Genomic DNA, 54,778 nt, shown 5'->3' on the forward strand with positions numbered 1-54,778 from the left:
GCCTCGGCGGCCACAAACCAGTGCTCCCCGGCCGGGATTAACCCACGGAAGCAGCAGGAGAGCCAGAATCTCCGTCGAATTCGTTCGAGGAGAGTCGCTGTAAGGCCCCAAAAACCCCAATCGGCGAACCCTCATCGCCCACGGCGGCGGGACTCACACAGCGGGAAGCTAGAAGACGTCCGGGCTCGGCGTGCTCGATTGGCGGATCGACACGTCGGCGTGCCGGTCGAAGCGGTAGCCGACCCCGCGCACGGTGCGCACGATGTCTTCGTAGCGACCGAGCTTGGCGCGCAGGCGACGCACGTGCACGTCGATGGTGCGCTCATTCGGCGCGTCTTCCTCGTCGGAGGCGTTCCACAGCTTGGCGATCAGTTCGGCACGCTCGATGGTGCGGCCTTCGCGGAGCACCAGGTACTGCAGCAGCTCGAATTCCTTGTAGGTGAGCGCCGCGGTCTCGCCGTCGAGGATGACTCGCTTACGGGAGATGTCCACCACGACGCCGCCGAGTGCGCGGTCGGGGTCGTCTGTCACAGTGCGGTGCCGGGCCAGCGCAGTCGGGTCCTGCAGGGCGAGGCGCACGACGTCGACGTCGCGTCCACCGGCTCCGGCGGGCGCCAGTGCGACGGCGGCATGAGTCTCCGCGGTCGGCGCGATGGTTCCGGTGAGGGCTTTGAGCGCCTCGACGATGCGGCTGAGGCTGGTCCCGGCCGCGGCGGCCGTTGCCTCGTCGATGCCGACGTAGAAAACGAAGCCGCGGGCCTGAGTGCCCTCGGGCACGGCGCGGATGCGGGGTGCGGCGGGCGTCGGAACGGCCTGGCGTTCGAGGCGTGCGGCCTGGGCCGAGCGGGCGGTGTCAATGTGGGCAAGCGACATGAGAGTAATCCTTGGCTGGGGTACTGCAGGTGAACCCGACGCTGAGGAGCTGTTCCGGGTTCGAAAAAGTGCGGCCGGTGAGGCCTGGAGGGAGCGAGAGGGGCTCCGGAGTTCAACCAGCCGGCCGCGTGAAGTCAGCGGGGCGGGAACTCGGCGAGGTGTTCGCTGCTTAGCGGGACATTCGGCAACACGCACAGCAGCTGCCGGGCATCACCATGCCGGCAGTCCCGGGGGCCTCGAAGGAGGTCTGGGGGCGTGCGCTCGTTGTCATAGTTGCGAGTAAAGCCCACTGTTACGGCGTGTGTCAATTCTGCAACCAAGGATGACGCCGTGTGACACGCATCACGTTCGGTGGCTCCGCGGTGGATCGGAGAATCCACCGCGGATCGCGAAAGCATGAAAGTTTCCATGATGAAATTTGATTTCATCAAAGATTCTTGAATATGCCGGGTACTGGCGCCCGGCATGTCGCAGGACCTGCGGTGTCCGCCGCCCGACGGAATTGGTGCTCGCTAGAGCTAGACCAAACCGTAGAGGCGGTCGCCGGCGTCACCGAGGCCGGGAACGATGTATCCGTGCTCGTCAAGCTTGTCGTCGACGGCACCGAGAACGATGGTCACTTCGCGGCCCTCGAGGGCCTTCTCGACCGCGGCGAGCCCCTCAGGCGCGGCGAGGATGCAGATGGCCGTGACATCGACGGCGCCGCGGTCGAAGAGGAACTGGATGGCTGCGATCAGCGAACCGCCCGTGGCCAGCATCGGGTCGAGCACGAAGCACTGGCGGTCGGAGAGGTCGTCGGGCAGGCGCTCCGCGTAGGTGGCGGGCTGAAGGGTCTCCTCGTTGCGGGCCATGCCGAGGAAGCCGACCTCTGCCGTCGGTAGCAGTTTGACCATGCCCTCGAGCATGCCCAGACCGGCGCGGAGGATCGGCACGACGAGCGGCTTGGGGTCGCTGATCTGCACGCCGCGGGCCTCGGAGACCGGGGTCTGCACGGTCACGTCTTCGACTCGCACGCCGCGGGTCCCCTCATAAGCGAGGAGGGTCATCAGCTCTTCGACAAGTGACCGGAAGATCGGCGACGGCGTGTTCTTGTCTCGGAGTACCGTGAGTTTGTGGGTGATCAGGGGGTGGTCGGCTACGTGGACTCGCATAGGCTCAATCTACTAGTCGGGGAGGGGAACGTAGATGGGCGAGGTCGATCGCCGGCACAGCGAATGGATGCGGCTCGCGCTCTGCGAGGCCCGCGCTGCCCTCGAAACGGGGGATGTGCCCGTCGGTGCGGTGGTGCTGGACCCGTCCGGCCGTGTGATCGGCCGCGGACGCAACGAGCGCGAAGCGCTGCAGGATCCCACCGGCCACGCCGAGATCGTCGCCATCCGTCACGCTGCCGCGTCCCTGGGGGACTGGCACCTGACCGGCTGCACCCTGGTGGTGACGTTGGAGCCCTGCGTGATGTGCGCGGGCGCGATCCTGGCCGCACGGGTGCCGGTCGTGGTTTTCGGCGCGTGGGACGAGAAGGCCGGCGCCTCCGGATCGGTCTACGACGTGCTGCGTGACCGCCGGCTCAATCACCGCGCTGAGGTCTACGCCGAGGTCGACGCTGACGAATGCGGGGAACTGCTCAGGGCGTTCTTCGCGGACCCAGACCGTCGAGCCATTCGCTGAACATGGACCTGGAAGCGTTCTGCATACCGCTGGAGTAACGTTCGCGTTCGCGGCGCAGGTCGCCCACGTCGAAGCCCTCGGCGGCCACCTCCGCCTCCGAGGCCGCCAGCCACACCTCGTGCATCTCCTCGGTGACCTCCGGGTGGAACTGCACGGCCAGCGCCCAGTCTCCGATCCCGAAGGCCTCATTGCCGTACTGGGGGGACCCGGCGAGCCGTGTCACCCCGTCGGGCAGGTCGAACGTGTCGCTGTGCCACTGGAAGACGGGTACGCCGCTGACGTGCCGCAGCGGGGAGGTCGCCCCGGCCTTCGTGGGCTCCACGGAACGGTAGCCGATCTCGTTCGTCGGCCCGCGGTAGACGCGGGAGCCCAGGGCGTTCGCCATCAGCTGCGCACCCAGGCACACGCCGAAGACGGGCAGAGAGGCGCCGAGCCGCTGCGTGAGCAGGTCGATCTCGGCGTGCAGCGCGGGGAACTCGTCGGCCTCGTAGACCCCCATCTCGCCGCCGAGAACGACCAGCAGGTCGGCTTCCCGCGGGTCGAGGGCGCGCACATCCTCCTTGAGCGTGTCGACGTAGCGAATGGAGTAACCGTGCTCCCGCAGCACCGGTTCGAGGTTGCCGAGGTGGATCGTGTCATCGTGGCGCAGGACGACCGCGGTGCGGGTCACTCGCTGCCTTTGATGACGATGGTGTCGGTGGGCGGCGTGCGGCGGTTGGGGTCGAAGAACAGGTCCGGCTCGAGGTAGATGACGCGGGCCGCCGGCACGGCCTCGCGGATGCGGGTTTCGACGGTGTTGATGCCCGCTGCCACATGGGAGAAATGGCTGTCGGCCTCGAAGGCGATCTTGGCGGCGACGAGCAGTTCGTCCGGGCCGAGGTAAAGGGTCTTGAGGTGGATGATCTTGCGCGTCTCCGGACCGGCCAGGATGGCACGCTCGATGGCCGCGGCATCCGTTTTACCGGCGCCTTCGCCGACGAGGAGGCTCTTGGTCTCTACGCCGAGGACCACGGCGACCAGGACGAGCAGTACGCCGATGAACAGGGTGCCGATGGCGTCCCAGACGGGCTCGCCGGTGATGATGGTGAGGCCGACGGCGAGGAAGGCGAAGACCAGGCCGGCGAGAGCGGCGATGTCTTCGAGCAGCACGACGGGCAAGTCGGGCGCCTTCGCGTGCCGCACGAACTGCACCCAGCTTTGGTTGCCGCGCACGAGGTTCGATTCCTGGATGGCGGTGCGAAGTGAGAAGGACTTGAGGCCCATGGCGACCAGCAGCACCACGATGGGCAGCCACGGCACGTCGAGCGGGTGCGGGTCCTGCAGCTTCCGCACACCCTCGTAAAGGGAGAAGACGCCGCCGACGGAGAACAGGATGATCGACACCACGAACGCGTAGACGTAGCGTTCCCGGCCGTAGCCGAACGGATACTCCTTGTCGGCTTCCTGCTTGGCCTTGCGACCGCCGATGAGCAGAAGCACCTGATTTCCGGAGTCGGCCAGGGAGTGCACGCCCTCGGCGAGCATCGAGGAGGAACCGGAGAATGCCCAGGCTACGAATTTCGTGATCGCGATCCCCAGATTGGCGAGGAGTGCCGCCACGATTGCTTTGTTCCCGCCAGAAGTGCTCATGGGGCAATCCTAGAATGCACACCAGACGGACCCGGCACAGGGGGCGAAAGTAGACTCGTCGGATGACTTCGACTGCAACCACCACACTGCCCGCCATCGCGTTCCTCGGCGCCGGATCGATGGCGAGGGCCGTTCTGACCGGGCTGCTGAACCCGAATGTGACCGTTCTGGGCGGCATCCGGGCAACCAACCGCTCCACGGCGAAGGCCGACGAACTCGCAGGAATCCCCGGCGTCACCGCCTGGGCCACCGCCGACGAGCCCACGGCCAACCGCAAGGCCGTTGCCGGCGCGCGCATCGTGATCGTCGCCGTGAAGCCCGTCATGGTCCTCGACCTGCTGGCCGAGATCGCCGACAGTCTCGAACCGGGCACGCTCGTCATCAGTGTCGCCGCCGGCGTCACCATCGCCACGTTCGAGGCGTCGCTGCCCGAATCCGTGTCGGTCATCCGCTCGATGCCGAACACGCCGGCCCTCGTCGGCAAGGCCGTCACCGGGCTGAGCGCCGGCACGCGGTCCAGCGACACCGATCTCGAGCTCGCGAGGTCCCTCTTCGGCACCGTCGGCGACGTCCTGGTCGTGCCGGAGGAGAAGCTCGATGCCCTCAGCACCATCTCCGGGTCAGGTCCGGCCTACGTTTTCTACCTGATCGAGCAGCTCACCGCCACGGCGATCGCCAAGGGTTTCACCCCGGAGGAGGCCGCGGTCATGGTGAACGGCACCTTCCTCGGTGCGACGAGCCTGCTGGTGGCATCCGACCTGTCCCCGACGGAACTGCGCCGCCAGGTCACAAGCCCGAGCGGCACCACCGAGCGTGCCGTGTGGGAGCTGGAAAAGGGCGGGATCAAGGACCTGTTCGACCGGGCGACGGATGCCGCACTCGCCCGGGCCCGCGAACTCGCCGGCCACTAGAACTCCAGGCCATGAGAACTCCAGGCCCCTAGAACTCCAGCGACGCGAACCGCTCGATGTCGGACTCGGTGCCGGAGACGATGATCAGGTCCTGGTCGGTGATGACCGTCTTCTCGGTGGCGTAGGTGAAGGGGCGGTCGGGGCTCTTCACGCCGACCACGGTGACGTTGTACTTGCGGCGCAGCCCGGATTCGGTCAGGTTCAGGCCCCGGATCGACTTGGGCGGGATCATCTTGACCAGGGCGAAGTCGTCGTCGAATTCGATGAAGTCGAGCAGGCGTCCGGAGACGAGGTGCGCCAGGCGTTCGCCTGCCTGTGCCTCCGGGAAGACGACGTGGTTCACCCCGATGCGCTCGAGGATCGTGCCGTGCGACTTGGAGATCGCTTTCGCCCAGATTTGCGGGATCCCGAGGTCGACCAGATTCGCCGCGATCAGCACACTGGCCTCGACGGACGAGCCGACGGCGCAGACGGCGATCGAGAATTGCTGCGCGCCGATCTGGCGAAGCGCTTCCAGGGAGGTGGCGTCGGCCTGCACCGCGTGCGTGACGCGTTCGGACCACTTCTGCACGAGGACCGCGCTGTCGTCGACGGCGAGCACATCCCGTCCGAGCCGGTCGAGTTGCCCCGCGGTGGCCGCGCCGAACCGGCCGAGGCCGATCACGAGCACCGGTGCGTCGTGTTTGAAGCGGTCAGCCAACGATGGGTCTCTCTTCCGGACGGGAGAACAACTGCCTGCTCTGGCTCGCGGCGAGGGCAGCCGCGAGGGTCACTGTACCAATCCTGCCCATGAACATGGTTGCCGCCAGCACATACACTCCGGCCGGAGGCAGTTCGCCGGTCAGGCCCGTCGACAGGCCGCAGGTGGCGAACGCGGAGATCACATCGAAGAGCACCTGGTCGAACGGCGCGTTGGAGATCTGCAGGATCAGGATGCTGGACACGGCAACCGTCGTGGCGCCCCACAGCACCACGCTGACCGCGAGCCTCAGGATGTCGCTGGGGATCCGGCGGCCGAACGCTTCCATCTGGCTTCGTCCGCTGGCCTCGGCGAAGGCGGCGAGGAAGAGGATGGCAAGGGTCGTCACCTTGATGCCGCCGGCGGTCGACGCGGAGCCGCCGCCGATGAACATCAGCATGTCCGTGGCGAGCAGGCTCGCCCCCTGCAGGTCGCTGATGTCGATGGTCGCGAAGCCGCCGGACCGGGTCATCATCGACAGGAAGAGCGACTGGAAGATCGTGTCGCCCACGTTCAGCGACCCGAACGTCTTCGGGTTGTCGAACTCGAGCGCGATGTACACGGCAACGCCGGCCACGAGCAGCACCACGGTCGTGAAGAGGGTCAGTTTCACGTGCAGCGACCAGCGTCTGGGGCTATGCCAGCCCCGGACGAGGGCGTAGATCACCGGGAAACCCAGGCTGCCGAGGAAGGCGCCCACCATCAAGGCGCTGAGGAACCAGTAGTCGCTGGCGAACGGGGCCAAAGCTCCGACGTTGGGGGAGAAGCCGCTGTTGGTGAACGCCATGGCCGCGTAGTACACGCTCTGCCAGAGCGCCTCGCCGACAGGTGTCCCGACCGCGAGGATACGCGGAAAGAGCAGGATAGCCACGACCAGCTCGATTACGAAGGCGCTGATCGCGACCGTCACGAGCAGGTTGCCGACCTCGCCCAGGCGAACGGCCTGTCCTTCATTGACCGGTCCGGCATGGATGCGGGAGGGGTTTGTGTCACTGGCGGCCATCAGCCGGGCGCGCAGGCCCAGGCGCCGGGAAATGACCATTCCCATCAGGGAGGCGAGGGTCAGCACGCCGACCCCGCCGATATTGACACCGACCACCACCAGGACATTGCCGAAGGCCGACCAGTGCGTGGCCATGTCCACCGTCGCTAGGCCGGTCACGCAGATCACCGACACCGCGGTGAAGAGGGCGTCGTGCAGCGGGGTGACGATGCGGTCTGCCGTGGCGATGGGCAGGGAGAATAGGAGGGTGAACACCAGGACCAGCGCGGTGAAAACGAGGATGGCGAATCGGGACGGCGAGCTGCGGACCAGACCGTCCACTGAGTCTCGCAACCAGGCGTACCAACTGGTGGGACGCGGTGCGAAGGCGGAGTCCGCCATCCGTGTCTGCACTGAAACCTCCGACTTGCTCGCGACGAACGGCCGTCGACATGGTATCCCCCACCGGGAATGAGTAGCCTTGAGGCATGGCAGACATCTTCGGCGTGGTGGCGGATTCGACCCGACGCGAAATTCTACGCATTCTCCTCGAGCGATACAACCAATCGAACACGGCCGGCGGAGAGCTGAGCGTGTCTGACATCGTCGACAAGCTCGGCCTGAGCCAGCCAACCATCTCGAAGCACCTGAAGGTGCTGCGCGAAGCGGGCCTGGTGGGCGTGAGAGAAGCCGGTCAGCACCGGTATTACCATCTTGACTACGCGCCGCTCGAGGAAATCGAAGACTGGCTGATTCCCTTCCTCAGCGTCGACTTCGATGCCACCGCCGAGGAGCCGACCGAGGAGACCGAGGGCTTGAAGGTGGAACAGCGGGCATTCGCCGCGGCCATCGGAAAGGCCTTTGCGGAGACATCATACCAAATGGCGCATGCGGTCAAAGATGCGAAGCCCCGAAAATGGCGGAGAATCGACTAGTCGGCGGCGCTTGAGCGCCCGAATGCGCACACCGCGTCGGAGAGTGTTGTTTTTCCGGTAGACTGATATCTACCGTGTCTGTCGCGAATCCCGCGGCGAAACCAATTCTTTTGTGAGGTCCGTGTGGGTTCTGTAATCAAGAAGCGACGCAAGCGTATGGCGAAGAAGAAGCACCGCAAGCTGCTTCGTAAGACTCGCCACCAGCGTCGCAATAAGAAGTAGACGGTTCTGGACCGTTTGAAATAGCTACCGGCGTAAGCGCTAGGCCCCTGGGGTCTAGCGCTTTTTGCTTGCCCGGGTGGCGGCCGTGATGCTGCCGCGTTTGAGGATCATCACCGGCCAGTGGCGGGCTGCGGCATAGCGGCGGAGCGTGGCATCCGGATTCACGACCACCGGATTGCCGACCAGGTCCAGCAACGGAATGTCGTTGTGGGAGTCGGAGTAGGCCCAGCAGACGGCCAGGTCGACGCCGCTGCGCTCTGCCTGGGCGTTGGCGGCGACGGCCTTGCTGACACCGTGGCAGACACCCTCGGTGAGGCGGCCGGTGAAAATTCCGTCGACGGCCTCGAGCCTGGTACCGAGCGCGCCAGTGAGGCCCAGCCGTTCGGCGATGACGTCGGCCACCTCCTGGGCGGTCGCGGAGACGAGCCAGACCTCGCGCCCGGCCTTGAGGTGCGCACGGGCGACGGCGACCGTTTCCGGCCAGAGCCGCCGCAAGAGGCGGGCGTCGAAGATCTCCGTGCTGAGCGCGACGAGTTCGTCCCGGCTGTAGCCCACGACCACTTCCAGCGCGCGCTCCCGGATGCTCGCGAGGTGCATCCTGTTTTCGCCGACGTAGAGGAATCGGGCCTGTTTCCAGGCGAAGGAGAGCAGGTCCCGGCCGGTGACCAGTCGTCGCCGCCAGGCACCCACACCGAGGTGGTACAGGCTGGCGCCGCGCAGGAGGGTGTTGTCCACGTCGAAGAACGCGATTGCGGGGGCGATGGTGTCTTCGGACATGTGTGCGGTCAAGTCTAGTTGCGTGTTGCGTCGGCGAGCCAGCATAGGCTGGAGCAATGGCTACTGCACTCCTCACCCTGGTCGGCAAGCCCGGCTGTCATCTCTGCGATGACGCCCGGGATCTGGTCGGCAGCGTCGTGACCAAACTCGCCGACGACCCGTCCGCCCCCGACATCGTGCTCGAAGAGCGCTCGATTCTCGACGACGCCGAGCTGCACGCCCTGTACGTCGAGGACATCCCGGTGCTCCTGCTCAACGGCAAGGTGCACAATTACTGGCGCATCGATCCACTGCGGCTGCGCACGGCGCTTCTGGCCGTGCAATGATCCGGCACATCGTCTCCTGGCAACTAGCCCCGGCCGACCCGGTCCAGAAGGCCGCCGCCGCGGCCGGGATCGCGGTCCGCCTGGAAGGGCTCGTGGGCGTCGTCGACGAGATCCGCTCGCTGCAGGTGGGTTTCGACGTCGCCGGCGGCTCCAACTGGGACGTCGTGCTGATCGCCGACTTTGACGACCTGGACGCCGTCAACCGCTACCAGGTGCACCCCGCCCACCAGGCGGCGGGAACCTTCATCCGTTCCGTCGTATCGTCGAGGATGGCCGTCGATGTCGCCGTCTGACCGTTCGGCTACGGCCCGTTCGGCTACGGCTCGAGGCGCGTCGGGCCGCGGAACAGGTAGGTGACCTCGCGGATGCTGGCCTGGTGCAGCATCAGCATGAGTACCCGGGCGAGGCCCATGCCGAACCCGCCGTGCGACGGAACGCCGTAGCGGAAGAAGTCGAGGTAGCCCTCGATCTCCTCGGGGTCGATGCCCTTCTCCTTGGCCTGCTCGACCAAAATGTCGATGCGGTGCTCGCGCTGCGCTCCAGTGGAGATCTCGGTGCCGTTGAAGATCAGGTCATAGCTCTTGGTGATGCTCGCGTCGCCCTCGTGGCGCATGTGGTAGAACGGCCGGATGCTTGAGGCGTAGTCGGTGAGGAAGACGAACTCGTGGCCGAAGGTCTCGAGCACGTAGGCGGCGATCCGGCGTTCGCCTTCGGGGTCCATGTCGTCGTCATCGCGCGGGACCTCGTAGCCGCGGGTCTTGACGATCTCCTTGGCCTCGGCCAGCGGGATGCGCGGGAACGGTGTACTGGGCACGGTGACCTCGACCCCGAAGAGGGCCAGGACCTCGTCGCCGTGCTTCTCCTTGACGGCCGTGAATCCGGCGACAAGCAGCTCTTCGTGCAGCTGCATGACGTCTTCGTGGCTGTCGATCCAGCTGATCTCGGAGTCGACGCTGGTGAACTCGGTGGAGTGACGGCTGGTGAACGACGGGTCGGCGCGGAACGCCGGTCCGACCTCGAAGATTTTGCCGAAGCCGGCGGCCTGGGCCATCTGCTTGAAGAACTGCGGGCTCTGCGCGAGGTAGGCCTTGGTGTCGAAGTACTCCACCTCGAACAGCTCGGCGCGGGACTCGCTCGCGCTGGCCATCAGCTTCGGGGTGTGCAGCTCAATGAAGTCATTGTCGATCCAGTACGTGCGCAGTGCGTGCTCGAAGGTGGTCTGGAGGCGGAAGATCAGGTTCTGCTTGGGCTGGCGCAGATCGAGGAAGCGCCAGTCGAGGCGCTTGTCCAGATTGGAGTCGGCCGCGATCGGGGTCTCGGGGATGGCGACCGTGACGACCTCGAGGGTCGCGAGCTTGATTTCGATGCCGCCGAGCTTGACGCGCTCGTCGTGCTTGAGCTCACCGGTGACGGTGACGAAGCTGCCCTGCGACAGGGTGGAGATGGTGGTGGCCGGTTCGTCGGCGACGACAATGCCGTCGGCATCCGTGGTGCGCGGGTTCACGAGCTGCACCGCGCCGGATTCGTCGCGCAGCACGACGAACTGCACCTTCTTCTGGTCTCGGACGGTGTCGACCCACCCGGACACCGTCACGGGTCCGTTGTCGAGGGCGGCCAGGTTCTTGATCACTATGCGCTCAGTCACCGGTCAAGTTTAGCCGCACGGCTCTCGGCGTATTCGCGGGTGCCCCCTCCGTAGACTGGGAACGTGGTAGCCAGACAGGTACATCTCGTGCGGCACGGTGAGGTTTTCAATCCCGAGCGCGTTCTGTACGGACGCCTGCCCGGATTCCGCCTCTCCGATCTGGGGGCTCAGATGGCCGAGGCGGCTGCCGCCGATCTGGTGGAGCGCGGGCGCCCCGTCGCCCGCATCATCTCCTCACCGCTGCAGCGTGCGCAGGAGTCGGCCGCTCCGATCGCGGCTGCCTTCACCCTTCCGGTCGACATCGACCCGCGCATCATCGAGCCGACCAATTTCTTCGAGGGCAAACGGATGCGGGGCACGGGCGGGGCCTTGCGCGATCCCCGCAGCTGGCACGCGCTCATCAACCCGCTGCGTCCCAGCTGGGGCGAACCGTTCGACTCGATCGCGAAGCGCATGCTCGCCGCGATCGAGGATGCCCGCAACTCGGTCGACGAGGGCGACGTCGTGCTCGTCAGCCACCAGCTTCCGATCTGGATGGTGCACCGCGCCCTGGCCCGGCAGCGTTTGCCGCACGACCCGCGCAAACGCCGCTGCGACCTGTCGAGCATCACAACCCTGTCCTGGCCCGGCGGCTTCCCCGACGAGACCGGCTACTCCAACCCTGCCCTGTCGCTGCAGGTCGGCGCCTCGGACGTAGGAGCCGTATGAATCTCCGTCCCCGCGCCGCCGTCACCGCTCTGGTTGCCGTGGCGCTACTGCTGACCGGCTGCTCCGCCGACCCGCTCGCCGAACAGTACCGCGAGGGCAGCAGTAAGGGCTTCATCGCCGGTGACGGCAGCTGGACCGAGATCCCGGCCGCCGAGCGCGGCGATCCCATCTCCTGGAGCGGCGCAGACGAAAACGGCGACCCGCTCTCCAGCGAGGACTACGCCGGCGAGGTCGTCGTGGTCAACTTCTGGTACGCCAGCTGCGCGCCCTGCCGGGCGGAAGCCCCGGCCCTGCAAAAACTCAACGAGGAATTCGCCGGCACGGACGCCCACTGGGTCGGCGTCAACGTGCGGGACCAGGCCGCGAACGCGACCGCGTTCAACGAGAGCTTCGGCATCACCTACCCGTCGGTGATGGACGTCGACAACGGGAGCATGCAGCTCGCGTTCAGCGGCAGCATCCCGCCCAACGCCGTTCCCACCACGCTGGTGCTCGACCGGTCAGGCCGGGTCGCGGCCCGCATCCTCGGTGCGATCTCGGAGCCCTCCATCCTCGAAACTCTCGTGCGCGACGCGATCGCCGAGGATTCGTAGGCGTGGACAACCCCTTCGGCGAGATCGTCTTCAGCGGCCAGCTCTACCTGGCCATTCCCATCGCCGTGCTGGCCGGGCTCGTCTCGTTCGCCTCTCCCTGCATCCTCCCGCTCGTGCCCGGCTACCTGGCCTACATCGGCGGCTTCACCGACGGCAGCTCGGCCCCCGCGCGCGGCGACCGCCGGGGCCGCAACCGTCTGCTGCTCGGGGTCCTGTTGTTCATCCTCGGCTTCACCCTCGTCTTCGTGCTCACCGGTGTCATTTTCGGGGTTGCCGGATTCTGGCTGAACCAGTATCGAGATGCGATCACCCGCATCGCCGGCGTCGTGGTAATCCTGCTCGGCCTGGTGTTCGTCGGCCAGTTCGGTTTCGCGCAGCGCAGCGTGAAGGCGACCTGGAGACCGGGGATGGGCCTGGCCGGCGCCCCTCTGCTCGGCGCGGTCTTCGCCGTGGGCTGGACCCCCTGCACCGGCCCCACGCTCACGGCCATCAACTCTCTCAGCCTGACCACGGGCTCTCCCTGGCAGGGGGGACTGCTGGCCCTGTTCTACGCGCTCGGGCTGGGCATCCCGTTCCTTCTCATCGCGCTCGGCCTCAGCTGGGCGACCGGAGCCGTTTCCTTCCTGAAACGGCACGTCAGGGCTATCAACCTGTTTGGCGGTCTCCTCCTCGTTCTCATCGGCGTGCTCATGGTCAGTGGCGTGTGGAACGCCTGGCTCCTCGACCTGCAAGGAACGATCGGAAGTTATGTCCCGGCCATCTGACCATTACGACGCCCCGGCCTCCGCGGGAATCGTGCAACCGCACCTCGGCTTCGCAGGCTGGCTGCGCTGGTTCTGGCGCCAGCTGACGAACATGCGCACCGCGCTGTTCCTTCTGCTGCTTCTCGCGATCGCCGCCGTGCCGGGATCTCTGGTACCCCAGCGCAGCTCCGACCCGAACGGGGTTACCCAGTACTTCGCCGACAACCCCGACCTCGCGCCGCTGCTCGACACGGTTCAGGCGTTCGACGTCTACTCGTCGGCGTGGTTCTCGGCCATCTACCTGCTGCTGTTCATCTCGCTGATCGGGTGCGTCATCCCGCGCACCAAGCACCACTACCTCGCGCTGCGGGCCAAGCCGCCGCGCACCCCCGCCCGCCTGTCCCGGCTGGCCGGCTTCACGGCGCGCATCGCTCCGGTCGGCACGGATGCCCAGGCCGCCGTCGAGTCCGCCCGCAGGCTTCTGAAGACCAGCGGCTACCGGGCGGCCGTCTTCGAGAATCGCGGGGAGACCTCGGTCTCGGCCGAACGCGGCTACCTGCGTGAAACCGGCAACCTGGTCTTCCACTTCGCCCTGGTCGGCATCCTGATCACCGTCGGTTTCGGTGGCGGCTTCGGGTTCAGCGGCCAACGTGTACTGGTCGAAGGGCAGACCTTCGTGAACACCCTGCTGGCCTACGACTCGTTCAACCCCGGCCGGTTCTTCAACGACACCAGCCTCACGCCCTATAAACTCACCCTCGACAACTTCGACGTCACCTACGAGGAGGAGAACCTCAAGGCCTACGGCCAGCCGATCGACTTCACAGCAGAGGTCACCATCACCCCGCGGGGTGAGGCCGCAGAGGCCAGCCAGGTGAAGGTGAACGGGCCGGCCCGCACCGGCGGCACCGACGTCTACCTGCTCGGCAACGGCTACGCCCCCACCCTCACCGTAAAGGACCCGAACGGGGTGGTCGTCTTCACCGACTCTGTGCCGTTCCTGCCGCAGGATGCCAACCTCACCTCCCTCGGCGTGATCAAGGTTCCCGACGGGCTCGCCGAGCAACTCGGCATGATCGGCTTCTTCTACCCGACCCAGGCCACCGCGGATTCGGGGGCCTTCTTCTCCTCCTTCCCTGACCTCGAATACCCGCTGCTGACCCTCAACGTCTACTCGGGAGACCTGGGGCTCGACGCGGGCGTGCCGACGTCGGTCTACTCGCTCGACATCGACAAGATGACCCAGCTCACCGGGGGCAAGACCGGCGTGGAGTCGATCGAGTTGAAGCCGGGGGAAACCCGGGAACTGCCGAACGGCCTCGGGTCCGTCACTTTCGACGACGCCAACCCGGGGGCGCAGAACGGGGACTTCTCTGGTTCGGTGCTGCGGTTTGCCTCGTTCGACATCCACCACGACCCCACCCAGCTCTGGGTGCTGTCCTTCGCCGTTCTGGCCCTGCTCGGCCTGCTGACGTCACTGTTCGTGCCACGTCGGCGGGTCTGGGTGAAGGCCGTGCCGGAGCAGGACGGCTCGCTGCGCCTCGAATACGCGGGTCTAGCCCGGGGCGAGGACCCGACCCTGGAATCCGCCGTCAGCGACCTCGCCGATCGGCACACGGACCTGCTGTTATCCTCCCAATCGGCCACCCCGGCATCCGAACAGAAATAGGCTGTCATCGTGAATCTCAACGAGCTCTCCATTCTGAGCCTCTACTCGGCCATGGCGGTCTACGCCCTCGCGTTCATCGCCTTTTCCTTCGACCTGGCCAAGCGCTCCGCGGCGGTCACCTCCGCCACGGCGGCAGACGCACAGGTGCGCCGGGCCGCATCAGCGCGCGCGGAAGCGGCCGGCGCGGCGGGCGGAACCACCACCCTCACCCGCATCAGCGCTCGCATCGCGAACGACGCGGTCACCCCCTACGGCCGCTCGGCCAGCCTGCGGGTGGGCGTCTCGCTCACCGTGCTGGCGTGGCTGATCCACCTGGTGTCGGCGGTGCTCCGCGGCGTGGCCGCCGAGCGCGTCCCGTGGGCGAACATGTACGAGTTCGCGATGACGGGCACCCTGCTGATCGTCTCGGTGTTCCTGATTGTGCTGACCCGCGCCGACCTGCGCTTCCTCGGCACCTTCGTCACCGGCATGGTGCTGGTGCTTCTCGGCATCGCGGCGCTGCGCTTCTACGTCGAGGTCGCGCCCCTGCCGCCGGCCCTGCAGTCGGCTTGGTTGGTCATTCACGTCTTCGTCGCCTCGCTGGGCACGGGCTTCTTCGCACTCGGTTTCGCCCTCTCGACCGTGCAACTCCTCCAGTTCCGGCGTGAGTCGCTCCTCGCGTCCGCGAAGAGCGGTCGGCTGCGGTTCCTGGCCACCCTGCCGTCGGCGGCCACGCTGGAGAACCTGGCCTATCGGGTCACCATCATCGGCTTCATCCTGTGGACCTTCACCCTCATGGCCGGCTCGATCTGGGCCGAACAGGCCTGGGGCCGCTACTGGGGCTGGGATACCAAGGAGGTCTGGACGTTCATCATCTGGACCCTCTACGCGGGCTACATCCACGCCCGCGCGACCCGTGGCTGGCGCGGATCACGGTCCGCCTGGTTGTCGATCATCGGCTTCGCCGCCGTCATGTTCAACTTCGGCATCGTCAACGTCTTCTTCAAGGGCCTGCACTCCTACTCCGGCCTCTAGACCAGGGGTCCTCGCTCCTAACGAATTCGACGGAGATTTCGGCCGGATCGCCGCCAAACAGGCCGAAAACCCTCTTCTTGCGCAGAATCTCCGTCGAATTGGTTCAGTCGGCGAGTAGCGCGTAGCAGCGGGTCAGGCGGGCCAGCCACCAGTCACGCCGATCGTCCGCGGCTGCGTAACGCTCCAGCAGCTGCGGGTCGGGGGTCACCCGACGCACCGGGATGCCGCCGTCGACCGGCAGCAGCGGGTCGGTGGTGACATCCGCGGCAAGGAGCGACGCCGTGCCGAGTCCGCAGTCGAAGTTGAGTTCCGGAATCGCGGCGGCCAGGTGGGCGCCCATCGAGATGCCGACCGAGGTGTCGAGGGCGCTTGAGACCACGGCGGGCAGCCCGGTCTGGTTGATCAGCGCCAGGGCGGCGCGGATTCCGCCGAGCGGCGCGGCCTTGATCACGAGGATGTCGGCCGAACCCGTGCGGGCCACCAGCAGCGGGTCCTTGGCGCGGCGTACGCTTTCGTCGGCGGCGACGCCGACGTCGAGGTAGCCGGTGCGGCGGCGGATCTCGGCGAGTTCCTTGATGGTGGCGCAGGGCTGCTCCACGTATTCGAGGTCGAACTCGTTGAGGGCGTGGATGGCGTGCTCCGCCTCATCGACGTTCCACAGACCGTTCGCGTCGACACGGATGCGCCCCTCCGGCCCGAGCACACGGCGAACCATGCGCACGCGTGCCACGTCGTCGGCGAGGGTCTGACCGGGGTCGGCGACCTTCACCTTGGCGGTGCGGCAGCCGGGGAACCGGGCGAGCACGCCGGCGACCTCGTCGGCGGTGACCGCCGGCACCGTCGCGTTCACGGGGATGCGTCCCCGAAGCAGGGGCGGCGTGGCCTGCCAACCGAAATCGAGGGCGGCCCGCAGCCAGGTGGCAGCCTCCGCGTCGTCGTATTCGGCGAACGGGGAGAATTCCGCCCAGCCTTCCGGTCCCTCCACGAGCAGGGCCTCGCGGGTGTCGAGTCCGCGAAACCGCGTCGCCAGGGGCAGGGCGACGACGCGGGCAGTTCTGAGCAACTCAGCAAGTGGTGGCAGCATGTTCCCAGTGTGCCAGCCGGGGACTCTCCCGGGGAACGCCGGTCAGGTCAGAGCACGTCCTGGTTGAACGCCGCGTCCACCTCGAGATCGATGTCCGGGCCGTTGTGCGGCTTGACGTTGAGAATTGCGAAGGGGATGCCCGGCGCGATCAGCAGGTAGGCGTCTTCAAAGCGCCCGCCGCCACTGTTCACCCGCAGCCAGTAGGGCTTCCCGGCCAGGAACGCGGTCTCAACCTCGGTCTGGATGGACTCCAATGACCGGCCGCCTAACGAGTACTCCGCGCCGCCGTAGACAATATCGACTCGGATCACGCTTCGTCCTTCACCAGTACTGTCGCGGGTCAATGTGGTTCCGGCACGAGCTGGAGGCCCCCGGAGGAATTGGCCGAAAGCATGAGGGCTTCGATCCATTCGCGGTTGAGGCTGGGGGAGCGCCCGCCGAAATACTTATAGGCCAGGGGTATCGCGGGATGCAGCCAGATCGTGCTGCGGCCGTCGCCGCCCTGGGGGTCGTCTCGCCACGTGAAATAGAAACACTCGCCGCGTCGCAACTTCGCCCCGATGACGACCTGGATATGGGCGAGGACCCGGTCGTCGAAATCTGCTGTCAGAGACGAGTTGTACGTGAGCTTGCCCATATATCCCCCGATAACAAAGTTCTAAGTGAGAATAGCGTGAAGTCGCCAGCACCGCTACGCTCCGTTCAGGGGGGACGGCCGAGGTTCAGTCCCGCAGGTACCGCTCGAGTCGGAGGACCTTCAGCAGGGCCAGTGCGCGCTTCTCGATCTGGCGCACCCGCTCCCGGGTCACGCCCTGAACGACGGCGATCTGGTCCAGCGTTTGGGGCGCGCCCCCGTCGAGACCGAACCGGGACATCAGGATCGACCGCTCCCGCGGCGGCAGGGCATTCATGTAGAAAACGATGTCCGAAGCCCGCATGGTGAGCACGGCGTGCTCCTCGGGCTGGGCCATGCCGCGGTGGACGGCTTGGCGGATCCAGCGGGTGGCGTGAGTGGAGCATTTGTAGCCGGTCATGAAGTCATATTTTTCGACGGCGCGGACGAGGCCGATGTTGCCGTCCCGCACGAGGCCCATGATGGGCATTCCGCGTCCGGAGTAGTGCTTGGCGATGCTGTCCACCAGGCGCAGATTCGCTTCGATGAAGTGGTTCTTCGCGCGGCGGCCGTCATGGGCAATCCAGGCCAGCTCGCGGGCCAAGGACGGGTCGTCGACTCCGTGGAACAATTTTTCGACGGCGAACAGCCCGACCTCGATGCGCTGCGCGAGGGTCACCTCATCGATGGCGGTGAGCAGGGGCCCCTGCCGATGCGGCGCAGGTAGTCGCCGAAGGCATCCGTCGATGTGCTGTAGCGGGAGGGAGCGGTCGACGGAGCGGAGGTGAAATTCGCTGACGCTGACGCTGACGCCGGGGTCGGGGGCTGATTCGCGGCCGGTGGCGGTCGGGAGCTTGAGTGCTCCGGGGGCTGGGTCTCTTGCGTGGCCGTGCTCATCGCAGTGCCGTTCCGCTGGGTGCCGGACGGAGGGCGAGACTGGCCGTGGCGCGGTCAAAGGATGAGAAGTACGCTCGCTCCCGGGGGCGGCCGAAATCCGTCACTTCGAAGGCGTCGTCCACGCGCTGGATGAAGCCGACCAAGGCGGCCGGATCGCCGTCCGCGATCATCCGGTCGCTGATGCGCCATTCCGTGGGGGAGAGTTCGTTGATCCCGATATTTCTCGCGGGTGGGGTGGGGATCGTTTTTCGTGTGCCATTGTCGGCCATCACTGCCTCCGAGTATTTTTTAATAGCTCAGTACACAGGGTGGAAACGACGGCCTCAAGGGGCTTGACTTTGCCGCTCAAACGGGGATGCCAACCAGCTTCCGAGAGGCCCATGGCCAGCCGCATTCCGGCGCCGCAGGCCCGCGTAGGCTGGGTGCATGATCGAACAGGTTTCCGAAATCTTCGACCCGACCCAGTGGCAGGAAGTCGCGGGCTTCGACCGCCTCACCGACGTCACGTACCACCACGACGTGACTGGGAGGATCGCCCGGGTGGCGTTCAACCGGCCCGAGGTGCGGAACGCGTTCCGCCCGCACACCGTCGACGAACTGCACGCCGCCCTCGAGGACGCTCGCGTCAACCCGCGCATCGGGGTGGTGCTCCTGACCGGCAACGGACCCAGCCCGAAGGACGGCGGTTGGGCGTTCTGCTCGGGCGGGGACCAACGCATCCGAGGCCGGGATGGCTACAAGTACGCCGAGGGAGAGACCGCGTCCGGGATCGACACGGCACGCGGCGGCCGGCTGCACATCCTCGAGGTGCAGCGGCTGATCCGGTTCATGCCCAAGGTTGTCATCGCGGTCATCCCCGGCTGGGCGGCCGGCGGCGGGCACTCCCTGCATGTGGTCTGCGACCTCAGCATCGCCAGCGCCGAGCACGGCAAGTTCAAGCAGACGGACGCCGACGTCGGCTCCTTCGACGCCGGCTACGGCAGCGCCTACTTCGCCCGCCAGGTGGGGCAGAAGACCGCGAGGGAAGTGTTCTTCCTGGCCCGCGAGTACTCCGCGCAGCGCGCCTTCGAGATGGGGGCCGTGAACGCCGTGGTGCCGCACGGCGAACTCGAGGTGGAGGCGCTGGATTGGGCCCGCACGATCCTGACCAAGTCGCCCACCGCCATCCGGATGCTGAAATTCGCTTTCAACGCCGTGGACGACGGCCTGGTCGGCCAGCAGGTGTTCGCCGGGGAGGCCACCCGCCTGGCCTACGGCACCGACGAGGCGGTCGAGGGGCGTGACGCGTTCCTGGAGAAGCGCGACCCCGACTGGGGTCCCTACGACTGGCAGTTCTAGGCGACCATGTTCCGTCGGCTGAGGGTGGTGCCGGTCGGTGACCCGCTCGACCTGATGACCCCGTTGCGCCTCGCGCTGGCCGACACCGGCGACGCCGTGCTGCCGGTACCCGGCCGGCAGGAGGCCGCCGGGCGGCTGAGCCTGGTGCGCGTGCCCCGTCAGGTGGCCGTGGTGATCGAGACGTCCGGATCGACGGGTGTGCCCAAGCGCGTGATGCTCAGCACCGACGCCCTGCTGAGCAGCGCCGCCGCCTCCAGCGTGCGCCTCGGCGGCTCCGGTCAGTGGCTGCTGGCCCTGCCCGTGCACTACATCGCCGGGGTGCAGGTGCTCGTGCGCTCGATCGTGGCCGACACCGTCCCCGTCGTGCTGCCGAGCGGCCACTTCGACCCGGCCGTGTTCGCCGCCTCAGCCGGGCGCCTCACCGAGCCGCTGCGGTTCACCGCCCTGGTTCCGGTGCAGCTGGCCCGGCTGGTCGCCGCGGCCGCAGACGACCCTCATCTGCTGGCCGCGCTACGCCGCTTCGACGGCATTCTGGTCGGCGGCCAGGCGCTGCCGTCGCTGCTCGCCGAGCGGGCCGTCGACCTCGACCTGCACGTGTTCGCCACCTACGGCTCGTCGGAAACTTCCGGCGGTTGTGTCTACAACGGCACCCCGATCGGCAACTCCGAGGTGCGCGTGGTCGATGGGCAGCTGGAGATCGCGGGCTCCGTGCTCGCCGAGGGGTACCTCGGTGACCCCCCGCGCACCAGCGACCGCTTCCTCGAGGTGCACGGGGGACGCTGGTACCGCACGGGTGACCTGGGCGAGGTGGATGCCGCGACGGGCCTCGTGCGCGTGCTCGGGCGAGCCGACAACGTGATCATCTCCGGCGGCGAGAAGGTGTCGCTCGACGCGGTCGAGCGGGTCGTCCGGTCGCTGCCGGGCTTCGGCGAGGCCGTGGCGGTGGGGCGGCCCGACGTCACGTGGGGCCAGGTCCCGGTGCTGGTCGTGCCGGCGGAACCCGGTGCGGAACCCGGTGCGGCCGGCCTCCCCGAGGACTCCCTCGAGAGAATCGGGGAAGCCGTGGCATCCGTGCTGGGCAAGGCGGCCAGGCCCGCGTGCCTCGTGCGGGTCGCGTCGATCCCGCAGCTTTCCACCGGCAAACCCGACCGTCTTGCCCTGGGCCGGATGATCGCCGATCTCTGAGCTGCCGAGCTACCGAGCCACCGAGCCACCGGCACGTACTATGAAGGCGTGGCACACGGAGCGCGGCCGGTCAGGCCCTCACAACAGCGATTGAATCCCTCGGCAGCGACCTCTTCGGCGGCCCGGAACGGGAGGTCGGGCAACCCGGCCCGGCGGAACGCCCCCGCCGGCCGCGGCCCGGCGCGAATCGGACCGGCCACGGCAGGAGACTGGGTCTCCGGAGCACGCCTGCGCACCCTCCCGCTGGCTATCGCACCGGTGGCCCTCGGCACCGGTGCGGCGATCGTCGTGAGCGGCCCCGGCGTCTTTCATCCGGTACGAGCGGTGCTCGCCCTGATCGTGGCCCTGTGCCTGCAGATCGGCGTGAACTACGCCAACGACTATTCCGACGGTATCCGCGGCACTGACGCCAACCGGATCGGCCCGGCCCGGCTGACCGGCGGCGGAGCCGCCCAGCCCCGTGCCGTACTCACGGTGGCCCTTGCATTCTTCGCGCTCGCCGCGCTCGCCGGCCTGACCCTGGTGGTGCTGACCGGTCAGTGGTGGCTGCTGCTGGTGGGTGTCCTCGCCATCATTGCGGCCTGGTTCTACACCGGCGGACGCAAACCGTATGGCTACTTCGGTCTCGGCGAGGTCTTCGTCTTCGTGTTCTTCGGCCTTGTGGCCACCGTCGGTACCACGTATGTGCAGGTCGGCACCGTGAACACCGAAAGCTGGCTGAGCGGTGTCGGGATCGGCCTGATCGCCATGGCCGTGCTGATGGTCAACAACCTGCGCGACCTGGAGCCGGACCGGGCATCCGGCAAACGCACCCTCGCGGTGCTGATCGGGAGCATGGCGTCGCGCGTCGTGTTCTGCCTGTTCCTGCTGCTGGCGTTCGCGATCGTCGCCTTCTTCGCGGTCTTCTACCCGCTGGCCTGGCTGACGTTTTTCGTGCTGCTGCTGGCGGTGCCGGCCGGGTTGATCACGGTGACGGCGACGACCTCGACCGAACTGGTGCTGGCCCTCAAGCTGACCAGCGTCTCGGCGTTGGCCTACGGGCTGCTACTGGCTCTCGCGTTCGCGCTGTAGGTCGGCATCGGCCGCCCGCGCATCGGCCCGGTCGAGGGCAGCATCCTCGGACACGGCGTCGGGGTGCGCCGACTCCGTATCGGGGTGCCGCGCCTGGTAGAGGCCCAGCGCGACCTTCTCGCGAGGCTTCCGCAAGAAGATGAAGGAGAGCGAGGCTCCGATCACAGCGGCGGCGATCGCGGCAAGCCACCACTCGATCCGGAGGAAGAGCATCACGGCGAGCGGAACGGCGAACAGGAGCACGCGGAAGACCGAATAGGACACCCAGGCGGGAACAACATTCATGGCCACAGTTTAGATCGCCGGGCTGTGCGCTCACTCACCGATCTCACGGGTGGGAGCCATACACTGTGGGAATGGTTCGCCTGTGGTTCGCTCTTGGAGTCGTCGTCGTCGTCCTCACCGTCTACGCGCTGGTGGATTGCGCGCTCCTGCAACGATCCCGGGTTCGCGGGCTACCACGCTGGGTGTGGATGTTCGTGATCGTGCTCATTCCCGTGATCGGGCCGGTACTGTGGCTGCTGATCGGCCGCGGCCGTGCCAGCACGGGCAAGATCGTGCGATCGTTCGCCCCCGACGACGACATCGACTTCCTCAAGGGTCTGGACCGGGCCACGTCCGACCAGGAACGACTCCGTGCCCTCGAGCAGGAGCTTGCCGACTTCGACGCTCCGGATCCCCGGGACCTCGGTGCGGCAGGAACCACCGACACGACAGGAACCTCCGGCACGACCGGTCAGGGCGGTAAGGGCAGTCAGGCCGGCCAGAACGGCCAAGCCGGGTTCGATCCGAAAAAATCCGAGCCGGGCGAAGGCGACCTGCCTGGCCGGCGGGATGCCTGACATCGCGTCGAGCGGTAGCCCGGCCACAGACTTCAGCTTCTCTCTCCTGGGTGAATTCGTGCGTCTGGGCGTGCGCGACCTGGTTCTCAGCCCGGGCGCCCGGTCGCAGGCCCTTGCTTTGGCCGCCGCCGAACTGGAGCGGATCGGGCTGATCCGGCTGCACGTGCGCCTCGACGAGCGCGGCGCGGGCTTCCTCGCCCTCGGCCTAGCCGTCGAGGCCGGCCGGCCGGCGCTGGTCGTCTGCACCTCGGGCACGGCCGTGGCGAACCTCCACCCCGCGGTGCTCGAGGCGCACCACTCGGGGGTGCCCATGATCCTGCTGACGGCCGACCGGCCGAGCGAGCTGCGCGGCATCCGTTCGAACCAGACCACCGTGCAGCCCGGTCTATTCGGTGTGGCGACGCGCCTGTGCGTGGATGCGCCCGCACCGGAGGGTGCGGCCGGCGAGCACGCCGACGCCATTGCCCTGGCTCGACGGGCGACGGATGCCGCCACCGGCGCCACCTCGCTCGATCCGGGCCCGGTGCAGCTCAACCTGGCGTTCCGGGAGCCGCTGTCGGCGCCGGTGGCGCTGACTCCCGAAGCGATCTCCGGCCCGGTCGGACTCGCCGAGTCGGCCGCGGTGCTCGCCGCGCCCGTCGTGGACGCTTCCCCGACCGAACCGGTCTTCCCGGTCACGGGCGGACCGCGTACCGTGGTCATCGCCGGCACGGGCGCCGGCCCCGAGGCCGAGGAATTCGCGCGTACCGGCGGCTGGCCGCTGCTGGCCGAGGTGTGCAGCGGCGCCCGGTTCGGCCCGAACCTCGTCTCCGCCTACCGCGAGTTGCTGCTGGCCTCCGACCTCGGCGGGCGGGTCGAGCGCGCTGTCGTGTTCGGTCACCCGACGCTCAGCCGTGAGGTGCCGGCCATGATCGTCCGCGAGGGTGTGGAGACCATTGTGGTGGCTCCCACCGGCACCGAATGGTTCAACCCCGGACACCGGGTGCGCGTATTCGCCCGCGCCGCCACCCCAGACGCCGTGGCCATCGCAGCGGCCGGCAGCCCCGAGGGGCGGGAATGGCTGGGCCGCTGGGTGATGTCCAGCCGGCACCTGTTGGCCGCGGGAGCCGCCCGCGAATCGATCCCGATCGGTGATCGCGGAATCACCCGCGAAGAGCTGGCCGCCATGCGCGCGCCGGTCACCCGGCCCATGCTCGTGGACGCCGTCTGGCGCGCCTCCTGGCCGCACGACCGTCTCGTTTTCGGTGCCTCCCGGTTGGTGCGGGTGGCCGACCGCCGCGTTCCCGGCAAGAAGATCTCCGTGCACTCCAACCGCGGCCTGGCCGGCATCGACGGCACGGTCGCCACGGCCGTCGGCATCGCCCTGGCCAGCCAGACCGGTCCGACGCCGCAGTCCACCGGGGTCACCCGCCTGGTGGTCGGCGACCTCACCCTGCTGCACGATGTCGGGTCGCTCTTGCTCACCCCGGGGGAGGCGCTGCCGCGGCTCCAGATCATCGTCGGCAACGACGGCGGCGGCACCATTTTCGACGGTCTGGAGGTGGCGGCATCCGCCCGCGCCGACGCGATCAACCGGGTTCTCTTCACCCCGCAGCAGGCCGACGTCGCCAACCTCGCCGCCGCCTACGGCTGGTCATACGGTCTGGCGGCCACCCGGAGCGACCTCGAGCGCGCGCTGACCGCGCCGCACGCGGGGCCGAGCATCCTCGAGGTTCCGCTGGTTCGCTAGGTTTGCCGGGGCGTCTGCGGGACACTGATCCTGTAACGAAGGGTGCACCGTGGCTGGACGTAGCGAGCAGGAATTCTGGGCCGGGGAACCGGGGGCGTTGCTGCGGGTGACGCCGGGGTTCCGGCTCGCGGGCGTGGACCCCGCCTCGACGCCCGGCTTCGACGGGGTGGAGAAGGACAGCGCGGATGAAGCGCTGGCCTCCGGGGCCGGCGTGCTGTCGGACCTGCAGGAGATGCTCTTCGCGAACAGCCGGTCCGGCGACCCGCGCCGCGTGCTCCTCGTGCTGCAGGCCATGGACACGGCCGGCAAAGGCGGCATCGTGCGCCACGTCGTCGGCGCTGTCGACCCCCAGGGCATCCGTCTGTACGCGTTCAAGGCGCCCACGGAGGTGGAACGGTCCCACGACTTCCTCTGGCGGGTGCGCAAACGGCTGCCCGACGCCGGCTTGATCGGGGTCTTCGACCGTTCACACTATGAGGATGTGCTGGTCGGCCGCGTACGCGCGCTGGCCCCGGCGGCGGAGATCGAGGAGCGCTACGGCCTGATCACCCGGTTCGAGCAGGAACTCGTCGACGCCGGCACGACGATCGTCAAGGTCATGTTGCACATCGGCTCCGACGACCAGAAGGAGCGCCTGGCCGAGCGGCTGGAACGCGCGGACAAGCACTGGAAGTACAACCCGGGCGACATCGAGGAACGCATGCAATGGGCCGCCTACCAGGAGGCGTACCAGCTCGCCCTCGAACGCACGTCGACCGTTGCCGCGCCCTGGTTCGTAGTTCCGGCCGAGAAGAAGTGGTACGCCCGCCTGGCCGTGCAGCACCTGTTGATCGACGCCCTGCAGCGTCTCGACCTGACCTGGCCGTCCGCGACCTTCGACGTCGAGGTCGAGAAGGCCCGCCTCGCCGCGACCTGAGTGTGTTCGTTCGGTCGAGAGTGGCCCGCGGAGCGGGCACTCTCGCCCGGAGCGGGGATCCTCGCTGCGCGGAGTCTGCGGAGGCTTCTCAGCCGAAGGCCTCCACGACGGGGCGGAACTTCATGCGGGTTTCGGCGAGCTCGCGCTCCGGCTCGGAGTCCAGCACGATGCCGCAGCCAGCGTAGGCCGTGACGCTGCCGGCGGGGCTGACCTGGGCGCAGCGCAGGGCGATTGCCCACTCGCCGTCGCCGTCGGCGCCGACCCAGCCGACCGGGCCCGCGTAACGGCCCCGGTCAAACGGCTCGAGTTCGCGGATCAGGGCGAGCGCCGTCCCGGTGGGCGTGCCGGCGACCGCGGCCGTCGGGTGCATGGCGGCGATCAGGTCGAGCGAGTTCGATCCGTCGCTCAGGGTGCCCTCGACATCCGTTGCCAGGTGCCAGAGGTTCGGCAGCTTCACGGTGAACGGGATCTCGCTGGTGATGAGGTGAGAGGTGTGCGGGCGGAGCGAGGCCAGCACGCTCTGCACCGCGAAGGCGTGTTCGTCGCCGTCCTTGGCGGAGGTGGCCAGCTGGAGGGCTGCCTCCAGGTCGGAGGCGGCATCCGCGCCCCGCGACATCGTGCCGGCGAGCACGCGGGCGTTGACCTCCCCGTGGTCGGCGCGGATGAGGGTCTCCGGGCTGGAGCCGACGAGGCCGTCGACCGCGTAGGTCCAGCAGTCGGGGTAGCCCAGCGCCAGCTCGCTGACGGCGCGGCGCAGGTCGGATTCCGCCGGCAGCCGCCCGACCAGGTCGCGGGCCAGCACGACCTTGTTGAGGTCTCCGGAGGCGATGCGGGACACGGCTTCGCCGACCGCGTCGCGGTACCCGGCGGGCGGCAGCGCGCCCGGCAGCAGGGAGATGCGGTATTCGGTGCCGAGAGGACGGCGAGCCAGGGGAATCTCCGGCGGCGTGGTGCCGGTCGGCCAGATGCGCGTCACCCAGCATCGGCCGTTGTCGCGCCCGATGACGACCTGCGGCACGATCAGCACGCTGGTCTGGGCCGAGGAGGCGTCGAAGGCGAAGGCTCCGAAAGCGAGCAGGCCCGTGCCGGTGCTTTCGATCGGGTCGGACACGGTGGCGGCGGCCGCGACGTCGCGCCAGGCGGTGGCGGCATCCGTCAGCCGGGTCGCTCCGGAGAACTCGAGCCGCAGGGCCGTGCCGATGCCGGCCAGACCCTGGTTGCGCCGCATCCAGAGCAGCGGTGCTCGGGTGTCGAGCAGAAGAATCAGTTGGCGGATGTCGGCGATGGGGGTGGTTTCAACCGTTAGAGCCTGAGCATTCACCTGCATAGCCTATGCCAGAGGCTGTGAAGAGCCCGGCGTGTCCGCGGGCAATCTAGACTGTGGGAGTGAGTAGAGCAGACCTCAATAAGCAGCCCGAGCAGGTCGCTGCCATGTTCGATCAGGTCTCCACCCATTATGACCGCACGAATGCCGTTCTCTCGGTAGGGAACGCGGCCCTGTGGCGGATGGCCGCGACCCGCGCCGTGAACCCCCGGCGCGGCGAACGCATCCTCGACATCGCCGCCGGAACGGGCACGTCCAGCGTCGCGCTGACGAAGACGGGCGCGCACGTTGTGGCCGCCGACTTCTCGGAGGGCATGATCGCGGTCGGCCGTTCACGCCACGCGGACAATCCGCAGGTCGAGTTCGTTCAGGCCGATGCCACCGCGCTGCCGTTCGCCGACAACGAGTTCGACGCCGTGACCATCTCGTTCGGCCTGCGCAACGTGGTCGAGCCCAAGAAGGCCCTGGCCGAGTTCTACCGGGTGACCAAGCCTGGGGGGCGCGTCGTGATCTGCGAGTTCTCCACGCCGCCGTTCGCACCGATCCGGCTGGGCTACTTCGCCTACCTCACTCGCGTGATGCCGATGATCGTAAAGCTCGCGTCCTCCAACGCGGAGGCGTACGACTATCTGGGCGAGTCGATCGCGGCCTGGCCGAATCAGCAGACCCTCAGTGCCTGGCTGCGGGAGGCGGGCTTCGACGCCGTCGCCTACCGCAACCTGACCTTGGGTATCGTGGCACTGCATCGCGGCATCAAGCCGACGGATGCGTCAAACGCACCGTCTTGAATCCTCCCAGATCCGATCGTTAGGCTGACAGAGTGAAACCGAGCATGCCCCTGTTCCGTCGCGGCTCATCCGTGACGAGCCAGCTCGGCCTCAGCGATCGCATTTTCTCGACCGCCCAGGACCGTGGCCTCGCCGCGGGCATCGACGGGGGAATCGACCAGGTCGAGGCCAGTCTGCTCGCCGAGGTGACCTTTGCCGACGAGATCGCGAACGTCACCAGCCGCTACCTGCTCAACGCGGGCGGCAAGCGCGTGCGCCCCATGCTGGCGCTACTCACCGCCCACCTCGGCAGCGGCAACCACGCGGACGTCATCACCGCGGCCACCGCGATCGAGATCACCCACCTGGCCTCGCTCTACCACGACGATGTGATGGACGACTCGGACAAACGCCGCGGGGTGCCGAGCGCGCAGACCGTGTGGGGCAACTCGGTGGCGATCCTGACCGGGGATCTGCTCTTCGCCCGCGCCAACCAGCTGATGGCACGGCTGGGCGAACGGGCCATCCGTTTGCAGGCCGACACCTTCGAGCGCCTCGTGCTCGGCCAACTGCACGAGACCGTCGGTGCGCAGCCCGGCCAGGACCCCGTGGAGCACTACATCCAGGTGCTCGCCGACAAGACCGGGTCGCTGATCGCGGCGGCCGCCCAGGCGGGCATCATCTTCTCCGACGCCCCCTCCGAGTTCGAAAAGCCGGTGATCGCGTTCGGCGAGAAGATCGGCGTCGCCTTCCAACTCATCGACGATGTGCTTGACCTCTCCCCGCAGCCGGAGGAGACCGGCAAGGTGCCCGGCACCGACCTGCGCGCCGGGGTGGCCACCCTCCCGCTGCTGCGCCTGCGCGAGCGCGCCCCGCACGACGCCGACGCCGCCGCCCTGCTCGAACGCCTCGAACGCGACGTGATGGCCAGCAACGGCGTCGCGACCGCTGCGGCGGACTCCGCGATCACCGCGCTGCGCGAGCACGACGTGACCGGGCAGACCCTCGCCGAGGCGCACGGCTGGGCGCATGACGCGGTCGAAGCCCTCGCCCCGCTGCCGGACGGCTCGGTCAAGAAGGCCCTCACCCGTTTCGCCGACACGATCGTTGAACGATCCAGTTAGACGATCAAGCTAGAAAGGCTTCCATGACCAAGTTGCGATTGGCCATTGTCGGCGCGGGACCTGCGGGTATCTACGCCGCCGACATCTTGCTCAAGGCGGAACGGAACTTCGAGGTTTCGATCGACCTGTTCGACCACCTGCCGGCACCCTACGGACTTGTGCGCTACGGCGTCGCCCCGGACCACCCCCGGATCAAGGGCATCATCACGGCCCTGCGCGATGTGCTCGACCGCGGCGACATCCGCGTCTTCGGCAACGTGCGGTTCGGTATCGACATCACCCTCGACGATCTGAAGAAGCACTACAACGCCGTCATCTTCGCGACCGGGGCCGTGCGCGACGCCGACCTGGACATCCCGGGCATCGACCTGGACGGGTCCTACGGGGCCGCCCGGTTCGTGAGCTGGTTCGACGGGCACCCCGACGTGCCGCGCTCCTGGCCGCTGGAGAGCCAGGAGGTTGCCGTCATCGGCAACGGCAACGTGGCGCTCGACGTCGCACGTATGCTCGCCAAGCACGCCGACGACCTGCTGAGCACCGAGATTCCGACGAACGTCTACGAGGGACTCAAGGCATCGCCGGTGACGGATGTGCACGTGTTCGGCCGCCGTGGACCGACCTCCGTGAAGTTCACCCCGCTGGAGCTGCGGGAACTCGGCGACCTGCCCGATGTGGACATCGTCCTCTACGACGAGGACTTCGACTACGACGATGCCGCGCGGGACGCCGTGGCCAGCAACAAGCAGGTCTTCGTGATCGACAAGGTTTTGAACAAGTGGCGGGAGCGCCCGGCCGGCACGGCCAGCCGCCGCCTGCACCTGCACTTCTTCGCCAAGCCCGTAGAGATCGTCAACGACGGCGAGGGCCGGGTCGGCGCCATCCGTTACGAACGCACCACCCCCGACGGGCAGGGCGGCGTCGTCGGCACCGGCGAGATCCGCCAGCTCCCGATCCAGGCCGTCTACCGCGCCGTGGGTTACTTCGGGTCGCCGCTGCCGGGCGTTCCCTTCGACAGGAAGCACGGCGTGATCCCCAACCGGGAGGGGCAGGTTCTCTGGAAGGGCGACCCATCGTTCGGATCGAAGAGCGCCAACACGCAGCTGTACGGCGTCTACGCGACCGGGTGGATCAAACGCGGACCGGTCGGGCTGATCGGGCACACGAAGTCCGACGCCATGGAGACCGTGCGGCACCTGATCAACGACCTCGGCAACTGGTGGCGCCCGGATTCGCCCTCGGAGCAGAGCATCGTGGACCTGCTCGACGAGCGAGGGGTGCAATACACGAACCTCGACGGCTGGCACCGGCTCGATCAGCACGAGCTCGCGCTCGGCTCCGACGAGGGTCGCGTGCGGGTCAAGGTCGTTCCCCGCGACGAGATGGTCACGATTTCCCGCGGCGTGAGGTAGGCGCGCGTGGCGCCCTGGCTGTCGATTGTCGCCGGTCTGGTCGGCGCCGCACTCGGGGTTTTCCTGACCGGGATTGCCGAACGGATGCTGCGCATCCGCCGCCGCTTCGCCTGGCCGGTGCGTGCCGCGGTGACCGTGTCGACCGGCCTGCTGGTCGCCCTGGTCGTGTGGGAGTTCGGGGTCGGGTGGGAGCTGCCGGCGTATCTGTACCTGGCACTGATTGCCGTGGTGCTCAGCGTCGTCGACATCAACGAGAAGCGTCTGCCGAACGCGTTGGTCTACCCCTCGCTGATCGTGCTGCCGATACTGTTGACGCTCGCGGCGGCGGCATCCGGGGCCTGGCAGGCCCTGCTCGGGGCCTTCCTTGGGGGTGCCGCGCTGTTCGCGTTCTATCTCGTGCTCGCCCTGATCTCGCCCGGCGGCATTGGCATGGGCGACGTGAAGCTGGCCGCCGTGATCGGCCTTGCGCTCGGCTACCTGGGCTGGACCCCGTTTCTCGTCGGTGCTTTCGGCGCCTTCCTGATCGGCGGCCTGGTCTCGTTGGTTGCCCTGACGCTTCGCCGGGTGACCCTGCGGGGCTCCATCCCGTTCGGGCCGTCCATGCTCGCCGGGGCCTTCCTGGGCGTGCTGTTTGCCTGAATTTTCCCCCCCGGCGGGGGCCAGGACGTTCGCTGAAACGGGGCTACGGTGATGCTGTCACCGACCCTACGGCGAGTTCGCTTCACCCGAGGAGTACCTGTGTACCCGAATCTTCCTGCCCGCGGCGCGCCCGGAGACACCTCCCGCGCGATTCCCTGAGCCACTCGAACTGACCGGCCCGAACCCGAATGACGGCCTCGCTCGCGACAAGCCCACGTCGCGGGTCATTGTCACGCCGCTTTCGGATTTCATCTAGCGCTCATTCAGCTACCCCTAAGACAGGGACCCCCCCTTTTGGGGCGTAGTGAGGTTTTCTCGACGAACGTAGCTTGTGGTCATTCGCTCGGCCGACCTGGCCGGCCCACACAGAACGGAAAACCCGAGATGAAGTTCTACACCAAAATTCAGGCCCTCATGAACAGCCTGCGCACCGACGAAGAGGGCGCCACCGCAGTGGAGTACGGCCTCATGGTCTCGCTCATCGCCGTCGTCATCATCGGCGCTGTCGGCGCAATCGGCCTCGCCCTGACGGGGATGTTCAATGGCGTTGCGGTCGACCTCGGCGGCACCCCCGGCTAACCGACGCGTGCCCGGCGGAACATGATCCGCCAGAACCCCGTGCGCCGGCGGCGGCTTGCCAAAACGAGCCGCCGCCGCCCGCACTCACCCCCGACTTTCACCCGCAACGCCAGGCCTACCCGAAGGGGCCACCAAATGATGCGTTTCCTCCATCGACGAGGCGAACGCGGCGCTGCCGCCGTGGAGTTCGCGCTCGTGCTGCCCATTCTCCTGCTGCTGGTGCTCGGCCTCATCGAGTTCAGCCGGCTCTACAACATTCAGATTTCGCTGTCAAATGCGGCCCGCGAGGGCGCCAGGAACATGGCGATTCACAACAGCCAGTCGACGGCCAAGGCCGCGGCCATCGCCGCCGCCCCGTCAATCAGCCCGAGCATGTCGGGCGGCCAGATCTCGATCACGCCCGCGGCGTGTGCCGCCAACCAGGCCGTCACGGTCACCATCACCTACAGCGTGTCACTTCTGACCGGTTATTTCGGCACCACGCTTCCCCTGACCGGCAAAGGAGTCATGCTGTGCGGTGGTTGAATCGTGGGCTTCGTTCCGAGCGCGGTGCGAGCGCTGTGATGGTCGGTATCCTGCTCGTGCCTCTGCTGGGGTTCGTGGCGATTGCAGTCGATGTCGGGGCCCTCTACGCGGAACGCGCACAGCTTCAGAACGGCGCGGATGCCGCCGCCCTCGCCATCGCCCGCGACTGCCAGGACGGTGACTGCACCGATCCGGCCGGCGCCGCCGCGCGCTTCACCAACGACAACGCGAATGACGGCGCCGCCAACGTGCTGGCACCGAGCATCAGCATGGCTAACAAGACCGTGACGGTCTCCGACAGCACCCGCGTCGCCGGCACCAATGCAGGGGCCATCAGTCACCCCTTCGCCCGGTTCATCGGCGTCGACCCTACGACCGTAGGCGCGACCGCCACGGCGCAGTGGGGCGGCCCGGGGTCCGGCCCCGTGCTCGCGCTCGCGCTGTCCTGGTGCGAGTTTCAGGAGTCGTTGGCGGCGTCGGGCAAACATGTGACCATCCGCACCGACACCAACAAGATCTGCAAGCACGCTCCCTCAGAGGAAGTCATCCCCGGGGGATTTGGTTGGCTTGACAACGCCAACGCCTGCGTGGCGATCGTCAACTTGAGTCTCAACCTTGACGCGGCCGGGCAGCTCTGGGTGGGCAGCGACGCCGGCGGGAGTGTGAACACCGACTGCAAGTCGAAGCTGGAAAGCCTCAAGGGCACGACGGTGCTGGTGCCGATCTATGACCGCGTTCGTGGCACGGGAACCAACGCCGAGTATCGCATCTTCGCCTTTGCCGGGTTCACCATCACCGGCTGGAACTTCCCGTCCACCAAGGTCCTCGATCCACTGGCCCCGCTCTGCCCCGCCGCAGCCCCAACAGCTCCCAAGGCTCCCAAGGACCCCAAGGCCCCTAAACCCTGCGATGAAAGCGACAAGAGCAATAACTGGAACGGCATCCAGGGCTACTTCAATAAATGGGTCTCCATCGACGGGGCGTTCGGACTGGGCGGGCCTCAACTCAACGCAACCAGCGTCAACCTAATCAAGTAGGAGCTGCAATGAAAACCCGACTCATTGGCGCGATCCTCGCGATCGTTCTGGCCATCGTTGGCACCGTCGTGCTCACCGGTTACGTGAACGGCGCCGACGCGCGAGCAGCCGACGGCGCCGAGTTCGTATCGGTCTACCTGGTCGCCGATGAGATCCCAGCCGGCACCGAGGCGAGCGCGATCACCGACCTCATCACCGCGAAGCAGATCCCGGCCCTCGCCGCGGTGCCGGGCCGGGTGACGAAGCTGAGCGACCTGGAGGGCCTGGTGGCGGACACCGCACTGATGCCCGGCGAGCAGCTGCTCGAGTCTCGCTGGGTGACGCCCGCCACGCGGGCGGCCAGCGGAGACGTCGCACTGCCGGAGGGAATGCAGGCGGTCAGCATCGCCCTTCCCGTCGAGCGGGTGGTCGGCGGCACGATCAAGCCGGGCGACACCGTCGGCGTCGTGATTTCCGCCACCATCAAGGGCGCTGACGGCGCCGAAGACACGCCAATCAGCAGGCAGGTCTTCCACAAGGTGCTCGTCACCGCGGTACGCGAGGGAACCAGTACGCCCCCTGCCGACGGAGCGGACGCGGCAGCCGAGGCAGCCGAGACCGTCATGGTCACTCTCGCTCGGCCGACCGCAGATATCCAGAAGTTGGTTTGGGGCAAGGAATTCGGCAGCGTGTGGCTCACCATCGAGCCGAAGACGGCTGATGAGACCGGTTCAGCGGTCGTCGACGGAAGCGTCGTGTTCCAATGAGCCGCCCACGACTGAGCCCCTGGCGTGACGGGGTGCTGGGGTCGGTAGCGCAGACGGCCTCGGCCGTCGGACCCGGCGACGAAGCCCGGGATGGCAGCTCGGGCGAGATCGGGCTAGCGGATGTCACCGCACTCGACGACCGGTCGGCAGCCGATGAGCAGGAACCGTCCACCCTCGAACCCCCCACCCTCGATCCGCCCACGACCGAGGAGACTCCGGAGCCGGAGGTCATCCCGCGCCAGACCATCGCGGTGGTGGCCGCCAAGGGCGGTGTCGGCAAGACGACGATCGCGACCAACCTGGCCGTCGGCCTCGCCAAGCTGGCCCCGCTGTCGGTGGTGCTCGTCGATGCCGATGTGCAGTTCGGGGACGTGGCCATGGCCCTGTCGCTGACACCCGGACGCTTCCTGCCGGATGCCGTCACCGCCGTCGCGGCCAACGACGCCATGGTGCTCAAGGCCTACCTCACCCCGCATCCGGACGGCTACTACGTCGTGTGCGGCGCGGAGTCGCCGGCCGACGGGGACCGGGTCACCGGCGAGCAGCTCGGTCACCTGATTCGCCAACTCGCCGGGATCTTTCGGTTCGTGATCATCGACACGGCGCCCGGCCTGGGTGAACACGCGTTGGCCGCCCTCGAGGCTGCCACAGACGCCGTATTCCTCTGCGACATGTCCGTGCCGGGTGCACGCGGCCTGCGCAAGGAGCTCGCCGTTCTCGCCACCATCGGCATCATGCCGCCGGCCCGTCATGTCGTGTTGAACTTCGCCGACCGGGTGAGCGGGCTGAGCGTGAAGGACGTCGAGGCAACGATCGGTGTGCCGGTGGACGTCGCCGTTCCCCGATCGAGCCTGGTGACGCTGTCCACGAATCGTGGCATTCCGCTGCTCCAGAACGGAAAGAAAAATCCAGCGTCGGCTGCCCTCACGGACTTGGTGCGCCGATTCGACCCCAGCGCGTCACTCAAACGCGGTCGCTTGCATCGAAGGGTGGTTGTCGCATGAAACTGACCGACCGAGTGGAGGCGGCACGCCGCGATGGTCCACTGCACAAGCTCGACAAGAAGACCGGCAACGGCAACCTCTCTGCATCGAGGGCGGTGACGGACGTTGCCCTTCAACCCTCCACCGAGGCCACAGCTGCACCGGAGGCAGAGGCTCCCGCTCCGGAACCCGCGCCCATCCCGGCGCCGCCGCTTGACCCACTGGCAGAACTCAAGGAACGGGCGGCACAGGAACTCTTCGGCCGTATCGGCACGCGCCTGAACGACCCGAGCCTGAGTGAGGAACAGCTGCACTCGTATGCCAGGGCCGAACTCGGCAGCATCGTCGCCGCCGAACAGGTTCCGCTCAGTCCGGAGGAGCGCACCCGGCTGATCGCCGAGATCGGTGCCGACGTGCTCGGGTTCGGCCCGCTGGAGGCACTGCTCGCCGACGTCGGCGTGACCGAGATCATGGTCAACGGCCACGAGCAGATCTTCGTCGAGCGTGACGGCCAGCTCAGCCGCAGCGCTGCCCGCTTCACCAGCGAGGCCCAGCTGCGCCGGGTGATCGAGCGCATAGTGTCGAAGGTCGGGCGCCGCATCGACGAGTCGTCGCCGCTGGTGGACGCGCGCCTCGCCGACGGCTCGCGGGTGAACGCGATCATCCCGCCGCTCGCGGTCGACGGCTCCTCGCTCACGATCCGCAAGTTCGCGCGCGAACCTTTCACCGTGAACGACCTCGTCGGCTTCGGCACGCTGAGCGCCGAGATGGCCCAGGTGCTGGATGCCTGCGTGAAGGCCAAACTCAACATCATCGTCTCCGGTGGCACCGGAACCGGGAAGACGACGCTGCTCAACGTGCTCTCCGCCTACATCCCCTCCAATGAGCGCATCATCACCATCGAGGACGCGGTGGAGCTGCAGCTACAGCAGGACCATGTGATCCGGCTGGAATCCCGGCCGGCCAACATCGAGGGTAAAGGCGAGGTCACCATCCGTGACCTCGTGCGCAACTCCCTCCGGATGCGGCCGGACCGAATCGTGATCGGCGAGTGCCGCGGTGGCGAGAGCCTGGACATGCTGCAGGCGATGAACACCGGGCACGAGGGATCGATCTCGACCGTTCACTCGAACTCGCCGCGCGACGCGATCGCCCGGCTCGAAACCCTCGTGCTGATGGCCGGAATGGACCTGCCGCTGCGCGCCATCCGAGAGCAGATCTCGTCGGCGATCGATGTGATCATCCAGATCACCAGACTCAAGGACGGCACCCGTCGGGTCACGCACGTGACGGAGGTCCAAGGCATGGAGGGTGACATCGTCACCCTGCAGGACGCCTTCGTCTTCGACTACAGTGCCGGCGTCGACGAGGCCGGACGCCTGCTCGGCCACGCGGTGGCGACCGGGGTGCGGCCCCGGTTCGCCGACAAATTCCGGGACCTCGGAATTCCGTTGTCCCCGAGCGTGTTCCAGGCCAACCTCGTCACCCGGAGCCAGAGATGAATGAGCTGGCCCTCTACGGAGGAATCGCCGCCGCGCTGATCGCCCTGTTCGTGATCGTCTTCCTGGTGATCGCACCACCACGGCCCCGGGTGCCGCTGGAACGCCGTCGAGCGCCGGGTGCGGTGGACACGTCGACCCTCACCCGGGTGACTGACCGCACGGTCGAGGCCATCGAGGGTGCGATCCTTCGTCGCGGCCGCGCGCCGTTCACCGCGGAGGAACTGGAACAGGCCAGCATCCGGATGCAGCCGTCCGGCTTCGTGCTCATGGTGCTCTCGACGTCGACCGTGCTGGCCCTGACCGGCCTGCTCTTGGGGAACGGCACCTTCTGGGCGATACCGCTCCTGGCGACCTTCGCGGCGCTCGGCCCGATCGGAGCGAAGGTGTTTCTTCACGTGCGGGCGGGGCAGCGTCGCGCAAAGTTCGCGGAACAGCTCGACGAAACCCTTGCGCTTCTGGCCGGCGGCCTGCGGGCCGGTCACAGCCTGCTGCGGGCGGTGGACGCGGCCTCCCAGGAGACGCCGTCGCCGTCGGCGGACGAGTTGGCTCGGGTCGTGAACGAGACTCGCATCGGCCGGGACCTCGGTGATGCTCTCGACAACACCGCCACCCGGATGCGGAGCGAGGACTTCCAGTGGGTGGCGCAGGCGATCGCCATCAACCGTGAGGTCGGCGGCAACCTGTCCGAGGTGCTCGACCGGGTGGGCCACACCATCCGGGAACGCAACGAGATTCGTCGCCAAGTGAAGTCGCTCGCCGCCGAGGGAAAGATGTCAGCCTGGGTGCTGATCCTCTTGCCGATCGGGGTGTTCACCTTCTTGCTGCTGACGCAGCCGAACTACTTCGCCGGTTTCTTCGGCAGCATCTGGGGCATCGCCGCCCTAGTCGTCGCCGCCATCCTGCTCGTCGCCGGCTCATTGTGGATGATGGCCGTCGTCAAGGTCAAGTTCTAGGAGAATCCAGTGCCTTCACTCATCGCAATCCTTGCCTCGCTGGCCGTTGCCGGCGGGTTCGCGGTCCTGGTCGGCATCCTCGTCGGCGGTCGCGCCGCCAAGCCGATCACCGACCTCGGGGATGCAGGTCTAAACCTCGTCGGGACGACCGCAGCGCGCGTCAGACGGGGTCGAACGATGCGCGAACTGGCCCCCCGCGGGTACCTCGGGATGCTCGACCGCAGGCTGGCGCTCGCCGGTCGGCCCCCGGCCTGGACCATCGACAAGATCCTCATCGCCAAGCCGCTCGCGGGCACCGCCGGTGCGCTCCTGGCGCTCCTGTGGATCAGCGGGGACCCGGTCCCGACGCGATTCGTGCTCGGTGCGCTCCTTGTGGTTCTGTGCTTCTTCGTGCCCGACCTTCTCCTGATCAGCCGCGGGCAGGAGCGACAAGAGAAGATCCAGAACGCCCTGGCCGACACCCTTGACCAGATGACGATCGCCGTGGAGGCCGGCCTCGGCTTCGAGGCCGCCATGGCCAAGGCGGCGACGAACGGCAAGGGGCCGCTCGCGGAGGAATTCATCCGCACCCTGCAGGACATGAGCATCGGCCGCACCCGAACGCACGCCTATCAGGCGCTCGGCGACCGCACCTCGTCATCGGACCTGCGCCGGTTCACCCGGTCGGTCATCCAGGCCGACACCTACGGCATCGCGATCGCGGACGTGCTCCGGGTGCAGGCCGGGGAAATGCGCCTGCGCCGCCGTCAGCGCGCCGAAGAGAAGGCGATGAAGATCCCGGTCAAGGTGCTCTTCCCACTCATCTTCTGCATTCTGCCGGTGCTGTTCATCGTGCTACTCACCCCAGCCGTGCTGAGCATGATCGAAGCGTTCTCCTGAACCTCGCCGGAGCCGAACGCGCCCCTAACGAATTCGACGGAGATTCTGCTGTAAAAACACGCTTTGAGGCACTTCCGCGGCGAAATCGGCAAAATCTCCGTCGAATTGGTGAATGCAGGCGTGGGCCTAGCGGAAATTGACGAACTGCAGGGCCACGTCGAGGTCTTTGCCCTTGAGCAGGGCCATGGTGGCCTGCAGGTCGTCGCGGCTCTTCGAGCTGACCCGCAGCTCGTCGCCCTGGATCTGGCTCTTGACGCCCTTGGGGCCCTCGTCGCGGATGATCTTATTGATCTTCTTCGCATTTTCCTGGTCGATCCCTGCCTTCATCGAGGCCTCGATCCGAAACTCCTTGCCCGAGGCGAAGGGATTACCAGCGTCCAGGCTGCGCAGGGAGATGCCGCGCTTGATCAGCTTGGATTCGAAGACCTCGAGGATAGCCTTGACGCGCTCCTCGGAGTTGGCCTTCAGGAGCACCTTTTCGCCGCTCATCTCGATCGAGGCGCCGACATTCTTGAAATCGTAGCGCTGTGCGACCTCTTTGTGCGCCTGGTTGAGGGCGTTGTCGACCTCCATCGGGTCTACCTTGCTGACGATGTCGAACGTTGAGTCTGCCATGCCTGCAATAGTACCCAGTGGGTGCCTATTCGCCCGGCCGGGCAGTGCTGGAGCGCACGAGGAGCTCGAATGGCATGGGAGTGTTCAGGGACGAGAGCTGGTTCTGGCCCGGACGCAGCCGGTCCAGCAGGATCTCGACGGCCTTCTCGCCTTGCCCCTGCGGAAACTGGGCGATCGTGGTGAGGCCGAAGAAGTCCGCGAGTTCGTGGTCATCGATTCCGATCACGGACACGTCCCGTGGCACGACGAGGCCGAGGTCCCGTGCCGCAAGGATGACTCCGATCGCCATCTCGTCTGAGCCGGCGAATACGGCGCTCGGCCGACCGCGCGGGTTGCCAAGAAGTTGAATGGCCGCTTGGTAGCCGCTTTTCATCGTGAAGTCCGCAGGCCTGAACAATTCGGCAGCCGGAGTGATTCCGGCTGCCGTCAGGGCTAACTCATAGCCGACCCGGCGGTTGGTGGGAAGATGGAAGTCCCGGTCGACGTCCTCATTTCCGCCGATGTGTGCGATCCGTGTGTGGCCCAGGGAGAGGAGATGTTCCGTGGCGAGCCTGGCCACGGCAACATCGTCGATCGTGAGCGTGCGAACACCCTCGATCGGGCCGCCGACGCCGACCAGCGGCTTGTCGAGTGCGTGCAGGGTGGCGACTTCGGTCGTGGTCAGTTCGAGCGAAATCGCGATGACAGCATCCACTCTCTGACGCAGCAGGAAATGGTTGAACACGATGCGGCGCTCGCCTCCGCCGCCGGTCAGGCTGAACAGGGTGAGGTCAAAGCCGTTCTTCAAGAGGGATTTCTGCGCACCCTCGACAACGCTGGAGAAGAACCAGCGGTCAAGGAACGGAACGACGACACCGATGTTCTTCATCCGGCCGGAGGCGAGACTCGATGCCGTGGACGAGACGACGTAGCCGAGTTCCCCGGCGGATGCTTCGACCTTTAAACGGGTGGCAGGGGATACATGGCCGTTGCCGCTGAGTGCGCGCGAAACAGTGGCGGTAGAGACGCCCGCGTGGCGGGCGACGTCATCGATGCCTACCATGAGGTTCCTATCGGGAATGAAGTTGAGTCATCTCCGATCATATCCACCGTCCGATAGGTACCGGACGTGCCGATTTCTCACTGGGGACCAAAACCTTGTATTCTGACTGAGCGTCTCCGGTCACGTGTTTTGCATATGGTCGGGTGCGTACTGGCAAGTTACCCAAGTGGCCAAAGGGATCTGACTGTAAATCAGCCGTCTTAGACTTCGGGGGTTCGAATCCCTCACTTGCCACTCTCTCTTCCGCATCATTTAGCGTTGCACCATGACCACACGTGCCTCAGCCGGATTGCTTCGCCTCGCCCAGGACACCGCGCTCGCCGCGGGGCAAATGGCTGCCCGGCGGAGAACTGTCGGGGTGCAGGTCGCCGCGTCGAAGTCCTCCCCGGAGGACGTCGTGACCCTGGCCGACCGGGAAACCGAGTCGCTGATTCGGGCTCTCCTGGCCGACGCCCGGCCCGATGACGGTTTCTTAGGAGAGGAGTCGGCGGCCACCCGCGGCACATCCGGCCTGACCTGGGTCGTGGACCCGATCGACGGCACCGTCAATTACCTCTACGGTTTTCCGGCCTGGGCGGTTAGTATCGCCGTCGTCGAGGGTGACCCCGATCCGGCCACCTGGACCACGCTGGCCGGCGCCGTCTACAACCCGACCGGTGACGAGCTGTTCACCGCGGCAGCAGGTGACGGGGCATGGCTGGGCGTCCGCCGGCTGCAGGTGCTGACGGACGTGCCGCTGTCGCTGGCGTTGCTGGGCACCGGTTTCTCCTATCGCGCGGCCGAAAGAGAGCGGCAGGCGGACGTCGTGCGGGGCCTGATCGGCGAGGTACGGGACATCCGTCGCATCGGGTCGGCCGCACTCGACTTGTGTTCGGTTGCCGCCGGGCGGTTGAACCTCTATTACGAGCGCGGGCTGAGCCCCTGGGACCACGCGGCCGGCGCGCTGGCGGCGCGCGAGGCCGGCGCTCGAGTCGGTGGCTTCGGAGCCGACCGTGAGGGTATGGGCCTGCTCATTGCCGGGGCTCCCGACCTTTATCGGGTCTGCCAACCCCTTCTGGCCAAACTTTTCGATGACTTCATGGCCGACGCGGAAGCGTAGGCGACTGAACCGCTTCGAACGAGACGGATGCCGCGGAAACACCGGTGACCGACGTGCTCGTGGCGGCCCGGGGAGATCGCCGGAAACGGAGGCAGTGCCCCTTTTTCGGGTGTCATTCTGCTTCGAAGAGTAGGGATAACCGGCCTCCGGGCGGTAGCCTGTACTGATTCGTTACTTTGGTTGAGGCCAAGACGACTATCTTCTTCTGTCCAATGCGCCGAAAGAACCGATCCTTTGCTCCCTCACTCCTCTAGCTCGGCTGCCTCGGTGCCGGGTGTGAGTGACCCTGAAACGAAGCCCCTCACGCGTCGCGAACTGCGCGAGCGCGAGCGGATGTCCGTCCCGGTGCTGGACATTCCAGGCTCCGCGGTCACCGACGCGCCGACCGCCGCCGATCCCGCTGGTGCCGGGCCGTCGACGCCGGACCTCGACCTTCTGGTCGCCGCGAGCCTCGCTGAACCCGAATTCGAGTCCGTGACGATCGCTGACTCGGACCGCCTGATCGCCGCGCCGGCCGCCGCCGACGCTCCGGTCTCCGACGTGGACCGGCTGCAGACGGCCATCTCCGCCGTCACGACGTCCACGGAGATCCCCTTCCCCACCCGGGCGCAGCGGCGCGCGGAACAGCCCGCCTCCCGCCCCCGCCGCGCATCGGCCCGGGAGCGCCTGGCGCCCGCCGTTCACCCGGCCGCCGCCACCGCGCCGGCACCCCAGCCCCGCACCACCGCGACGGCCCCCGCCAATCGGGTGCGCAAGTTCGCCACGACGGGCGTCACGATGGTCGCCATGGCCTTCGTCGCCCTGATGGCCGTGGCCACCTCCCTGCCGGCCGAGGCGCTGCTGTCCTCTGCCGATGTGCAGGCCGCCGCCTACAACGCGAAGCTGAGCGCCCAGGGCGAACCCGCCCAGACGCTCTCCATGACCGGCGGAGCGGACACCATCTCGGTCGAGCGTGACGGCTACGAGTCGAAGACCATCGCCGAGGTCGCAGCGGCCAGCGGCATCCGGATGGAAGCGACCTTCACGAACAACCCGAACGGCACCGTGCAATGGCCCTTCTCGGTGGGCGTGCACATCGGTGACGAGTTCGGCTTCCGCGACTGTGCGGGCTGCTCCTCCAACCACGGCGGTCAGGACTTCAACCCGGGCCTGGGCGCGCCGATCCAGTCGATCGCCGACGGCGTCGTGCGCTACGCCCAAGACGGCGAAGGCAGCCTCGGCGTGCACATGATCATCGACCACATGATCGACGGCGAGCTCGTCTCCAGTGTCTACGCGCACATGATCCACGGCTCGATGCTCTTCAAGACCGGCGACGTCATCACGGTCGGCCAGGTCATCGGCCAGGTCGGCGACACCGGAATGTCCACCGGCCCGCACCTGCACTTCGAGATCCGCGTCGGCGGCAAGGACGGCACCAAGGTCAACCCGCTCGTCTGGCTGTACGCCAACACGAACTAGTTCGACCCCGACACGGGCCAGCTGGGACTAGCCGGCCGCCTCGGCCTTGGTCTCGTCCTCAGGCTCGGTCACTGGCGCGGACTCGGGCGGGGACTCGGCGGTCCGGGCGCGGCCGATGGCCGCGAGGAGGCCCTCTGGCAGCGCCAGCTGCGACAGCCCGGCGATCTCGAGCAGGTGGGTCTCTCCGCTGCCGTCGGGCTCCATGGCCAGGACCTGGTCGTGCAGGCCCTCCATTTTCAGGTCGAGGCGATTGGCGGCATCCGCCGCCTGCTTGAGGTCGCCCACCAGATCCACCGGAACCGCCCCGTGGTACTTGTAATAGATCTTGTGCTCGAGACTCGCCCAGAAGTCCATCGCGACCGTTCGGATCTGGATCTCGACCGTGACCTCGTCGACCCGGTCGGACAGGAAGACGGGGATGTCGACGATCAGGTGCAGGCTCTTGTAACCGTTCGGCTTCGGGGCGGCGATGTAGTCCTTGACCTCGAGCACCGTGACGTCGAGTTGGCTGGTGAGCATGTCGAGAATGCGGTACGTGTCCGAGATGAAGCTGCAGGTGATGCGGATGCCGGCGATGTCTTGGATCTGGGCGCGAATGTCGTCGAGGACGAGCGGGCAGCCCTTGCGGACGGCCTTCTTCAGGATCCCGTCGGGTGTCTTTAGCCGAGAGTTGACGTGCTCGATCGGGCTGTAGTCGTGGATGGAGGCGAACTCCTCCTTCAAGATGTTGATCTTCGTCATCATCTCGTCGGTCGCGAACTTGTATGCCAGCATGAACCGGGTCAGTTCTGTCGTGAGCTCGCGAAGTTCGGCGAGATCCCCGCGCGTCGGGGCCGCCTGGTCGGCTTTGGTGTCGGTGTCGGTGTCGGTGCCGGGTCCCGGTTCGGTTCCGTGTTCGGTTCCGCTGTCGATCCCCGTGCCGGTCACTGCTACTCCTTCTATGCGCTCCCCGTTCAGGCGACGCCCTTCGATTGTCCCATGGCGGCGCTGCGGGGTCACTGATCGCGTCGCCGGAGCACGCGGCATCCGTCGCCTTCGAGCGCCGTTCTGCCCCGTGCCCCGAACGAATTCGACGGAGATTTTGCTCTAGAACTGGGTTTTGAGCTCTAAACCGGCCGTTTCGGGCAGAATCTCGTCGAATTCGTTTGGGCAAACGCCCCTGGGGTGGGGGCTAGGCGCGCAGCCAGACGGTGGTGTCGCCGGGGAGCGTGTTGCCGGGCAGCGGGCCGCTGGCGAGGAGGAGTTCGCCGGCAGGCAGAGGCACGGATGCCGCGCCCGTGTTCGCGACGACCGTCACCGCGCCGTTGCGCAGCGCCACGATCTCGTCAGCGTGGCCGTCCAACCACTCCACCGAGCCCAGCCCGAGGGCGTGCTCCCGGCGCAGGCCCAGGGCCAGCGTGTACAACTCGAGGGTGGAGCCGGCGACGCCGACCTGCGCGTCGCGGGCGAGGCCCGCCCACTCGTCCGGCTGCGGCAGCCAGCTCTCGGCCGAGGGGCCGAAGCCGTAGGAGGGAGCGGCGGCTTCCCAGGGGAGCGGCACGCGGCATCCGTCACGGCCGTAGCGCTCTCCGTTGGTGCGAAACCAGGTGGGGTCTTCGCGTGCGGAGTCGGGCAGGTGGATGACCTCGGGTAGACCCAGTTCCTCGCCCTGGTAGAGGTAGCTGGAGCCGGGCAGTGCGAGCATGAGCGCCGAGGCGGCCCGGGCCCGGTGCAGGCCGATCACGCTGTCGGGCAGGTCGGGCGTCGTCGGCCCGATACCGTGGCCCTGCAGGTTCTCGTGGTTGAGCGCGAGCCGGGAGGCGTGGCGCACGACGTCGTGGTTGGAGAGCACCCAGGTGCTCGGGGCACCAACTGCGCCGAACGCAGCGAGGGAATCGTCGATGACGCGGCGGAGGGCCGGGCCGGCCCAAGCCGTCTCGAGGTAGGCGAAGTTGAAGGCCTGGTGCATCTCGTCGGGGCGCACCCACTCGGCGACGTGGCTGAGCGGATCGACCCAGGCCTCGGCCGCGAGGATGCGGTCGCCCGGGTACTCGTCGAGGATGAGGCGCCAGTCGCGGTAGATCTCGTGTACACCGTTCTGGGCCCAGTAGGGCGCGGTTTCGGGCCACTCGGTGATGATGCCTGACCCCTCCGTCGAGGCACCGCCCATGCTGCCGCCCGCGACCGGAGGCGTGTAGTCGGGAAGACCGGTCGCTTTGATCATGCCGTGCGCGACGTCCACCCGAAAACCGTCCGCCCCGCGGTCGAGCCAGAACCGGAGCACATCGCGGAATTGCGCCTTCACCCATTCGTTGTCCCAGTCGAAGTCGGGTTGTGTGGTGTCGAAGAGGTGCAGGTACCACTGGCCGGGAGTGCCGTCCGGGTTCGTGACGCGGGTCCAGGCATTGCCGCCGAAGACGGAATCCCAGTTGTTCGGGGGAAGGTCGCCGTGTTCGCCCTGGCCATCACGGAAGATGTAATGCGCGCGCTCCTCACTGCCCTCGGCGGCGGCGAGGGCAGCTTTGAACCACGGATGCTCACTTGAGGAGTGGTTTGGCACAAGGTCAACGATCACGCGGATGCCCAGCTCGTGTGCCGTGTGCTGCAGGGTGTCGAAGTCATCGAGCGTGCCGAAGAGAGGGTCGACATCGCAATAATCGGCCACGTCGTAACCAGCGTCGTTCTGCGGTGACGTGTAGAACGGCGAGAGCCAGATGGCGTCTATCCCGAGAGCCCGGAGAGCAGGGAGACGATTGGTGATGCCGATTAGATCGCCCATCCCGTCACCGTTGGCGTCCGCAAAGGACCGAGGATAGATCTGATAGATAACTGCGGTTCGCCACCACTCTGAGCCTGTCATGAAAAGAAACCCTACGGCATTCTCGTGACTATGGAAGCGCTTGCAGGCCTGCGGGCTAAGCGCATCACCTGCTCAAGATTCAGATCCGGCTATTTCAGTTGTCAATGGTTCCGATACTTGCTATAAATGTAAACGCTTGCATAAATTTTCAATGTCCTGAGAAAGGCACACCAATGATGGTGAACATGAAAGGTCTCGTCGCTGCCGGCGCAGTAGTGGTCGCAGCGTCCCTCGCATTGTCCGGATGCTCCGGCGGGGCCTCTCCGCAGGGTGGCGAGGGCGATAAAGCCGCCGCCAACACCTTGACGGTTTGGGTCGATGCTGACCGCGGCACGGTCCTCAAAGACGCGGCGGCGGCATTCACGAAGGAATCCGGCGTCAAGGTAAAACTCATCCAGAAGGACTTCCCCAAGATCCAGGAAGAGTTCATCGCCCAGGTTCCGACCGGCAAGGGCCCCGACATCACGATCGGCGCCCACGACTGGATCGGGAACCTCGTCTCGAACGGCGTGCTCAAGCCCGTCGAACTCGGCGATACGACCGCTGACTTCCAGCCGGTCGCCGTCACCGCGATGACCTTCGAGGGCAAGACCTACGGTGTCCCCTACTCGATCGAGAACATCGCCCTCCTCCGCAACACGGCCCTGGCGCCGACCGCGCCGGCGACGTACGCGGACATGGTCGCCGCCGGCACCGCCGCCGGCACTGAGTTCCCGTTCCTCGTGCCCGTTGGACCGGAATCGGACCCGTATCACCTGTACCCGTTCCAGACCTCGTTCGGCGCCCCCGTGTTCGGCACCAACTCCGACGGCAGCTACAACGCCGAAGACCTCTCGATCGGCAACGCCGGTGGAGAGGCCTACGCGGCCTGGCTCGCATCCGAAGGCGCCGCAGGGCACCTCAGCGTGAACATCACCAACGACATCGCCAAAGAGAAGTTCAACGCCGGCGCATCGCCGTTCTTCCTCTCCGGTCCGTGGAATGTCCCGGATGCCCAGAAGGCCGGCATCGACGTCGCGATCGACCCGATCCCGACCGCCAGCAGCAACCCTGCCCAGCCGTTTGTCGGCGTGCAGGGCTTCTTCGTGAGTGCGAAGACCAAGAACGCTCTCGCTGCCAATGAGTTCCTGGTGAACTACATCGGCTCCGAAGAGGTGCAGACCGCGCTCTACGAGGTCGGCGGGCGCCCGCCCGCGCTGACCAGCGCCTTCGAGGCAGCTGCCGCCGACCCGATCACCGCCGGTTTCGGTACGGTCGGAGCAACCGCCGTTCCGATGCCGAACATCCCGCAAATGGGCAAGGTCTGGCAGTTCTGGGGCGTCACCGAGGCCGCGATCATCGCGGGCGAGGGTGACCCGGCAGCGCTGTGGCAGAAGATGACCGGCGAAATCCAGGGCGCCATCGCGAAGTAACACCGTGTGCCCGGCTTCATCAGGGGGCCGGGCACAGCGTGCTCCCTCACCGCACATCAGGCAAGGTTGCCGGCAGGCGCCAGAGAACGGACGAAGATGCCCACCCCACGAACAGGTCGCGATCGCACCGCGCGCGACAACTCGCTGGTCACCCAGTGGAGGCAATCCAAGCGGGCGGGACGAATTGCCGAGGCGGCGTCCGTCGGGATCAAGATTCTCCTGGTGAAAATTCTGCTCCTCGGTATCGTCGACGCAATCAGCGTCTACGCTCTCTTCGTGCTCTTCCTGAAACAGGACTGGGTCATCTTCGGACTCGTTCTGGCAGTCACCCTGATCGTCAACTGGATCTACTTCAGCAAAAACGCTCTGCCGGCCAAGTACCTCACCCCCGGCCTGATCTTCCTCGTGATCTTCCAGATCTTTGTTGTGGGCTATTCCGGCTACATCGCGTTCACGAACTACGGCACCGGGCACAACAGCACCAGGGCGGACGCGGTCGCATCACTCATCGCCTCCGCGCAGCAACGAGTGCCGGACTCGGTCGCGTATGACATCACCGTGATCGAGCAACTGGGTGCCTACAGCCTCCTCGTCACCGACCCTGACGGCCGGATCAGCGTCGGCGGCACCGACGCGCCCCTGCGTGAAGTCACCGATGCCGAGACGGATGCCGACGGCGTCGCCACCGCACTTCCCGGCTACACCTCGCTCAAGTTCAGCGACATCGCTGCCAATCAAGAGGTCATCGCGGCCCTCTCGGTGCCGCTCACCGACGACCCGAACGAGGGGGTGCTCCGCACCCCGGACGGCTCAAAGGCCTATCTCGACCTGTCCGATCTGGTCTACGACGAGGCCGCGAGAACGATGACGAACACCACGACGAACGTCGTCTACGCCGAGGACGGCACGGTCGGAGCGTTCGCCGCGGAGGACGGTACCGAACTGCGCCCCGGCTGGAAAGTTGAGGTCGGATTCGATAACTTTGCCCGTGCGTTCGGCACGGAATCCATTCGGGGGCCGCTGATCAACGTGACCCTGTGGACCTTTGCCTTCGCTTTCCTTTCTGTCGCCACCACGTTCGCGCTCGGGCTCTTTCTGGCGCTGGTCTTCAATGACCTGCGGATGCGCGGACGCAACGTCTACCGCGTCGTCTTGATTCTTCCCTACGCGTTCCCGGCATTCCTGTCCGCGCTGGTCTGGGCTGGGCTGCTCAACCCGCAGTTCGGCTTCGTCAACCAGGTGCTGTTCGGCGGGGCGGAAATACCCTGGCTCACAAACGAGTGGCTGGCCAAATTCAGCATCATCTTCGTGAACCTGTGGCTCGGCTTTCCCTACATGTTCCTGGTCTGCACGGGTGCTCTTCAGTCGATTCCCGGCGAGTTGCAGGAGGCAGCAACGGTCGACGGGGCGCGGCCCTGGCAGGTGTTCCGGCTGATCAAGCTTCCGCTGCTGCTCGTGTCGGTGGCCCCGCTGCTCATCTCGTCGTTCGCGTTCAACTTCAACAACTTCAACCTCATCTACATGCTCACCAATGGCGGGCCGAGAGACGTTACCGCGGGAGTGAATGTCGGTGCGACCGACATCCTCATCTCGATGGTCTACAAGGTCGCCTTCGTCGGTGCGAACCGCGACTACGGATTGGCGAGTGCGTTCTCCATCATCATTTTCCTGCTGGTCGCGATCGTGTCGATCATCAGCTTTAGGCAGACCAAGGCACTAGAGGAGCTGAACTGACATGCAGGTCAACAATCGGGAGACTAGCGACCGCATCGTCGTGAGAAATTCGTCATTCCAGTTCAAGCGCTGGTTCAAAGCAACGGGATGGCGCCACCTGATCGGCGTGTTCATGGCCGTGTTCTCGGCGTTCCCCCTTGTCTACGTGCTCTCGGCAGCGTTGCAACCCGGTGGCACCCTGATCACCGCAAATGGGCTATTCAGCGAGGTGAGCCTCGGCAGCTTTGTGACGCTCTTCAACCTGCCCCAACAGCCATACGCCGCCTGGTACGGCAATACCCTGATCATCGGAGTGATCACCTCGATCGGCACGGTTTTTTTGGGGGCCCTTGCGGCATATTCCTTCTCCCGGATGCGTTTTTTCGGTCGCCGGGGGGGACTGCTCACGCTCGTACTGTTGCAGATGTTTCCCCAACTGTTGGCTGTCGTCGCGATATTCCTTCTGCTCAACGGCATCTCTGATATCTTCCCGGCGATCGGACTGGACTCGCAGGTCGGCCTGATCATGGTCTACCTCGGCGGGGCTCTTGGGGTGAACACCTACCTGATGTACGGATTTTTCAACACGATTCCCGCTTCGATCGACGAGGCCGCCAAGTTGGACGGTGCTGGTCACGCTCGCATCTTCTTCACGATCATCCTGCGACTGGTCGCACCCATTTTGGCGGTCGTCGGTCTCCTCTCTTTCATCGGCACGACGAACGAGTTCGTCATCGCGAGCATCGTGCTGATCAGCCCCGAGAATCAGACCCTCGCGGTGGGCCTCTACCAGTTCGTGTCTCAGAAATTCTCCACCAACTACTCGGTCTTCGCGGCCGGCGCCGTGCTCGCGGCCCTGCCCGTGATGGCCCTGTTCCTCTGGCTGCAGAAGTACATCGTCGGTGGCCTGACCGCCGGATCGGTGAAGTAGGGCGCGCATGCTCCCGCACCACGACGGGTCGGCCCTGTACGTCTCGGACCAGGCGCCGCGGCCGGGCGACACGGTCGGCGTGCGGGTGCGGGTGCGGGTGCCGGAGGCATGGGGCGCCGTCGCATCCGTGCACGTGCGTTCGACGCCCGACCGGGAACCGCGCTTCCACGACGCCCGCCTACTCGGCGCGGCGGAGGGCTGGCGGTGGTGGGAGGCCGAGGTCGAGATCCTGAACCCGGTCAACGGCTACCGGTTCCTGATCAACCGGGCCGACGGCGGGCACTGGTGGCTGAACGCCGCCGGGGTGCATTCCTTCGAGACCGTCGACGCGGAGGACTTCAAGCTGCTCAGCCATCCGGCACCGCCGGACTGGGTCGCGTCGACCGTGATGTACCAGATCTTCCCGGATCGTTTCGGGCGTTCCACGGCCGCCGCGCTGCGCGAGAAGCCGACCTGGGCCGTGCCCGCGGCGTGGGGTGACCCGGTAGCGGCGGAGCAACCGGCCCGTTCGCACCAGTTCTACGGTGGGGACCTCGACGGCATCGTCCTGCACCTGGACCACCTCGAACGGCTCGGCGTCACCCTGCTCTACCTGACACCCGTGTTCCCGGCCGGCTCGAGCCACCGCTACGACGCGCGGAGCTTCGACGTGGTCGACCCGGCACTGGGCGGCGACGCTGCCCTCGTGCGGCTGGTCGAGGCTGCCCACGAGCGGGGCTTCAAGGTGATCGGCGACCTCACCTCGAACCACTCCGGCAACCGGCACGAGTGGTTCCGGGCGGCGCACCGTGCCCCGGATGCCGTCGAGAGCGCCTTCTACTACTGGCTCGACGACCGGCACGAGGACTACGCGTCCTGGCTCGGCGTACCCAGCCTGCCGAAGTTCAACTGGACCTCGATCGAGCTGCGCCGCCGGTTCATCGAGGGCCCGCAGTCGGTGGTGGCGAAGTGGCTGCGGGCCCCCTACCACCTCGACGGCTGGCGCATCGATGTGGCGAACATGACCGGCCGCCTGCAGGGGGAGGACCTGAACGCCCTGGTGCGGCAGACCATCCGCCGCACCATGATCGCGGAGAACCCCGACACCATCCTGCTCGGCGAATCGACCAATGATGCCTCGGACGACTTCCAGGGCGACGGCTGGCACGGCGCGATGACCTATACGACCTTCACCCGACCGGTGTGGAGCTGGCTCTCGAAGCCGCACAGCCCCTCGACATTCTTCGGGCTGCCCTACGGCACCATCCCGCTGACCGACGGGCGGGCGTTCGTGGACGCCCACCTCCGGTTCACGGCCGGCTACCCCTGGCGCACTCGCCTGGCTACAATGAACGCCCTCGACACGCACGACACTCCAAGGTTCCGCACCCATGCGATCGACGGGGGAGTGGCCGTCGCCTTCGGGCTGAGCGCGACCCTGCCGGGCATCCCGGTGGTCTTCGCCGGCGACGAATTCGGCCTGGCCGGCGACGACGGCGAGGGCTCGCGCACGCCCATGCCGTGGGATACGGCGGGTGACTCCGAGGTGGCGGCCACAATCGACCTGTACGCGGCGCTGATCCGCTTGCGCACCGCCCACCCGGCCCTGAACGGCGGCGGGATGCGCTGGGTGCACGTGGGTGCGGATGTGCTCGTCTACGTGCGCGAGTGTGCGGAGGAGTCGGTGCTGTTGGTCGCGGCCCGCGCCGCGTGCGCGGTGACACTGCCGCTCGGGTCCGTGGCGGGGGAGCCGACCCGGCTCCTGGGCGACGCCGCCGTCAGCGTGGCGGGCAGGCGCATCCGTCTGGAAACGGACGGGCCGAGCTTCACCGCGTGGGCGCTGCCGGGGGTTTCGGTGCCCGATTCCACCCCACGGTCATCGAGCCGGCCGACTTGGTGATAATATTTACCGGTTGCCGAAATTTGGCTTGGTTTTCGTTCACACGGATGCTTCGCCCCCTTAGCTCATTGGTAGAGCACTTCCTTGGTAAGGAAGAGGTAGTGGGTCCGATTCCCACAGGGGGCTCTGGCTTGGAAGCTCTTGCAGCCGACAGGTCGTGGCGGGGTAGCTCAGTTGGTTAGAGCACACGGCTCATAATCGTGGTGTCGCGGGTTCAATTCCCGCTCCCGCTACACATAAAGGCCCTTTGACCAGGAATTCTGTCGGTCACTGGGCCTTTCTTTTTGATCCGATGCCACCCAGCTCTGCTCTAGACTGAGTTTCGGGCAATGCTTCGTTGCGCGTCCAATCGGTCCCGCTTCTCGCAACATTTCGGTGAGGGACGGCCAGGAACTTGCCGAGCGACCACTGAAACGCATGTGAGCGGGATTTCCTTACGGATGGGCCAAATGCGACTCCTGCCAGAGTAGGCCGCGCAGTCCGGTTCCGAGGGGGAGGTGCCGTCGGAGTTTCCCCTAGGACGCTCCCGCCGGGGTGCCGGCACCCCAACCATATTGACCCCTGAAATCTACATCGCCAGGGGCCGGTGAGAGGGCGGTCGAGAGCAGGGTGTATGGGAGCGCCGACGGGTGCCTCTTCGTAGATTTCGACCTGACCGGCGAATTCCAGCTCGACCTGAGCGACGCCCTCGCACAGCGTGATTTCACCCATCGTGAACGAAGTCGTTCCGTGCGGGATGGGCTCCACGCCGCCGATGTCCCAGAGCACGATTTGGAATCGCCCGGTATCCGGGTAGTCGCGCCCAAGATTCAGGAAGGCATCGTCGTTCGAGTTGCCGCTACCGGCTAGCGGTCCGCACACATGCATGAGTCATGCCGGCATAGTTGCCAGCCTCGTTCCTCGCGAAACCGCTCCCGGGCTGGTTCTCCACGGTGGAGGCGTCGACCAGTGACCCGGCAGTGCCGTCCGAGCAAAGGCCGTCCTCGCTCAGAAGAGCGATGGCCTCTCGTCCGATGTACTGCGTCCAAGAGTCGCAGGTCTCAGGGCACGAAGCTGGCGCCCTTCGCGAACCGGGCGACCGCGCGGTCGGCGGTGGCGCGGTAGGCGACGAGGTCGTGGAAGCTCGGCTCGAGCATGGTGAAGTCGCCGCTTTCTTCGCGGCGGAAGTGCGGCTGTCGGATTCGCACGTAGAAGCGGGTGTCGCCGCTCTCGGTGACGGATTGCTGTGGCTCCGAGGCGATGAAACCTGACAGGGAGTGTTGGGTGAGAAGTGCCATGGGACTTGACCTCCTGTGATCGGGCGGATCCTCGTGATTTGCGCTCACTACGAGGTGCGCCGCACACACCTGTTGCGCGATTGGACCCTGCAAGGCGTTCCTGCGCCGTATCCGCATAAATCGTTTGACAAAGCAAAGAGAAATCAAGTCACTCCGCTTGGCTGACCGGGTGATCCGCGGGCTTGTCGTGAGTCGGCGCGCGCATCAGCGGTCCGCTGTCTGCTCGGTTCGCGGGTAGCCCCTGAGCACTGGGGCGTGCGTTCCACCTTCACCGCCTTGCGACGAAAAACTGGAGGGGCTGCGCGGAGCATGATCGCGACGCGGCGGCTCGAGCGCTGCGATGAGCGCATTCTTGGCGCGTGCTTCTCTCATCGCGCGCTGGGACTGGCTTTCAGAGGCTGCTGAGGCGGTACGCGGATCTGCTTTGCCGCCAATCCGTCATGGGAGAAACCATAGAAACTCTTGACATTATCGGTTCAAAAAAGTGTAACTTTGTTACAGGCTCGGGATGGCCCCGAGACTGCAACCCGAGGGGAGGAGGGCGCCCATGACACCCAAGAAGGACTACAGGCATGCTCCTGATCGTGGCGTCTCGACCGATGCTAGGCGTGAGCTCATCGGACCAACCACTCCGGCTCCGTCAGATGTGGTCGCGAGGCTCCGGGCGATGTTGCCTGGCCTGACCCCGGCGGAGGGCCGGATCGGGCGGGTCCTGCTGTCTGACACCACGGCGGCGTCGGCTCTGACAGTCAACGAGCTCGCCGAATGCGCGTCGACGAGCACCGCGAGCGTGGTCCGCACCGCTCGGCGTCTCGGTTTTGACGGATACCCGCAGCTCCGGCTCGCGCTGGCTGCGCAGGGTGGTGCGAACCACGACGGTGGTGTCCCGGTGGGCGCCGACATCGCCGACGGCGACCGGATCGGCGTGGTGTTGACCAAGCTGGCCGCGTTCGAGTCTGAACAGCTCCGCGCCACCGCCGAACTCGTCGATCCCGTCGCCCTGGAGAAAGTGATCAATTTGATCCGGGCTGCTCGCCGGATCGACGTGTATGGCATCGGCGCGTCTGGCCTGGTCGCGGAGGATCTAACTGCGAAATTGAACCGGGTCGGACTGGTCGCCCGGGCGTACACCGAACACGACGCGGCGATGGTCAGCGCTTCGCTGCTCGGCCGCGCCGACCTGGCCATCGGCGTTTCCCACTCGGGAGAGAACCCCGGCACCGTCGCGCCACTGCAATCGGCCCGGTCGACCGGCGCCGGCACGGTGGCCATCACTGGCGCCGCCCGCTCCCGATTGGCGGCCCACGGCGAACACGTCTTGGTCACCGCGGGTCGAGAGTTTGGCTTCCGTTCCGCAGCGATGGCCAGCCGCACTGGGCAGCTCCTGCTCGTCGACGCCATCTTTGTCGGCGTCGCACAAACGCTACCCGGTGCCCGAGCCGCGCTGGAACGCACCTACGCCGCCGTCACCTCTCATCCGGGACGAAACAAACAACCATGAATAGCTTCAACAACACCAGGAACAGGGACAACACCATGGCACTCGCCACATTGGGCACCGAGACCGCAAATGACCACACCACTGACTTGGACACGATGTCCGTCGCGGACCTGCTCACCGTGATGAACCAAGAGGACCGCACAGTCCCGGTTGCGGTGGCGGCGGCACTACCGGCGATCGAGAACGCAGTAAATGCGATTGTGGGCGCCCGCCGCCGCGGCGGACGGCTGATCTACCTAGGTGCCGGCACCAGCGGCCGACTCGGGGTGCTGGACGCCGTCGAATGCCCACCGACGTTCGGTACCGACCCCGGGGAAGTCCTCGGGCTTATCGCCGGCGGGGAGCGTGCGTTCCTCCAGGCCGTCGAAGGTGCCGAAGATGATCCCGACCTCGCGGTGAACGACCTGCGGGCAGTCGGACTCACCGTCGCTGACGTGGTCGTCGGCATCGCCGCCAGCGGCCGAACCCCCTATGTCATCGGCGGTCTGGACCATGCCCGAAGCGTTGGGGCGGCCACCGTCTCCGTCGCCTGCAATCTCGGCGCGGAGATCAGCAGACACGCCGATGTCGCCATCGAGGTCGACACCGGACCCGAGGTCCTGACCGGCTCTACCCGGCTGAAGGCAGGCTCGGCGCAAAAGCTGGTGTGCAACATGCTCTCCACCGCCAGCATGATCCGCACCGGAAAAGTCTTCCACAACCTGATGGTCGACGTCCAACCCACGAACGCCAAATTGGTCGACCGGGCCCGCCGCATCGTCAGCGACGCCACCGGGGCGGATCCGGATACCGCCGCCGCTGCAATCGATCAGGCCGGCGGACATGCCAAGACCGCCGTGGTCATGCTGCTCACCGACAGTGATTTCCCCACGGCCACCGCTCGCCTCGAACAGGCTCTCGGCGACGTCCGCACCGCCATCACGTCACCCTGAGCGAACCGTAACCCACTGCCGCGGGTCGCATCGTGTGTCACGGGCGTGCATCGCTGACGACCATAACAACTCTCGATTCGTCTGCAGTTCCCCGCACGTCACACTCCAGGAGACACCGCCATGCCCGAAAACATCCTCAGCCCCCTGCGCGGCACCGTGGTTTCGCTCGGCGATGTTCCCGACCCCGTGTTCGCCCAGGAAATCGTCGGCGGGGGAGTGGCATTCAACCCTCCCCGGAAATCGGCCCCGTGACGGCTCGTGCGCCGGTAAGTGGCACCCTCGTCCGGGTCCAGCCGCACGCCTTCGTCATCCAGTCCACGTCGGGGACCGGGATCCTGGTCCACCTTGGCATCGACACGGTTCACATGAATGGCGAGGGCTTCGAGGTGTTGGCCACCGAAGGGTCCACCGTTCGCGGGCGGTGTGGCGTTGGACCTGCTTCTGCTTATAGCGCTGTGGCCGCAGTGGGGCAGGGATCCACCAGTGCGATGGATGGAGCGAGGA

The 54,778-nt window shown here is 66.8% G+C and carries 59 protein-coding genes and 3 tRNA genes (1 of these 62 cut by a window edge); 42 read left to right on the forward strand and 20 right to left on the reverse strand.

Going from position 1 to position 54,778, the window contains the following annotated elements; all coding sequences use genetic code 11:
* Nucleotides 1-168: 168 nt before the first annotated feature.
* The gene (locus CXY79_RS08340; protein WP_104100676.1) at nt 169-873 is read right to left on the reverse strand and encodes a winged helix-turn-helix domain-containing protein; all 705 of its coding nucleotides are present in this window, start codon (nt 871-873) and stop codon (nt 169-171) included.
* A 518-nt stretch (nt 874-1,391) separates the two neighbouring features.
* The gene (gene upp, locus CXY79_RS08345) at nt 1,392-2,024 is read right to left on the reverse strand and encodes a uracil phosphoribosyltransferase (RefSeq protein ID WP_104100677.1); all 633 of its coding nucleotides are present in this window, start codon (nt 2,022-2,024) and stop codon (nt 1,392-1,394) included.
* 34 nt (nt 2,025-2,058) lie between these two features.
* On the opposite strand from upp, the gene tadA reads away from it, so the two are divergent.
* The gene (gene tadA / locus CXY79_RS08350; protein ID WP_104100678.1) at nt 2,059-2,538 is read left to right on the forward strand and encodes a tRNA adenosine(34) deaminase TadA; all 480 of its coding nucleotides are present in this window, start codon (nt 2,059-2,061) and stop codon (nt 2,536-2,538) included.
* Here the strand turns inward: tadA and CXY79_RS08355 are convergent.
* Both CXY79_RS08355 and CXY79_RS08360 read right to left on the reverse strand, forming a co-directional pair.
* The gene (locus CXY79_RS08355; RefSeq protein WP_104100679.1) at nt 2,495-3,208 is read right to left on the reverse strand and encodes a glutamine amidotransferase; all 714 of its coding nucleotides are present in this window, start codon (nt 3,206-3,208) and stop codon (nt 2,495-2,497) included. The genes tadA and CXY79_RS08355 overlap by 44 nt on opposite strands.
* Nucleotides 3,205-4,167, reverse strand: coding sequence for a cation diffusion facilitator family transporter (locus CXY79_RS08360; protein ID WP_104100680.1), 963 nt, complete (start codon nt 4,165-4,167; stop codon nt 3,205-3,207). The genes CXY79_RS08355 and CXY79_RS08360 overlap by 4 nt, the downstream gene beginning before the upstream one ends.
* A gap of 62 nt (nt 4,168-4,229) precedes the next feature.
* On the opposite strand from CXY79_RS08360, the gene proC reads away from it, so the two are divergent.
* The gene (proC, locus tag CXY79_RS08365; protein WP_104100681.1) at nt 4,230-5,078 is read left to right on the forward strand and encodes a pyrroline-5-carboxylate reductase; all 849 of its coding nucleotides are present in this window, start codon (nt 4,230-4,232) and stop codon (nt 5,076-5,078) included.
* A gap of 28 nt (nt 5,079-5,106) precedes the next feature.
* Here the strand turns inward: proC and CXY79_RS08370 are convergent, their stop codons facing one another.
* Both CXY79_RS08370 and CXY79_RS08375 read right to left on the reverse strand, forming a co-directional pair.
* Nucleotides 5,107-5,778, reverse strand: a complete 672-nt coding sequence (locus tag CXY79_RS08370) for a TrkA family potassium uptake protein (protein WP_104100682.1) — start codon at nt 5,776-5,778, stop codon at nt 5,107-5,109.
* Nucleotides 5,771-7,201, reverse strand: a complete 1,431-nt coding sequence (locus CXY79_RS08375) for a TrkH family potassium uptake protein (protein ID WP_104100683.1) — start codon at nt 7,199-7,201, stop codon at nt 5,771-5,773. Before CXY79_RS08375 ends, CXY79_RS08370 begins: the two co-directional genes overlap by 8 nt.
* An 86-nt stretch (nt 7,202-7,287) precedes the next feature.
* On the opposite strand from CXY79_RS08375, the gene CXY79_RS08380 reads away from it, so the two are divergent.
* Both CXY79_RS08380 and CXY79_RS08385 read left to right on the forward strand, forming a co-directional pair.
* Nucleotides 7,288-7,734: a helix-turn-helix transcriptional regulator gene (locus CXY79_RS08380; protein WP_104100684.1), complete on the forward strand. Its 447-nt coding sequence runs from the start codon at nt 7,288-7,290 to the stop codon at nt 7,732-7,734.
* A 123-nt stretch (nt 7,735-7,857) separates the two neighbouring features.
* Nucleotides 7,858-7,956 carry a 30S ribosomal protein bS22 gene (locus tag CXY79_RS08385; RefSeq protein ID WP_003792170.1) on the forward strand — a complete coding sequence of 33 codons (99 nt, stop codon included), beginning with the start codon at nt 7,858-7,860 and terminating at the stop codon, nt 7,954-7,956.
* A 54-nt stretch (nt 7,957-8,010) separates the two neighbouring features.
* On the opposite strand, the gene CXY79_RS08390 is transcribed toward CXY79_RS08385, so the two are convergent.
* Complete coding sequence (locus CXY79_RS08390) at nt 8,011-8,733, reverse strand: HAD family phosphatase (RefSeq protein WP_158250252.1); 723 nt, start codon at nt 8,731-8,733, stop codon at nt 8,011-8,013.
* Nucleotides 8,734-8,789: 56 nt separating this feature from the next.
* On the opposite strand from CXY79_RS08390, the gene CXY79_RS08395 reads away from it, so the two are divergent.
* Entirely contained in the window at nt 8,790-9,059 is a 270-nt protein-coding gene (locus tag CXY79_RS08395) for a glutaredoxin family protein (RefSeq protein ID WP_104100686.1), read from the forward strand.
* Nucleotides 9,056-9,352: a Dabb family protein gene (locus tag CXY79_RS08400; protein ID WP_104100687.1), complete on the forward strand. Its 297-nt coding sequence runs from the start codon at nt 9,056-9,058 to the stop codon at nt 9,350-9,352. Before CXY79_RS08395 ends, CXY79_RS08400 begins: the two co-directional genes overlap by 4 nt.
* Nucleotides 9,353-9,375: 23 nt before the next feature.
* On the opposite strand, the gene aspS is transcribed toward CXY79_RS08400, so the two are convergent.
* Nucleotides 9,376-10,689, reverse strand: a complete 1,314-nt coding sequence (gene aspS / locus CXY79_RS08405) for an aspartate--tRNA(Asn) ligase (protein WP_104100688.1) — start codon at nt 10,687-10,689, stop codon at nt 9,376-9,378.
* A 78-nt stretch (nt 10,690-10,767) separates the two neighbouring features.
* Here aspS and CXY79_RS08410 point away from each other — a divergent pair, with 78 nt between their 5' ends.
* Genes CXY79_RS08410 through ccsB form a run of 5 tightly spaced genes read left to right on the forward strand, consistent with a single transcriptional unit; the run spans nt 10,768 to nt 15,431 of the window.
* A complete protein-coding gene (locus tag CXY79_RS08410; protein ID WP_104100689.1) occupies nt 10,768-11,412 on the forward strand; it encodes a histidine phosphatase family protein in 645 nt (214 codons plus the stop codon).
* Nucleotides 11,409-12,005 carry a TlpA disulfide reductase family protein gene (locus CXY79_RS08415; protein ID WP_104100690.1) on the forward strand — a complete coding sequence of 199 codons (597 nt, stop codon included), beginning with the start codon at nt 11,409-11,411 and terminating at the stop codon, nt 12,003-12,005. Before CXY79_RS08410 ends, CXY79_RS08415 begins: the two co-directional genes overlap by 4 nt.
* A gap of 2 nt (nt 12,006-12,007) precedes the next feature.
* Complete coding sequence (locus CXY79_RS08420; RefSeq protein ID WP_104100691.1) at nt 12,008-12,769, forward strand: cytochrome c biogenesis CcdA family protein; 762 nt, start codon at nt 12,008-12,010, stop codon at nt 12,767-12,769.
* Nucleotides 12,753-14,417, forward strand: coding sequence for a cytochrome c biogenesis protein ResB (locus tag CXY79_RS08425; RefSeq protein ID WP_104100692.1), 1,665 nt, complete (start codon nt 12,753-12,755; stop codon nt 14,415-14,417). The genes CXY79_RS08420 and CXY79_RS08425 overlap by 17 nt, the downstream gene beginning before the upstream one ends.
* 51 nt (nt 14,418-14,468) lie before the next feature.
* A complete protein-coding gene (gene ccsB, locus CXY79_RS08430) occupies nt 14,469-15,431 on the forward strand; it encodes a c-type cytochrome biogenesis protein CcsB (RefSeq protein WP_104100780.1) in 963 nt (320 codons plus the stop codon).
* 103 nt (nt 15,432-15,534) lie between these two features.
* Here the strand turns inward: ccsB and CXY79_RS08435 are convergent, their stop codons facing one another.
* The 5 genes from CXY79_RS08435 to CXY79_RS08455 all read right to left on the reverse strand — a co-directional run bounded on the left by CXY79_RS08435 (nt 15,535) and on the right by CXY79_RS08455 (nt 18,294).
* Nucleotides 15,535-16,515, reverse strand: a complete 981-nt coding sequence (locus tag CXY79_RS08435) for an o-succinylbenzoate synthase (RefSeq protein WP_104100693.1) — start codon at nt 16,513-16,515, stop codon at nt 15,535-15,537.
* Nucleotides 16,516-16,562: 47 nt separating this feature from the next.
* Entirely contained in the window at nt 16,563-16,826 is a 264-nt protein-coding gene (locus CXY79_RS08440) for a hypothetical protein (protein ID WP_104100694.1), read from the reverse strand.
* A gap of 29 nt (nt 16,827-16,855) precedes the next feature.
* On the reverse strand, nt 16,856-17,152 hold the full coding sequence (locus CXY79_RS08445; protein WP_104100695.1) for an ATP-dependent DNA ligase: 297 nt from the start codon (nt 17,150-17,152) through the stop codon (nt 16,856-16,858).
* 85 nt (nt 17,153-17,237) lie between these two features.
* Entirely contained in the window at nt 17,238-17,807 is a 570-nt protein-coding gene (locus CXY79_RS08450; protein WP_158250253.1) for a sigma factor-like helix-turn-helix DNA-binding protein, read from the reverse strand.
* A gap of 214 nt (nt 17,808-18,021) precedes the next feature.
* On the reverse strand, nt 18,022-18,294 hold the full coding sequence (locus CXY79_RS08455; protein WP_104100697.1) for a hypothetical protein: 273 nt from the start codon (nt 18,292-18,294) through the stop codon (nt 18,022-18,024).
* 157 nt (nt 18,295-18,451) lie between these two features.
* Here CXY79_RS08455 and CXY79_RS08460 point away from each other — a divergent pair, with 157 nt between their 5' ends.
* The 3 genes from CXY79_RS08460 to CXY79_RS08470 all read left to right on the forward strand — a co-directional run bounded on the left by CXY79_RS08460 (nt 18,452) and on the right by CXY79_RS08470 (nt 21,619).
* A complete protein-coding gene (locus tag CXY79_RS08460) occupies nt 18,452-19,363 on the forward strand; it encodes a 1,4-dihydroxy-2-naphthoyl-CoA synthase (protein ID WP_104100698.1) in 912 nt (303 codons plus the stop codon).
* Nucleotides 19,364-19,369: 6 nt separating this feature from the next.
* Nucleotides 19,370-20,548 carry an AMP-binding protein gene (locus CXY79_RS08465; RefSeq protein ID WP_233191370.1) on the forward strand — a complete coding sequence of 393 codons (1,179 nt, stop codon included), beginning with the start codon at nt 19,370-19,372 and terminating at the stop codon, nt 20,546-20,548.
* Between the two features lie 90 nt (nt 20,549-20,638).
* Nucleotides 20,639-21,619: a 1,4-dihydroxy-2-naphthoate polyprenyltransferase gene (locus CXY79_RS08470; RefSeq protein WP_369827959.1), complete on the forward strand. Its 981-nt coding sequence runs from the start codon at nt 20,639-20,641 to the stop codon at nt 21,617-21,619.
* Here CXY79_RS08470 and CXY79_RS08475 read toward each other — a convergent pair.
* Nucleotides 21,593-21,904, reverse strand: coding sequence for a DUF4229 domain-containing protein (locus CXY79_RS08475; protein WP_104100699.1), 312 nt, complete (start codon nt 21,902-21,904; stop codon nt 21,593-21,595). The genes CXY79_RS08470 and CXY79_RS08475 overlap by 27 nt on opposite strands.
* A gap of 71 nt (nt 21,905-21,975) precedes the next feature.
* Here CXY79_RS08475 and CXY79_RS08480 point away from each other — a divergent pair, with 71 nt between their 5' ends.
* From CXY79_RS08480 to CXY79_RS08490, 3 genes are read left to right on the forward strand one after another with little or no spacing between them, the layout of a single operon-like run.
* A complete protein-coding gene (locus tag CXY79_RS08480; protein ID WP_104100700.1) occupies nt 21,976-22,461 on the forward strand; it encodes a PLD nuclease N-terminal domain-containing protein in 486 nt (161 codons plus the stop codon).
* Nucleotides 22,454-24,190 carry a 2-succinyl-5-enolpyruvyl-6-hydroxy-3-cyclohexene-1-carboxylic-acid synthase gene (gene menD, locus CXY79_RS08485; RefSeq protein WP_104100701.1) on the forward strand — a complete coding sequence of 579 codons (1,737 nt, stop codon included), beginning with the start codon at nt 22,454-22,456 and terminating at the stop codon, nt 24,188-24,190. Before CXY79_RS08480 ends, menD begins: the two co-directional genes overlap by 8 nt.
* 49 nt (nt 24,191-24,239) lie before the next feature.
* Complete coding sequence (locus CXY79_RS08490; protein ID WP_104100702.1) at nt 24,240-25,106, forward strand: PPK2 family polyphosphate kinase; 867 nt, start codon at nt 24,240-24,242, stop codon at nt 25,104-25,106.
* An 88-nt stretch (nt 25,107-25,194) separates the two neighbouring features.
* Here CXY79_RS08490 and CXY79_RS08495 read toward each other — a convergent pair whose 3' ends face one another.
* On the reverse strand, nt 25,195-26,427 hold the full coding sequence (locus CXY79_RS08495; RefSeq protein ID WP_233191371.1) for an isochorismate synthase MenF: 1,233 nt from the start codon (nt 26,425-26,427) through the stop codon (nt 25,195-25,197).
* A gap of 65 nt (nt 26,428-26,492) precedes the next feature.
* Between CXY79_RS08495 and ubiE the strand changes: the two genes are divergently transcribed.
* The 12 genes from ubiE (at nt 26,493) to CXY79_RS08555 (ending at nt 37,573) form a co-directional block, all read left to right on the forward strand.
* On the forward strand, nt 26,493-27,218 hold the full coding sequence (gene ubiE, locus CXY79_RS08500) for a bifunctional demethylmenaquinone methyltransferase/2-methoxy-6-polyprenyl-1,4-benzoquinol methylase UbiE (RefSeq protein ID WP_104100704.1): 726 nt from the start codon (nt 26,493-26,495) through the stop codon (nt 27,216-27,218).
* A 32-nt stretch (nt 27,219-27,250) separates the two neighbouring features.
* On the forward strand, nt 27,251-28,321 hold the full coding sequence (locus CXY79_RS08505) for a polyprenyl synthetase family protein (protein WP_369827960.1): 1,071 nt from the start codon (nt 27,251-27,253) through the stop codon (nt 28,319-28,321).
* A 23-nt stretch (nt 28,322-28,344) separates the two neighbouring features.
* Nucleotides 28,345-29,730 carry an FAD-dependent oxidoreductase gene (locus CXY79_RS08510; protein WP_104100706.1) on the forward strand — a complete coding sequence of 462 codons (1,386 nt, stop codon included), beginning with the start codon at nt 28,345-28,347 and terminating at the stop codon, nt 29,728-29,730.
* A gap of 6 nt (nt 29,731-29,736) precedes the next feature.
* A complete protein-coding gene (locus CXY79_RS08515; RefSeq protein ID WP_104100707.1) occupies nt 29,737-30,369 on the forward strand; it encodes an A24 family peptidase in 633 nt (210 codons plus the stop codon).
* Between the two features lie 384 nt (nt 30,370-30,753).
* Nucleotides 30,754-30,948, forward strand: a complete 195-nt coding sequence (locus CXY79_RS08520; protein WP_104100708.1) for a Flp family type IVb pilin — start codon at nt 30,754-30,756, stop codon at nt 30,946-30,948.
* A 135-nt stretch (nt 30,949-31,083) separates the two neighbouring features.
* On the forward strand, nt 31,084-31,473 hold the full coding sequence (locus tag CXY79_RS08525; RefSeq protein WP_233191372.1) for a TadE/TadG family type IV pilus assembly protein: 390 nt from the start codon (nt 31,084-31,086) through the stop codon (nt 31,471-31,473).
* On the forward strand, nt 31,461-32,510 hold the full coding sequence (locus tag CXY79_RS08530) for a TadE/TadG family type IV pilus assembly protein (RefSeq protein ID WP_134342568.1): 1,050 nt from the start codon (nt 31,461-31,463) through the stop codon (nt 32,508-32,510). Before CXY79_RS08525 ends, CXY79_RS08530 begins: the two co-directional genes overlap by 13 nt.
* 8 nt (nt 32,511-32,518) lie before the next feature.
* Nucleotides 32,519-33,256, forward strand: coding sequence for a Flp pilus assembly protein CpaB (cpaB, locus tag CXY79_RS08535; RefSeq protein ID WP_158250254.1), 738 nt, complete (start codon nt 32,519-32,521; stop codon nt 33,254-33,256).
* The gene (locus CXY79_RS08540) at nt 33,253-34,260 is read left to right on the forward strand and encodes an AAA family ATPase (protein WP_104100710.1); all 1,008 of its coding nucleotides are present in this window, start codon (nt 33,253-33,255) and stop codon (nt 34,258-34,260) included. Before cpaB ends, CXY79_RS08540 begins: the two co-directional genes overlap by 4 nt.
* Nucleotides 34,257-35,741: a CpaF family protein gene (locus CXY79_RS08545; RefSeq protein ID WP_104100711.1), complete on the forward strand. Its 1,485-nt coding sequence runs from the start codon at nt 34,257-34,259 to the stop codon at nt 35,739-35,741. Before CXY79_RS08540 ends, CXY79_RS08545 begins: the two co-directional genes overlap by 4 nt.
* A complete protein-coding gene (locus CXY79_RS08550; protein ID WP_104100712.1) occupies nt 35,738-36,694 on the forward strand; it encodes a type II secretion system F family protein in 957 nt (318 codons plus the stop codon). The genes CXY79_RS08545 and CXY79_RS08550 overlap by 4 nt, the downstream gene beginning before the upstream one ends.
* A gap of 9 nt (nt 36,695-36,703) precedes the next feature.
* Nucleotides 36,704-37,573 carry a type II secretion system F family protein gene (locus tag CXY79_RS08555; protein WP_104100713.1) on the forward strand — a complete coding sequence of 290 codons (870 nt, stop codon included), beginning with the start codon at nt 36,704-36,706 and terminating at the stop codon, nt 37,571-37,573.
* 126 nt (nt 37,574-37,699) lie between these two features.
* Here the strand turns inward: CXY79_RS08555 and CXY79_RS08560 are convergent, their stop codons facing one another.
* Both CXY79_RS08560 and CXY79_RS08565 read right to left on the reverse strand, forming a co-directional pair.
* The gene (locus CXY79_RS08560; RefSeq protein WP_104100714.1) at nt 37,700-38,188 is read right to left on the reverse strand and encodes a YajQ family cyclic di-GMP-binding protein; all 489 of its coding nucleotides are present in this window, start codon (nt 38,186-38,188) and stop codon (nt 37,700-37,702) included.
* 25 nt (nt 38,189-38,213) lie between these two features.
* On the reverse strand, nt 38,214-39,230 hold the full coding sequence (locus tag CXY79_RS08565; RefSeq protein ID WP_104100715.1) for a LacI family DNA-binding transcriptional regulator: 1,017 nt from the start codon (nt 39,228-39,230) through the stop codon (nt 38,214-38,216).
* Between the two features lie 152 nt (nt 39,231-39,382).
* Here CXY79_RS08565 and CXY79_RS08570 point away from each other — a divergent pair.
* From CXY79_RS08570 to CXY79_RS08580, 3 genes are all read left to right on the forward strand, one after another.
* Nucleotides 39,383-39,464: transfer RNA gene (locus CXY79_RS08570), tRNA-Tyr, on the forward strand.
* Between the two features lie 31 nt (nt 39,465-39,495).
* Nucleotides 39,496-40,329 (forward strand): inositol monophosphatase family protein, encoded by an 834-nt coding sequence (locus CXY79_RS08575; protein ID WP_104100716.1) that lies wholly within the window; start codon nt 39,496-39,498, stop codon nt 40,327-40,329.
* 276 nt (nt 40,330-40,605) lie between these two features.
* A complete protein-coding gene (locus CXY79_RS08580; protein ID WP_134401010.1) occupies nt 40,606-41,790 on the forward strand; it encodes a M23 family metallopeptidase in 1,185 nt (394 codons plus the stop codon).
* A 27-nt stretch (nt 41,791-41,817) separates the two neighbouring features.
* On the opposite strand, the gene CXY79_RS08585 is transcribed toward CXY79_RS08580, so the two are convergent.
* On the reverse strand, nt 41,818-42,717 hold the full coding sequence (locus CXY79_RS08585) for a GTP pyrophosphokinase family protein (protein WP_338145459.1): 900 nt from the start codon (nt 42,715-42,717) through the stop codon (nt 41,818-41,820).
* A gap of 244 nt (nt 42,718-42,961) precedes the next feature.
* Complete coding sequence (locus CXY79_RS08590; protein ID WP_104100718.1) at nt 42,962-44,629, reverse strand: glycoside hydrolase family 13 protein; 1,668 nt, start codon at nt 44,627-44,629, stop codon at nt 42,962-42,964.
* 173 nt (nt 44,630-44,802) lie between these two features.
* Between CXY79_RS08590 and CXY79_RS08595 the strand changes: the two genes are divergently transcribed.
* The 6 genes from CXY79_RS08595 to CXY79_RS08620 all read left to right on the forward strand — a co-directional run bounded on the left by CXY79_RS08595 (nt 44,803) and on the right by CXY79_RS08620 (nt 50,797).
* Nucleotides 44,803-46,041, forward strand: coding sequence for a maltose ABC transporter substrate-binding protein (locus CXY79_RS08595; protein WP_104100719.1), 1,239 nt, complete (start codon nt 44,803-44,805; stop codon nt 46,039-46,041).
* 96 nt (nt 46,042-46,137) lie between these two features.
* Nucleotides 46,138-47,775, forward strand: a complete 1,638-nt coding sequence (locus CXY79_RS08600) for an ABC transporter permease subunit (RefSeq protein WP_104100720.1) — start codon at nt 46,138-46,140, stop codon at nt 47,773-47,775.
* Nucleotide 47,776: 1 nt separating this feature from the next.
* Nucleotides 47,777-48,685, forward strand: coding sequence for a sugar ABC transporter permease (locus CXY79_RS08605; protein WP_104100721.1), 909 nt, complete (start codon nt 47,777-47,779; stop codon nt 48,683-48,685).
* 7 nt (nt 48,686-48,692) lie between these two features.
* Nucleotides 48,693-50,564: a glycoside hydrolase family 13 protein gene (locus CXY79_RS08610; RefSeq protein WP_104100722.1), complete on the forward strand. Its 1,872-nt coding sequence runs from the start codon at nt 48,693-48,695 to the stop codon at nt 50,562-50,564.
* A gap of 54 nt (nt 50,565-50,618) precedes the next feature.
* Nucleotides 50,619-50,690, forward strand: a tRNA-Thr gene (locus tag CXY79_RS08615).
* A gap of 33 nt (nt 50,691-50,723) precedes the next feature.
* Nucleotides 50,724-50,797 (forward strand) — tRNA-Met (locus CXY79_RS08620).
* Nucleotides 50,798-51,604: 807 nt separating this feature from the next.
* Here the strand turns inward: CXY79_RS08620 and CXY79_RS08630 are convergent.
* Entirely contained in the window at nt 51,605-51,841 is a 237-nt protein-coding gene (locus CXY79_RS08630; RefSeq protein ID WP_104100724.1) for a hypothetical protein, read from the reverse strand.
* A gap of 547 nt (nt 51,842-52,388) precedes the next feature.
* On the opposite strand from CXY79_RS08630, the gene CXY79_RS08635 reads away from it, so the two are divergent.
* From CXY79_RS08635 to CXY79_RS16920, 4 genes are all read left to right on the forward strand, one after another.
* Entirely contained in the window at nt 52,389-53,342 is a 954-nt protein-coding gene (locus CXY79_RS08635; protein WP_104100725.1) for a MurR/RpiR family transcriptional regulator, read from the forward strand.
* The gene (murQ, locus tag CXY79_RS08640; protein WP_198411428.1) at nt 53,339-54,274 is read left to right on the forward strand and encodes an N-acetylmuramic acid 6-phosphate etherase; all 936 of its coding nucleotides are present in this window, start codon (nt 53,339-53,341) and stop codon (nt 54,272-54,274) included. Before CXY79_RS08635 ends, murQ begins: the two co-directional genes overlap by 4 nt.
* A 120-nt stretch (nt 54,275-54,394) precedes the next feature.
* Nucleotides 54,395-54,526 (forward strand): PTS glucose transporter subunit IIA, encoded by a 132-nt coding sequence (locus CXY79_RS16215; protein ID WP_134401013.1) that lies wholly within the window; start codon nt 54,395-54,397, stop codon nt 54,524-54,526.
* Nucleotides 54,523-54,778, forward strand: the 5' portion of a protein-coding gene (locus tag CXY79_RS16920) for a PTS glucose transporter subunit IIA (protein ID WP_199186747.1). 23 nt of this gene lie beyond the right edge of the window; only the first 256 of its 279 coding nucleotides appear in the window; it begins with the start codon at nt 54,523-54,525; the stop codon falls past the right edge of the window. Before CXY79_RS16215 ends, CXY79_RS16920 begins: the two co-directional genes overlap by 4 nt.

The sequence above is a fragment of the Cryobacterium sp. M96 genome, from assembly GCF_002929845.1.
GTDB lineage: Bacteria > Actinomycetota > Actinomycetes > Actinomycetales > Microbacteriaceae > Cryobacterium > Cryobacterium sandaracinum.

Bases quoted from the DNA above. Each gene is read 5' to 3' on its own strand.
- CXY79_RS08360 (WP_104100680.1), bottom strand. From the start codon at position 4,167: ATGAGCACTTCTGGCGGGAACAAAGCAATCGTGGCGGCACTCCTCGCC.
- tadA (WP_104100678.1), top strand. From the start codon at position 2,059: ATGGGCGAGGTCGATCGCCGGCACAGCGAATGGATGCGGCTCGCGCTC.
- CXY79_RS08600 (WP_104100720.1), top strand. From the start codon at position 46,138: ATGCCCACCCCACGAACAGGTCGCGATCGCACCGCGCGCGACAACTCG.
- CXY79_RS08510 (WP_104100706.1), top strand. From the start codon at position 28,345: ATGACCAAGTTGCGATTGGCCATTGTCGGCGCGGGACCTGCGGGTATC.
- CXY79_RS08380 (WP_104100684.1), top strand. From the start codon at position 7,288: ATGGCAGACATCTTCGGCGTGGTGGCGGATTCGACCCGACGCGAAATT.
- CXY79_RS16215 (WP_134401013.1), top strand. From the start codon at position 54,395: ATGCCCGAAAACATCCTCAGCCCCCTGCGCGGCACCGTGGTTTCGCTC.
- CXY79_RS08445 (WP_104100695.1), bottom strand. From the start codon at position 17,152: ATGGGCAAGCTCACGTACAACTCGTCTCTGACAGCAGATTTCGACGAC.
- CXY79_RS08480 (WP_104100700.1), top strand. From the start codon at position 21,976: ATGGTTCGCCTGTGGTTCGCTCTTGGAGTCGTCGTCGTCGTCCTCACC.
- CXY79_RS08590 (WP_104100718.1), bottom strand. From the start codon at position 44,629: ATGACAGGCTCAGAGTGGTGGCGAACCGCAGTTATCTATCAGATCTAT.
- CXY79_RS08400 (WP_104100687.1), top strand. From the start codon at position 9,056: ATGATCCGGCACATCGTCTCCTGGCAACTAGCCCCGGCCGACCCGGTC.
- murQ (WP_198411428.1), top strand. From the start codon at position 53,339: ATGAATAGCTTCAACAACACCAGGAACAGGGACAACACCATGGCACTC.
- CXY79_RS08425 (WP_104100692.1), top strand. From the start codon at position 12,753: ATGTCCCGGCCATCTGACCATTACGACGCCCCGGCCTCCGCGGGAATC.
- CXY79_RS08390 (WP_158250252.1), bottom strand. From the start codon at position 8,733: ATGTCCGAAGACACCATCGCCCCCGCAATCGCGTTCTTCGACGTGGAC.
- CXY79_RS08475 (WP_104100699.1), bottom strand. From the start codon at position 21,904: ATGAATGTTGTTCCCGCCTGGGTGTCCTATTCGGTCTTCCGCGTGCTC.
- CXY79_RS08635 (WP_104100725.1), top strand. From the start codon at position 52,389: ATGACACCCAAGAAGGACTACAGGCATGCTCCTGATCGTGGCGTCTCG.
- CXY79_RS08465 (WP_233191370.1), top strand. From the start codon at position 19,370: ATGTTCCGTCGGCTGAGGGTGGTGCCGGTCGGTGACCCGCTCGACCTG.
- CXY79_RS08375 (WP_104100683.1), bottom strand. From the start codon at position 7,201: ATGGCGGACTCCGCCTTCGCACCGCGTCCCACCAGTTGGTACGCCTGG.
- proC (WP_104100681.1), top strand. From the start codon at position 4,230: ATGACTTCGACTGCAACCACCACACTGCCCGCCATCGCGTTCCTCGGC.
- CXY79_RS08605 (WP_104100721.1), top strand. From the start codon at position 47,777: ATGCAGGTCAACAATCGGGAGACTAGCGACCGCATCGTCGTGAGAAAT.
- CXY79_RS08565 (WP_104100715.1), bottom strand. From the start codon at position 39,230: ATGGTAGGCATCGATGACGTCGCCCGCCACGCGGGCGTCTCTACCGCC.
- CXY79_RS08550 (WP_104100712.1), top strand. From the start codon at position 35,738: ATGAATGAGCTGGCCCTCTACGGAGGAATCGCCGCCGCGCTGATCGCC.
- upp (WP_104100677.1), bottom strand. From the start codon at position 2,024: ATGCGAGTCCACGTAGCCGACCACCCCCTGATCACCCACAAACTCACG.
- CXY79_RS08540 (WP_104100710.1), top strand. From the start codon at position 33,253: ATGAGCCGCCCACGACTGAGCCCCTGGCGTGACGGGGTGCTGGGGTCG.
- cpaB (WP_158250254.1), top strand. From the start codon at position 32,519: ATGAAAACCCGACTCATTGGCGCGATCCTCGCGATCGTTCTGGCCATC.
- CXY79_RS08395 (WP_104100686.1), top strand. From the start codon at position 8,790: ATGGCTACTGCACTCCTCACCCTGGTCGGCAAGCCCGGCTGTCATCTC.
- ccsB (WP_104100780.1), top strand. From the start codon at position 14,469: ATGGCGGTCTACGCCCTCGCGTTCATCGCCTTTTCCTTCGACCTGGCC.
- CXY79_RS08435 (WP_104100693.1), bottom strand. From the start codon at position 16,515: ATGCTGCCACCACTTGCTGAGTTGCTCAGAACTGCCCGCGTCGTCGCC.
- CXY79_RS08525 (WP_233191372.1), top strand. From the start codon at position 31,084: ATGATGCGTTTCCTCCATCGACGAGGCGAACGCGGCGCTGCCGCCGTG.
- CXY79_RS08560 (WP_104100714.1), bottom strand. From the start codon at position 38,188: ATGGCAGACTCAACGTTCGACATCGTCAGCAAGGTAGACCCGATGGAG.
- CXY79_RS08415 (WP_104100690.1), top strand. From the start codon at position 11,409: ATGAATCTCCGTCCCCGCGCCGCCGTCACCGCTCTGGTTGCCGTGGCG.
- CXY79_RS08340 (WP_104100676.1), bottom strand. From the start codon at position 873: ATGTCGCTTGCCCACATTGACACCGCCCGCTCGGCCCAGGCCGCACGC.
- CXY79_RS08630 (WP_104100724.1), bottom strand. From the start codon at position 51,841: ATGGCACTTCTCACCCAACACTCCCTGTCAGGTTTCATCGCCTCGGAG.
- CXY79_RS08460 (WP_104100698.1), top strand. From the start codon at position 18,452: ATGATCGAACAGGTTTCCGAAATCTTCGACCCGACCCAGTGGCAGGAA.
- CXY79_RS08595 (WP_104100719.1), top strand. From the start codon at position 44,803: ATGATGGTGAACATGAAAGGTCTCGTCGCTGCCGGCGCAGTAGTGGTC.
- CXY79_RS08575 (WP_104100716.1), top strand. From the start codon at position 39,496: ATGACCACACGTGCCTCAGCCGGATTGCTTCGCCTCGCCCAGGACACC.
- CXY79_RS08455 (WP_104100697.1), bottom strand. From the start codon at position 18,294: ATGGCCGACAATGGCACACGAAAAACGATCCCCACCCCACCCGCGAGA.
- CXY79_RS08610 (WP_104100722.1), top strand. From the start codon at position 48,693: ATGCTCCCGCACCACGACGGGTCGGCCCTGTACGTCTCGGACCAGGCG.
- menD (WP_104100701.1), top strand. From the start codon at position 22,454: ATGCCTGACATCGCGTCGAGCGGTAGCCCGGCCACAGACTTCAGCTTC.
- CXY79_RS08545 (WP_104100711.1), top strand. From the start codon at position 34,257: ATGAAACTGACCGACCGAGTGGAGGCGGCACGCCGCGATGGTCCACTG.
- CXY79_RS08520 (WP_104100708.1), top strand. From the start codon at position 30,754: ATGAAGTTCTACACCAAAATTCAGGCCCTCATGAACAGCCTGCGCACC.